The following is a 49,467-nucleotide window of genomic DNA, read 5'->3' as shown; positions in this document are numbered from 1 at the left end:
TATCGAGAACTTCTACAACACCCGGCGGCTGCACTCTACGCTGGGCTATCTGACGCCGGCTGCCTATGAAGCCAGCCAGCGTCCAAAAAACACCTATCGACGTGTCCACTAAAACTTGACCACCACAGGCCGCGCGGGCGGCCTTGTGGAGCTTACGCGTCGGGGTGCGTCGTTGCGATGTTCGCTTCGCGTGTGGCGGCTTTGTTCGAGTTCTTCTTGATGGCTTGCCGCGCTTCATCCATCCCTCGGGGCACTGTCACCCGTTGAACTCCGGTGCGGTGGCGCGCGACGGGTCGGCACGCGCAAGGCTGTGGCGGACGCGCGCCACCCCTCTACCTCCCCCCACAATCGTGGGGGACCCCTAGCAAACAGTTCTCAGCATTCGCGAAAGCGAACATCGCTCAAACGACCACCGACGCGTATGCCGAGTAAGGCCGCCCGCGCGGCCGGCACTCGGCGGGCCCCGCAGCACTCGTCACTAAGGCACACCCTAGCAGCGCATCAGGCCAAGACATCGGCAGCCCGTCGGCGCGGTGGCCCTGACTGTGCGCAACCTTGATGCGCCCGAGGGAATCTGAAGGGAAGGCCGAAGGCCTGGACGAAGATGACGAAGGGGCAGTCCGGAGCGAAGGCTCCGGACCGCAATCGTGGGCGCGCACAGTCAGGGCCACTGCGACGATGGGCGACCTACGAAGATCGACAACCTCCCGAAGATCGACAACGTCCAGAAGATTGCCAACCCCCGAAGATCAAATACCCACGAAGCCCGCCAATCTAAGCCTCACGATTCCGCTCACCACGATTCCGCTCACCACGACCCAAAAAACTTCAAGCCCCGTCAGAAGCACCCAAAGCAGGACTAACCTCTCCCACGTATCGGCAATCCAACTCCAGCCCTAACTCATCCATTCCCAAAATATCAATCTCCACCGCCGTCCCCCGCTCCAACTCAGGCATCCCGCCCACCCGAGTCACCAGCGGCGCATTCGCGAAACGCACCAGATCGTCACGCAATACATGCGCCACCGTCCGAGTCACGTTGTGCTGCTTCAGCCAACGCAGGCACCAGTAGCGCTCCATGGCGCTTTGGAACTCTGCCCACGCCGCATACTGCGCATCGAACGCGCCGATGATCGCGAACAAATCCGCATCGCGCGGCTTGAACGGGGCCACCAAGCGGGCAGACACCCCGTGTTCCACCGCCGCGATCAGTTGCCATTGGTTGACCAGGTCAACATAGCGGCGCAGCGGCGACGTGCTCCAGGCGTATTGCGGCACGCCGATAGCCTCGTGCGGCAGCGCCTGCGTACTCATGCGCACGCGGCCCGCCTGCTGCGAACGGTAGATGCCCGGCACACCGTGCTGGTTCAGCAAACCGCCCCATTGGTTGTTGGCCAGAATCATGTATTCGGCCACCATCCGGTCCAGCGGCGCATTGCGCTGGCGCGGCACCAGGCGCACCGGCGTGTCCGGATCGTCCGGATTGCCATCCAGATAGAAGCTGTACTCCACCCGCGAATTGTTCTCGGGCTTGCCGCGCACGTTCTCGCGCTGCGCCGACAAGGCTTGCGCCAGCTTCCACAGCGGGCGCAGCCAGTGGCCGTACGGAATGTCCGCCGACGGGTCAGCCAGGCTGGCTTCCGTCACTTGCGAATCCAGCATGTTGTGGCGCAGGTTCTCGCGCACCACCACACGTTCCAGACGCGTTTCGGATTCGAAGATCTCGCCCGTTTCCGGGTCGGCCACCACATACAGTGACAGCACCGGCACTTCGCGGCCGGCGTCCAGCGAGAACGCCTTGATGACGTTGTCCGGCTGCATCGGGATTTTGTCGCCCGGCATGTAGACCGTGGACAGGCGGGCGCGGGCCAGCTTGTCGAATTCGCTGTCGCGGGTCACGGTAAGACCCGGGGCGGCCACGTGCACGCCGACACGCAGGCGCCCGTCGGGCAGCTCCGTGACGGACAGCGCGTCGTCGATTTCGGTCGTGGTGACATCGTCCACCGAATAGATTTCGGCGTCCGACAGCGGCAGTTCGCGGTCAAGCGGCGGCAGTTCCAGTTCGGGAAATTCCAGCCCGCGCGGGAAGTTCACCGCCAGGAAGCGGCGCTTGTGCAGCGCCAGCGCGTGCGGCCATGCGCCCAGCTCAAGCAGCAGGCGGTCGGGGCTTTTGCCCAACTTGGCGCACGCGGCGTCCAGCGCTTTCCATTGCTGCGAATTCTTGTCCGGGCGAATCAGCAACGACTCCGCCGCTTGAGCGATGGGCTCCGGCAGACGGCCGGCGGCCATCTCGTCTACCCATTCCTGCTGCTGCTCGGCTTGGCGCTGCTTCTTTTCCAGCGCGGCCAGGGCAGCAGCCAGGATGTCGGGCGGGGCAGGGCGGTAACGGCCCTTGCCACGGCGATGAAAGTACGCCGGCGCGCCGTGCAGGCGCATCAGCAACGCGGCCTGTTCCACGGGCGTGGGCGCGTGGCCGAAATAATCCGCGGCCAGCGTGGGCGTGTCGAATTCTTCTTGCGGCGCGCATTCCCACAGGAATTGCAGGTCCAGCGCCTCGGCAGCGGCCGCCGCCTGGCTCATCAGCGTGGCCGGTTCCGGCGACGCGAAGTTGAACAGGGTGTTGGCGCGCTTGATTTTGCTGCGCTTGCCAGACTCCGACTCCACCTGCAGGCTGGCGTCGGTCTCGGACAGGATGTTGCCGGCCTTGAAGCTGCCGTCGTCTTCGTAAAACACATACATGGTGGGGATCTTCCTGGGCGGCGCGCACGCGCCGCCTTGCGCAGCTATATAGAGTGTTGAGGTCTGGTACTGATTATTGGGGGCGAACCTGCTTGTCGCCAAGGGCGAATTCAAGCACCTCGGGCATCCATTGTTCGAAATCGGACAAGCCGTGGTCGCTGCCTTGCACGATACGCTGGGGGCAGCCTGCGTATCGATCGCGCATTTCACGCCAATCCAGCACCTCGTCGCCCGTTGCCGCCAGCAGGAAGTACCGGTCAGGCTGCGTGATGCGAGGGGCGTGGATGGCCGTCAATTCGTCCACATATTCGGGCAGAAAGACGAACGGCGCGTTGGAATGATACATGTGGTGTTCGCCGACCTGGGTCGCCAGGTCACGCGCGGCTTGCACGGCCGGGTTCAACAGCACCGCCTTGCAGCCCAGTTGCTCGGCCAGCCAGGTCGCGTAGAAACCGCCCAGCGACGAGCCAATGACGGTCAGTGCGCGGGGGCTGTCGGCGCCGGCGAGTTGGCGCTGGGCGATGCCCATGGCCAGATCAATCGCTTCGCGCGGGCTGGCAGGCAGTTGGGGGCATGCCCAGGCGTCGGCCAAGCCGCGCTGGGCCATGGCGTCGGCCATCAGGCGGGCTTTGAATGAATCCGGCGATGAACGAAAACCATGCAGGTAGAGAATCATTTCGTGCTCGTCCGGTGGGTGTGGCCTGGGGGCTTGGCGTCTGGCCGTGGCTTCAGCCGCGCGCTTCCAGCGCATTCAGCAGCTTGCCGTGGATGCCGCCAAAGCCGCCGTTGCTCATGACCAGAACCTGGTCGCCCGGGCGGGCGGCGGCGGTTACGGCCGCGACCAATGCATCGATGTCATCGTAACTGGAAGCCCGATCGCCCAGGGGCGCCAGTACGTCGGCCGGATTCCAGCCCAGCGCGTGTTTGCCGCTGTGGGCGCCAAAGCAGAACACCAGGTCCGCCTCGACAAGCGCGTCGGGCAGACGGGCGGCCATGGTGCCCAGCTTCATCGTGTTCGAGCGCGGTTCCAGCACGGCCAGGATGCGCGCTGATCCCACTTGGCGGCGCAAGCCTTCCAGCGTGGTGGCGATGGCGGTGGGGTGGTGCGCGAAATCGTCGTAGACCTTGACACCGTTGACGGTGCCGCGCAGTTCCATGCGGCGCTTCACGCCGGCAAAGCGCGTCAGCGCCGCGATGCCGTCTTGTACGGTCACGCCCACGTGCTCGGCCGCGGCCAGCGCCGCCAGCGCGTTCATGCGGTTGTGTTCGCCGGAGAGCGACCAGCGCACCGTGCCCGCTTCGACGCCATTGCGCAGCACGCCGAATGCGCCGTCGGCATCGGGCGCAGTCGCCTGCCAGGCGCCATCGGCGCCGAACGTGACGGTTTCCGACCAGCATCCACGCGCAATCACGCGGTCCAGCGCATCAGAATGCGTCGGGCGCACGATGCGGCCCGAGCCTGGAATGGTGCGCACCAAATGATGGAATTGCATCTCGATGGCCGCCAGATCGGGGAAGATGTCGGCGTGGTCGTATTCCAGGTTGTTCAGGATGGCGGTGCGCGGACGGTAGTGGACAAACTTCGACCGTTTGTCGAAGAACGCCGTGTCGTATTCATCCGCCTCGATCACGAACGGGCGGCGCGTCGGGTCGTAGCGGGCCGACACATGCAAATCCTGCGCGACGCCGCCGATCAGGAAGTTGGGCGCAAGGCCTGCGGCTTCCAATATCCAGGCCAGCATTGAACTGGTCGTGGTCTTGCCATGGGTGCCGGCCACCGCCAGCACGTGCTGACCGGGCAGAACGTTATCGCCCAGCCATTGCGGGCCAGACACATAACGCGCGCCGGATTCCAGAATGGCTTCCATCAGCGGGTTGCCGCGGCTGACGACGTTGCCGATCACGTACAAGTCAGGCTTGAGCGCCATCTGGTCGACGCCGAATCCTTCGATCAGCTCGATTCCCTGTTCGGATAGCTGGGTGCTCATCGGCGGGTACACGCCCGCGTCGCAACCCGTGACCTTGTGGCCGGCGGCGCGCGCGATCAGCGCCAAGCCGCCCATGAACGTACCGCAGATGCCAAGAATGTGCAGGTGCATTGAAAATTCTCCTGTCCTGCATTGTATATATAGCGGCGTGCTGGCCATGCCGGCCCATTGCGCGCAAAACGGCGGCAGCGGTTATGATCGCGCCATGAATCGACGCCTACTTCTTTCCGCCGGCGTGGCCGTAGCCGCCACGGTTGCGGGCGGCCTTACTTTGATGGGCCGCAAATCCCAGAACGCGGCAGCGCCGGCCGCCGAAAGTGACCCCATTCCCGCGCTGATGCAATTGCAGATGCCCGACTTGAATGGCGCAACGCATTCGCTGGCCGACTTCAAGGGCCAGCCCATGGTGGTCAATTTCTGGGCAACCTGGTGCGCGCCGTGCGTGAAGGAAATGCCCGAACTCGACGCCTTGCAGAAAAAGTATCCGCATATCCGCTTTGTCGGCATCGGTGTCGATACCGCAGCGAACATGCAAAAATTTGTCGAGAAAGTGCAAGTTTCCTACCCGCTGTGGGTGATCGGCGCTGGGGCCATTGATACGCTGCGCAAGCTTGGAAATCCCAGCGGCGGCCTGCCTTTTACCCTTGTTTTCAACGCTGATGGCGGAATTAACCGGAAGATACTGGGCGAAATCCAGCCAGATGATCTGAACCAAACCCTATCCAGTCTTAAGGCGTAAGTCTGTTGGACAAATAATAGGAATTGGCGTAAAAAGCTGGTTTATCGGCTGTTTTGCCAACAATTGGCAAACCACTCATTGGCAAGCGCATGGCGCAAAACATACTGGTATTGCATGGCCCGAACTTGAATCTGCTCGGCACCCGGGAACCTCATATCTACGGCAGTTTGACGCTGCCCCAGATCAATGAGCGCCTGGAATTGCTGGCAGGTGAACTGGGCGCCAAGCTGACTGCTTGGCAAGGCAATCACGAAGGCGCGCTGGTTGACCGCATTCAGGCGGCCCGGCAAGACGGCACAGACTTCATCATCATCAACGCGGCGGCTTATACGCACACCAGCGTCGCAATTCGCGATGCGCTGGCTGGGGTCGCGATCCCATTTATTGAAGTACATTTGTCCAATCTGTATAAGCGAGAGCCCTTCAGGCATCACTCTTATCTGTCCGATTTGGCGATAGGCCTTATCAGCGGCCTCGGCGCGGACGGCTACGAGGCGGCTCTGCGTTACGCAGTGCGGCACTGATCTCGCACCAACTCACAGCTTTTACATCTTATACGGCGCGGACCCCACGCTGGGACGCCGTCGACACTATCTCGGGAAGCAGCTTCTATGGACCTTCGAAAACTCAAAACCCTGATCGACCTGGTGGCTGAATCGGGTATCGCCGAGCTGGAARTCACCGAAGGCGAAGGCAAGGTACGCATCGTCAAGTTCTCGCAGACCTTGCAGCCGGTGGCTTACCACCAGCCCGAAGCCGGCGCAGCCGCCGCACCGGTGGCTCAAGCCGCAGCGCCCGCCGCTCCGGCCGCCGAAGCCGCCCCGGTCATCCAGGGCCACGTCGTGAAGGCGCCGATGGTTGGCACGTTCTACCGTTCGCCGAACCCGGGCGCCGCCCCGTTCATCGACGTGGGCGCCACCGTCAAGGAAGGCGACCCGCTGTGCATCATTGAAGCCATGAAGCTGCTCAATGAAATCGAAGCCGACAAGTCCGGCGTCATCAAAGAAATCCTGGTCGAAAATGGTGAGCCCGTCGAGTACGGTCAACCCCTGTTCGTCATTGGCTGATAGCTGAAAATGTTCGAAAAAATCCTGATCGCCAATCGGGGCGAAATCGCCCTGCGCATTCAGCGCGCTTGCCGTGAGCTGGGCATTAAAACCGTGGTCGTGCACTCCGAGGCTGACCGCGAAGCCAAGTACGTGCGCCTGGCCGATGAATCCGTGTGCATCGGGCCCGCGCCGTCGCGTGACAGCTACCTGAACATGCCGGCCATCATTTCGGCCGCCGAAGTGACAGATTCCGAGGCAATTCACCCGGGTTACGGGTTCTTGTCCGAAAATGCCGACTTCGCCGATCGCGTCGAAAAAAGTGGCTTCGTCTTCATCGGCCCGCGTCCCGACACCATTCGCCTGATGGGCGACAAGGTCAGCGCCAAGCGCGCCATGATCGAAGCGGGCGTGCCGGTGGTGCCCGGTTCCGAGGGCGCTTTGCCCGAAGATCCGCAGGAAATCATCCGCATTGCGCGCGAAGTGGGTTACCCGGTCATCATCAAGGCGGCAGGCGGCGGCGGTGGCCGTGGCATGCGCGTGGTGTACACCGAGGCCGCGCTGCTGAACGCCGTCACCATGACGCGTTCGGAAGCGGGCGCCGCGTTCAACAACCCGGAAGTCTATATGGAGAAGTTCCTCGAGAACCCTCGCCATGTGGAAATCCAGGTGCTGGCCGATGGCGGCCGCAACGCCGTCTGGCTGGGTGAACGCGACTGCTCCATGCAGCGCCGTCACCAGAAAGTCATCGAAGAAGCGCCGGCTCCCGGCATCGCCCGCCGCGCCATCGAGCGCATCGGCGACCGCTGCGCCGACGCTTGCCGCAAGATGGGTTATCGCGGCGCGGGCACGTTCGAGTTCCTGTTTGAAAACGGCGAGTTCTATTTCATTGAAATGAACACCCGCATCCAGGTCGAACACCCGGTCACCGAACTCATCACCGGTATTGATCTGGTGCAGCAGCAGATTCTGGTTGCCGCCGGCGAGAAGTTCACGCTGCGTCAACGCGACATCCAGTTCAAGGGTCATGCGATCGAATGCCGCATCAACGCGGAAGATCCGTTCCGCTTTGTGCCCAGCCCCGGCCGTATCACCAACTGGCACACGCCGGGCGGCCCGGGCGTGCGTATCGATTCGCACGCGTACAACGGCTACTTCGTGCCGCCGAACTACGATTCGATGATCGCCAAGGTCATCACGTACGGCGACACGCGTGACCAGGCGCTGGCCCGCATGCGCATTGCGCTGTCGGAAATGGTGGTGGAAGGCATTTCGACCAACATCCCGCTGCATCGCGAGCTGTTGCAAGATGCCCGCTTCATTGAAGGCGGCACCAGCATCCACTATCTGGAAAACAAGTTGGCTCAGCGTCCCTGACCGACCACCTGGGGCCTCGCGGCCCCTTTTTGCCTTTGGGCCTGCCCGCGGCAAAAACCCTTCGGGGCCTTTTAATGTTTTACGGTCATCGGGCCGCGGCATGCGCCGCGGCCCGATGACCAGATGGAAGAATAATCATGCGTGAACTCGTGCTCCATTGCCTAGAGGCGCAGGCCGAAGCCCTGTCGGACGCGCTGCTGGAAGCGGGCGTGCTGTCCGTGTCCGTGGAAGACGCCGACTTCGGCACTGACGTTGAACGTCCCCTGTTTGGCGAACCCGGCACCGAGCCAGACGTGCAAGCCTGGGACCGCAACCGCGTCGTCGCCCTGCTGCCCGACGGAGCCGATCCCGCGCAGATCATGGAAGAAGCCGCCGCCGCGGGCGAGCTGGACGCGTCGGTATTCGAAGGCTGGAGCCTGCGTGATGTGCCGGACGCCGACTGGGTGCGTTTGACGCAATCGCAGTTCGGGCCCATCCACATCGCCGAACGCCTGTGGATTGTGCCCAGCTGGCACCGCGATAATCCCGACGTGCCGGGCCTGGACCCGGCCGCTGCCGAAGACGGCGCCATCCACATCGAACTCGACCCCGGCCTGGCCTTTGGCACCGGCAGCCACCCCACGACGCATCTGTGCCTGGCCTGGCTGGAAGCCGAGCTGCCCGCGGGCGCGACCTTGTTGGACTACGGTTGCGGTTCGGGCATTCTGGCGATTGCCGCGCGCAAGCTGGGCGCGGGTCCGACCCTGGCGGTCGATATCGACGCGCAGGCCGTGCAAAGCACCGCCTATAACGCCGAGGTCAACCGCGTTGAACTGCAAGCCATGCTGCCCGACGCATTGACCGATGGCACGTTCCAAGTCGTCGTCGCCAACATTCTGTCCAACCCGCTGAAGGTGCTGGCGCCGATGCTGGCTGGCCGCGTGGCGGCGGGCGGTCATCTGGTGCTGTCGGGCGTGCTGGAACGCCAGGCCGAAGAAGTGGCCGCCGCCTATGCGCCTTGGATGGCCATGTCGGTTTGGCGTGCGCGCGACGGCTGGGTTTGCCTGCACGGCCAGAAAGCCTGAGCGCAGCCCAGGCAGGATTGCATCACATGGCTCTGACTACCCGCTGCCCCCAGTGCGGCACCTCGTTCAAGGTGGTGCCTGACCAGCTTCGAGTCCGCAATGGCCTGGTGCGCTGCGGCGCCTGCTCAACGGTGTTTGACGGCCGCGCCTGCCTGCTGCCGGAATCGGGCGCCCCGACGACATTGCCGCCCGCGCCCGTCGCACCGCCTGCGACGCCGCCCGCGGCGGCGGCTGCCGCGCCGGTGCTGGCAACGCGGGCTGCCCCGCCGGCACCGCCTGCGTACGAGCAACCTGCGTACGTGCCGCCGGCACCCGCACGGCCCGTCGTTGTGCCGGAGCCGCCTCGTTACGTTGCCCCGCCGCCGGCGCCGCCCGCGCCGCCCGCGCCGCCACCGCTGTCGCGGCCATCGGCAGAACCGCGCGAAATCGCACCGTGGGAAGACGAGCCCGTTTCGCCTCCTCCGCAGCCCGTTCGGCCTGCACCTGCTGCGCCCGTCGTTCCCCCCGCCGTTTCCCCCGCCGTTCCGCCCGCCGTATTACGCGGCCGCGAGGCGATTCGCCGGCGCGATGAACCCGATACGCACTTGCCCGAAGACGACGCCGACGACGAGGACGCAAGCGAAGACGACAGCGCGTATCGTCCCAGCCCTTCCCGCAATGAGCCCGTCTTCGCGCCGCGCGCCGCTGAACCGGTCATCGACTGGGACGCGCGCCGCCGCGCCGCCGGGCACGCCGAGCCGACGTTTGCCGATAACGGCGGCAGCGGCATCGATAACGACAATGAATACGACGCCGATGGCGACCGTGACGACGACCGCCGCGCCGCCGCCGATACCCGCCATTCCCACGACAAGCTCGACGCCGATGACGACCGCGGGCATCACATCCGCATCACCGACTACGACGACGAGCCCGCGCCCGACGACGGCCGCGAACCCGTCCTGGGCGATACGCGCACGCGCTACTCCAGCGCCACGGATGTCGGCCGAACGCCGCCCGAATTCCTGGATCAAGACCGCCAGGAACGCCGCGGCCTGTTCCGCAAATTGTGGGGCTACGCCTGCCTGTTGGGCCTGATCGCGCTGGGCCTGCAACTGCTGTACGCCTATCGCACCGACATCGCCAATTCCGTACCCGTCATGCGGCCCGTGCTGGAGACGGTGTGCAAGCCCTTGGGCTGCACGGTGGGCTACGCGCGCCGCCTGGAACGCATTGCGATTTCTTCATCGTCCTTGCAGCCGCCTACGGGCGCCGCTGCGATCGACGACGGCCGCAGCCGTCTGGTGCTGAACCTGGTGCTGCGCAACCGCTACGACAAGCCGCAGCATTGGCCCGCGCTGGTGCTTGACATGACCGACTTGTCGGACACCGTGGTCGTGCGCAAAGTGCTAAGGCCCGAAAATTACCTGACGCCCGAGCAACTGCGCGGCCCCTTCGGCCCGGCAGGCGAGCTCAAGATTTCCGTACCCATTGAAGTGACCGGTGTGCAGGTCAATGGCTACCAACTCGATAAGTTCTTTCCCTAAAGGATGACAAGCATGGCAACCCCTGTTCTGGTTTGCGGTTCGATGGCGTTTGACACGATTGCCGTGTTCGAAGGCCGTTTCAAAGACCACATCCTGGCTGACCGCATCCAGTCGCTGAGCGTGTCGTTCCTGGTGCCCAGCATGCGCAAGGAATACGGCGGTTGCTCGGGCAACATCGCTTACAACATGAACCTGCTGGGCGGCGCGCCCGTGCCGGTGGCCACCGTTGGCGAAGACGCGGGTGAGTACATGGAGCGCCTGTCGGGCCTGGGTATCGACACCAGCCGCGTCAAGGTCATCCCCGACACCTTCACCGCGCAGTGCTTCATCACGACCGACCTGGACGACAACCAGATCACCGCCTTCCATCCGGGCGCCATGTCGTTCGCGGCAGACAACGACCTGAGCGATGCGGATGCGGCTTGGGCCATCGTGGCGCCTGACGCCAAGGAAGGCATGTTCGCGCACGCCGAACGCCTGCATCGCCGTGGCATCCCGTTCATTTTCGATCTGGGCCAGGCCATGCCGTTGTTCGACGGCGCCGATCTCGAGCGCATGCTCAAGCTCGCGCAGGCGCTGACGGTCAATGATTACGAAGCCGGCGTGGTTGAGCAACGCACGGGCCGCAGCGTGGCGGACATCGCCAGCACGCTGCAAGCCGTGGTCGTGACGCGCGGCGCCGAAGGCGCCACCCTGTACACCGGCGGCAAGACGATTCAAATTGATCCGGTGCGCGCGTCGCAGGTCGTGGACCCGACGGGTTGCGGCGACGCACAGCGCGGTGGCCTCTTGTACGGCCTGACCACCGGCTGGAGCTGGGAAGACAGCTGCCGCCTGGGCAACGTCATGGGCGCCATCAAGATTGCCTCGCGCGGCCCGCAGAACCACAACCCGTCGCGCGCAGAGATCGACGCTGTGCTGCACGCCACCTACGGCATCCATCTGCCCGCCTGATTCCCACGCAGGACGGGAACCGCCACGCGGCGGCGCGGTCGAACAATGCATCAAGTTTTGATAATGCGGCGGCTTTCGGGCCGCCGTATTTACACGGTGTTATCCGCCTATGGCCGTGAGTTTCAGTGTGTTGCAGGGGAGCCTGACACTCATTTTGGGCGGAGTATGATCAATGTTCGTCGGCAGTGCCCGATCGAGGAGTCCAAATGAATCAAAGTAAATCTCTATCCCTGGTGACGCCGCGTACTGGCCGGTGGTTGGCTATCGCAGCAGTTGTGACGTCGATGGCTGTGCTGGGCGGCTGCGCAAATCGCAGCGCGTCCAGTGGCGTGTACAGCTACGACCAGGCCCAGCGCGAGCAGATCGTTCGTACGGGTACGGTCACGGGCGTGCGCCCGATCGTGATCCAGAACGACAAGTCCAGCGGCGTCGGCATGTTGGCCGGCGGTGCGTTGGGCGGCGTGGCAGGCAACGCAATCGGTGGCGGCACGGGCCGTACCATTGCAACCGTCGGCGGCGCCATTCTGGGCGCTTTGGCGGGGAACGCCGTAGAGAACAGGGTTGGCACGAATTCCGGCTACGAAATCACGGTGCGTCTGGATAACGGCGAAACCCGTGTGGTGGCGCAGGAAGCAGATGTGCCCGTCAGCGTGGGCCAGCGCGTTCAAGTGATCAGTGGTTCGGGTCCGACCCGCGTCACCCCGATGTAAATCAAAAGCCCGCGCAAGCGGGCTTTTTTACATGCCGACGGCAGGTTTGCAGGCTGCAAGACAAGCCCCGATTCCGGGGCTTTTTCATGCCTGAATCTCCACTGCCCGATATCGGGGCCGGGCCAGAGCAGGGCGTAAAGTCATAAAAATCTGTCGCGCTGCCGCAACGCAGCACCCGGGATTTACCCGCAGGCGTTACGTTTGCCAGCCTTTTCTCGCGATTTACCCCAAAAGTTTCATGGCGATTCAACGCCCGAAGTGCAATGATTGCGCCTGCGATCGGCATCACGATGCGATTTTGATGTAACCAAGTGCATCCTGGCGCTGTTCTGGATCGCTGGAACGGTCAGTTGAGTTTCAGCATTTTTCTGTATCCTCACTTACCTGAATCCCAGGGGCGGGGATGTTTTGCCGACGAGGCAATCAGCACTATCTATGCATACCGAGCAAGAACTCCACACCAAGATCGGCGAGATCGTCGAGTCGATCGTCATGAAGAAAGTCACCCCCGACACGCAGTTGATTGCCACTGGCCTGGTTGATTCCCTGGCCGCGGTGGACATCACGCTTGCGGTCGAATCGGAGTACGGCTGCAGCATCCCGGCTCCCGAAATCGCAGAGCATCTTCAGTCGGTCCGCACGCTAGCCGGCTATGTCGCTGCCCATTCTTCGTAATACCCGGTTGTTGTCCCACGTCGCGGCTGCCGCGACGGCGGTAGCACTGGCGGTTGGCGCGTACTGCGGAGCGGATGATCTGCTCAGCCGTATCGTCACGCCCACGTCTGCCCCGTCGACCGCTGCTGCCGACAGGAACAACTACCTGCCCAATCTGGGGCCGGACTGGGGCACTCAGCACGTCAACCTGAATCGCCTGGGCAACGCCTTGAGCGACGGGACGCTGGTTGTGCTGGGCTCGTCCGAACTGTCCAGCCACGATCTGCGCTTTGTGCCTTACCGGTTCTTCCCCGATGAACTGAAGGTGCCGACGCTGGCCTACGGCCACGCCATGTTCCAGTCCTATGGCATCGTCAGCGTGCTGGAGTCCGTGGCGGATTCGCTTACGCCGAACACGCGGCTGGTGATCATGGTGTCGCCCGCCTGGTTCGCCTCGGGCGGCCAGTTGCCGCGCAGCGCGTTCGCTGAACACGTGACGGGACCCGTCTGGGATCGCCTCTGGGATCAGCCCAGCACGCGCGAGCAGATGCAGAACTGGATCACCGACAACGCGAACTGGGGCTTGATCTGGCTGATCGCCAATGGCCAGGTGGCCGAGCTCAAGGACAAGCTGTCGCTATGGTGGCATGCCCGCAAGGAGCCTGCGCCTGACCGTCCGCGCAGCAAGCTGTCGGTGCCGGCGCACCGCTTCGTGTCCTGGCCGTCGTCGGCGCGCTTGAACGAAGGGCAGTGGGGCCGTCTGACGCACGAGGCGCGTGAAGTGGAACGCGGCTTGGGCGGCAACAATCCCTACGACGTTCGCGACGACTACTACAAGCAATACCTGGCGCAGCTGTACTCGCCAGCCCGTAACGAGTTTGCCGACGTGGACCCGATCACCCGCACCGAGCTGGGTGACCTGTCGCGCGTCATGGCCCTGCTGCAAAAGCGCAAGGTGAAGGCGTACTTCGTCATCCAGCCGTTCAATCCCAAGCTCATTCTGGATGTCGAACGTTTCGACCCGGTGGTGGCCGCCATTACCGGCATGTGCCAGCGCTATCAGATGGGTTGCCTGGATCTTTACAGCATCCCGTTTGAACCCGGCATGGTGCGTGACGACATGCATCTGGCCGAACTCGGCTGGGCGATGGCGGACCAAGGCATTGCGGAGTACTTTTCCCGATGAAACGTTTCTTCTGGCACCTGTGTTTGTACATAGGCGTGATCCTGGTGTTCGTGCTGCAGGCTCAACCCACCACGGGTAGCGGCGGACCGATCAAGGTCGAATTCCAATACCAACAGTTCTGACCGCACCATGGAATTGTTCGCAAGCTTGAGCTTTTTTGGCGGCGCCCTGTGTGGCGGCCTTGGCCTGTTGGCGTACCGGTCATTCGGCATGCCGTTCAAGATCGGCTACCGCCACATCATCGGCGTGATCTGTCTGGGCGTGTGGATGGCGGTGTTCTGGGCGCGCCCCTATCAGCCCATCGCGCTGCTGGCCATTTCGGGCAGCGCCTTGTGGGCCGTGCGCCGCAACTACATTCCCACGTGGCTGGCGGTGGTCATCACGATGACGCCGTTGCTGCTGGTGAAGACCGGCGTATCGCACCTGGGCGCGATGCTGGGCCTGTCGTTCGCCACGTTCCGCGCGATCGACGTGCTGCTGTTCGCGCAGCGCAATGAGCGCGTGTCGCCGCTGGACTACTTCATCTACCTGTTCTTCCCGCTGACGTTGCTGGCCGGCCCGATGTACCGCTGGCGCAATTTTCAGGCCGATCTCAAGCGCGGCTATGAAGGCGTGAATCTGAACACGTGGCTGACGGGGCTTGAGCTCATCATGCTGGGCGTGATCCAGAAGTTCGGCGTGGCCGAGCTGATCTGGCGCTACGGCCTGGCCACACTGGACGCGCACGACTATTCGTTCTCGGGCGTGGCGCTGAACGCGTCGCTCTATAGCGCCTATCTGTTCTTCGACTTCGCCGGTTACTCGACGATGGCGATCGGTATCGGCATGCTGTTCGGCTTCACCTTGCCGATCAACTTCCGCAACCCGCTGGCCACGCTGAATCCGCAGGACTTCTGGCGCCGCTGGCACATCAGCTTGTCGGAGTGGTTGCGCGACGTCGTGTTCATGCCGATCTACAAGGCGTTGAGCAAGACCAAGTTCTTCGGGCGCCATCGCATGGCCGCGCAGAACATCGGCATCTTCGCGACGCTGCTGGCCATGGGCGTGTGGAACGGCTTGTCGCTGCACTACATCGTCAGCGGCCTGATGTTCGGCGCGTATTCGGTGGGCCACAACCTGCTGATCAACGCCTCGCGCACGCGTCCTGCGCTGCAAGCGACCCTGGCGCATCCCGTGATGCGCTTCCTGGGCCGTGTGCTTACCTTGATTCTGGCTGCGCTGGCGCTGTACGTGTTCAGCGGCCGCAGCCCCATCTGACGCCGGGAGTTTCGGCATGCGTTTCGACCTGAAGTCCTTCCAGTTCGTTGAACTCGATATTTCGCCCGACGCGCTTGCCGTCGCCGCCGCCGACCGCACCTTGAGCTGGGCGCAGTTGCGCGCCGAGGCGCAGGCCTGGGCCGACAAGGCCCGCCAGCACGGCGTGGCGCCGGATGTGCCCGTGGCCATCTACGGCCACAAGGAAGCGTCGTTCTTCGTTGCGATGGTGGGGGCGCTGCTGATCGGCGCGCCGTTCGTTCCCGTTGACACCATCTATCCGGCCGAGCGCCTGCGCCGCATCGTCGAGATCGTGCGCGCCGCCGCCGTCTACGATGCCGCGGCGAACACGTTCACGGCGGGCGAGGGCGCGATGCTGGCCGAGCGCGGCCTGGCTTACGTCATGTTCACGTCTGGCAGCACGGGCGACCCGAAGGGCGTGCAGATCGGCCGCGAAAGCGTTGGCCTGCTGGGTGACTGGATGCTGGGCAGCTTTGGCCTGGGAGATGCGCCCGTGTTCATGAACCAGGCGCCGTTCAGTTTTGATTTGTCGATGTATGAAGTGTTCGCCACGCTGGCCTCGGGCGGCGCCTGCGTGCTGAATGCGCGCGAGCAGATCGCGGCGGCGGGCACCTGGATGCCGCGCCTGGCCGAGCATGGCGTGACGGTGTGGGTATCGACGCCGTCGTTTGCACATCAGCAATTGGCCAACCGCGATTTTTCGCCGGCCACCTTGCCGGCGCTGCGCACGTTCCTGTTCTGTGGCGAACCCTTGCCGGCTGCGCTGGCCAAGAAGCTGCGCCAGCGCTTTCCTGGCGCGGTCATCCTGAATACCTACGGCCCCACGGAAGCCACGGTGGCCACAACCTGGATCGAAGTCACCGATGCCGTGCTGGCCGCGCATGACCCGCTGCCGGTGGGCCATGCCAAGCCCGACAGCGTGCTGATCGTGGACGAAGGCGAGATCTGCATCGTGGGCGACCACGTCATGCGGGGCTATCTGAATCGGCCCGACCTGAACGAAGCCAAGCTCTACACCTACGACGACGGCCGCCGCGCATTCCGCACGGGCGATCTCGGGTTGATGGAAGAGGGCGGCTTGTTGTTCTGCCGCGGCCGCATGGACGATCAGATCAAGCTGAATGGCTATCGCATCGAACTTGCCGAAATCGACGAAGCGCTGCACGGTCTGCCCGGCGTGGAAGGCGGCGCCTGCGCGGTGCTGCGCCGGCCCGATGGCACGGCGGTGCGCTTGATTGGTTTCGTGGCAGGTGTGGCCGAGGAAGCCGCGGCGCGCTTTCTGGCGCCCGAGGCGTTGGCCGGTTGGAAGGAGCGGTTGGCGCAACGCCTGCCGCCCTATATGGTGCCGTCCGAACTGGTTGCCTGCCCGGCGCTGCCTATGTCGAACAACCATAAGATCGACCGCAAGAAGCTGGTCGAGATCTACGCCGGCATTCCGGCGTAGTTCAACGCGTGCGGGGCGCGATGCCCCGCACCTTTACAGACCGATCATGCGCTGGCTGACATTAGCCAGCACCATCAGCAGCACTTGCGCCAGGATCAGCAGCACCAGCGGCGAGAAGTCGATGGTGGTGCGCGGCAACAGGCGGCGGATGGGGTCCAGCATGGGCGCGGTCAGCGCTTGCAGCAGCGGCATCATGGGCGCCATCGGGTTGACCCACGACAGCACGGCCTGAATCAGCGTCAGCCACACCACCAGATTCAATGCCCATTTGATCGCCATGATCAGTGCCGAGCCCATTGCGGCGGGCAGCAACTGGGCAGGAATCAGCGCGCCCAATGCGACGAGCCAGATCAGCACGATGTAGAGCAGCGCGGCCAGCCACGTGGCGACAAGGCTCGTCCAATCAATCTTGTTGCCGGCGGGGATGATCTTGCGCAGCGGCCCGACCAGCCAGTTGGTGGCTTGGTAGACGGCGCGCGCCAGCGGGTTGAAGGGCGGAAGGYGGATCGCGTGCATCCAGGCGCGGGCAATCAATGCCGCGCCAAACAGCGTGAACACGATTTCGAGAAGGAAGCGGAAGATATCACCGAGCATGGACGCGATCACCGAAAAAATAAGGAATCAATTGTCGCATGGTGGCGCAAGTTTATTGCCGCCGCATTTTGCATGCGCATCGTCCGAATGGACGAGCGCAAAAAAGCCGCCCGGCTAGCCGGGCGGCTCTAGTGAAGCGAGTGCTTCGAACCGTCCTGATTACGGACGGCCACCCGTCGGGAACGGCCACGACGCGGCGGGATTCAGCGCGGTCTTCGCGCCCGGGGCAGCAGCCGTGGACGGCGGCGTGGCGGGCTTCTTCGGAGCGGCTTTCTTCGCAGCAGGCTTCTTGGCGGCGGCGGGCTTGGCAGCAGCAGCCGGCTTGGCGGCAGCAGGAGCCTTCTTCGCAGCCGGAGCCTTCTTGGCTACAGCCTTCTTGGCAGCAGGAGCCTTTTTGGCGGCAGGCGCCTTCTTGGCTACGGCTTTCTTGGCAGCGGGGGCCTTCTTGGCAACAGCCTTTTTGGCAACAGCCTTTTTGGCGACGGCCTTCTTGGCAACAGCCTTCTTGGCTACTGCTTTCTTGGCGACGGCCTTCTTGGCTACGGCTTTCTTGGCAACGGCCTTCTTAGCAACGGCTTTCTTGGCAACCGCCTTCTTGGCGACAACCTTCTTGGCTACTGCTTTCTTGGCTACTGCTTTCTTGGCAACCGCCTTCTTGGCGACAACCTTCTTGGCTACCGCTTTCTTAGCGACGGCCTTCTTGGCGACGGCCTTCTTGGCTACCGCTTTCTTGGCGACAACCTTCTTGGCGGCTGCCGGCTTCTTCGCGGCAACCTTCTTCACTGCCGGCTTTTTAGCGGCGGCGACTTTCTTCACTGCCACTTTCTTGACAGCGGCTTTCTTGGCCGGTGCGGCCTTCTTTGCAACTGCCTTCTTGGCGGCGGCGGGCTTCTTCACCGCTGCTTTCTTTACGGCTTTCTTGATTGTTGCCATGGTCATGCTCCTTAGGTTCAGGGGTCCCAGAACTTAAACCCGTGCCCCGACTCGCCAACAAGACGAATCGTGCCCGGGCTATTCATCGGCGCATGCCGCTGTTCTGTGCGAGCAACAGCTACTACGGTTTGCGCTAATGAATTCGGCACAGCCATTTGATATGGCCCCCGCTCCTTTGGCGCGAGCCATTTCAAATGGCGCCGGTCGCAGCCTGATCACAGGCCGCCGACCGCTTGTTCTACGTGTTCGAAAACACCCTGACCGGGAAGAGCGTCATCAAGCCTGTCGCGAACGCAACGCTTCTTGAATCTGAAGCGTGCCCGCGCCGGGCCTGATGACGTACTGCTTTACTCCCAGCTCAGCGTGCCACCGGTTTGGTATTCGATCACGCGAGTTTCAAAAAAGTTGCGTTCCTTTTTCAGATCGATCATTTCCGCCATCCACGGGAAGGGATTTTCTTCCTGCGGGTACAGCGGTTCGATACCGATTTGCTGGCAACGACGGTTGGCGATGAAGCGCAGGTAGGATTTGAACATAGGTGCGTTCAAGCCCAACACGCCGCGCGGCATCGTGTCTTCGGCGTAAGCGTATTCGAGTTCGACCGCTTTGCGGAAGAGTTCTCGAATTTCTTCGCGGAATTCCGGCGTCCACAGATGCGGATTTTCCAGTTTGACGGTGTTGATCAGGTCGATGCCGAAGTTGCAGTGCATGGATTCATCGCGAAGGATGTACATGTACTGCTCGGCCGCGCCGGTCATCTTGTTCTGGCGGCCCAGCGCCAGGATCTGCGTGAAGCCCACGTAGAAGAACAAGCCTTCCATCAAGCATGCGAAAACGATCAGCGACTTCAACAGCGTCTGATCAGCTTCGGGCGTGCCCGTCTTGAAGTGGGGGTCCGCGATCGCGTCGATGAACGGGATCAGGAACTCGTCTTTGGCGCGGATGGACGGAACTTCGTTGTAAGCGTTGAAGATCTCGGCTTCGTCCAGGTCCAGGCTTTCGACGATGTATTGATAAGCGTGCGTGTGGATCGCTTCTTCGAACGCCTGGCGCAGCAGAAACTGGCGGCACTCAGGCGCCGTGATGTGGCGGTACGTGCCCAACACGATGTTGTTCGCGGCCAGCGAGTCGGCCGTGACGAAGAAACCCAGGTTGCGCTTGACGATGCGGCGCTCGTCCTCGGTGAGCCCGTTCGGGTTCTTCCAGAGGGCGATGTCGCGCGACATGTTGATCTCTTGCGGCATCCAGTGATTGGCGCACGTGGCCAAATACTTTTCCCACGCCCACTTGTACTTGAACGGCACAAGTTGATTGACGTCGGTTTCGCCGTTGATGATGCGCTTGTCGGCAACCTTCACACGTTGCGAGGTTGCGGCGCCGCTCGTGCTCAGACCCGCCGCGTGTTCAGGCGCGGCAGGCGTCGGCATGGCGGCGTCGCCAAATACACCGGTCGCAGCCCGGACGCCGGGTGCAGCCTGCCCGCCGCCCGCGGGGGCGGGGGATGCAGGTTGCGTTGCGATGGTGTCGTCTTCCCAATTAATCATTTCAATTCTCCGGAGGCGGTTATTGGCAGGCTTCGCACTCTTCGAAGCCGGCGTCGCCAGGCCTCATGGTGCAAACCGCCCCGAGAACTTCGGGTTCCGGCAAAGCAGGTGCAGCGCCCATCGCCGCAGCCGTGGATTGACCACCAGCAGTGACGGCATTCAATTCGCCGCCGCGGCCCGTGGACTTCTCGGCGCTGGTGGCGCCCAGGGTACGCAGGTAGTACGTCGTCTTCAGACCACGCAGCCATGCCAGCTTGTAGGTGTCATCCAGCTTCTTGCCGGATGCGCCCGACATGTAGATGTTCAGCGACTGAGCTTGATCGATCCACTTCTGACGGCGCGACGCGCATTCAACCAGCCAGCTCGGTTCGACTTCGAACGCAGTGGCGTAGAGTTCGCGGAGTTCGGAAGGTACGCGATCGATGCGGGACAGGCTGCCGTCGAAGTACTTGAGGTCGGCGACCATGACTTCGTCCCAGAGACCGAGTTTCTTCAGGTCACGCACGAGGTAATCGTTAACGACCGTGAACTCGCCGGAGAGATTCGATTTGACGTACAAGTTCTGGAAAGTAGGTTCGATGCACGCAGATACACCAATGATATTGGAAATAGTCGCGGTTGGGGCAATTGCAACGCAATTGGAGTTGCGCATGCCATGTTGTTTGATGCGCGCGCGCAACGTATCCCAATCGAGCGTGCTCGATTCATCAACTTCAACATGACCACCGCGCTCATCGCGCAGCATCTTCAACGTGTCTTGCGGCAAGATGCCACGCGACCACAACGAACCTTCATACGATTGATAACGGCCGCGCTCTTCAGCAAGCAGGCTCGATGCGAAGTACGCGTGATAGCACACGGCTTCCATCGAACGATCCGCGAATTCAACAGCGGCTTGCGATGCGTACGGCACGCGCATCATCTGCAGGCAATCCTGGAAGCCCATGATGCCCATGCCCACCGGACGATGGCGCGCGTTGGAATTGCGGGCCTTCTCGACGGCGTAGTAGTTGATGTCGATGACGTTGTCGAGCATGCGCATCGCGATGCTGACGGTGCGCTTGATCTTGTCGTGATCCAGCTCGAAACCGCCGCCGGCAGCCGGCTTCATGTGCGCGACCAGGTTCACGGAACCCAGGTTGCACACCGCGATTTCCGATTCGTTCGTGTTCAGCGTGATCTCGGTGCACAGGTTCGAGCTGTGAACCACACCCACGTGCTGCTGCGGCGAACGGATGTTGCACGGGTCCTTGAACGTGATCCACGGATGGCCGGTTTCGAACAGCATCGACAGCATCTTGCGCCACAGCGTCAGCGCCGGCATCTTCTTGTAGAGCGTCAGTTCGCCGTTGGCGACACGACGCTCGTAGCCCAGGTAGGCTTCTTCAAAAGCGCGGCCCACCTTGTCGTGCAGATCGGGGCAGTCGGACGGCGAGAACAGCGTCCATTCGCCCGCTTCCATCACGCGCTTCATGAACAGATCGGGAATCCAGTTCGCCGTGTTCATGTCGTGCGTGCGGCGGCGTTCGTCGCCGGTGTTCTTGCGCAGTTCCAGGAATTCTTCGATGTCCAGGTGCCACGATTCCAGATACGTGCAGACCGCGCCCTTGCGCTTGCCGCCCTGGTTCACCGCAACGGCGGTGTCGTTGACGACCTTCAGGAACGGCACGACGCCCTGGCTTTCGCCGTTGGTGCCCTTGATGTGGCTGCGCAGCGCGCGCACCGGGGTCCAGTCGTTGCCCAGGCCGCCGGCGTACTTGGCCAGCAGCGCGTTTTCCTTGATGGCGTCGTAGATGCCTTCCAGATCGTCGGAGACGGTGGTCAGGTAGCACGACGACAGCTGCGAGTGCAGCGTGCCCGAGTTGAACAGCGTCGGCGTCGAGCTCATGAAGTCGAACGAGGACAGGATCTCGTAGAACTCGATGGCGCGCGTTTCGCGGTCAGCTTCGCGCAGCGCAAGGCCCATGGCCACGCGCATGAAGAACACCTGCGGCAGTTCGATGCGGGTGCCGCGGATGTGCAGGAAGTAGCGGTCGTACAGGGTCTGCAGGCCGAGGTAGCCGAATTGCAGATCGCGCTTGGCGTTCAGCGCCTTGCCCAGGCGGGTCAGGTCATAGTTGGCCAGTTCGGGCGACAGCAGGCCGCCTTCGATACCGCGAGCGATGAACGTGGGGAAGTACTCGGCGTAACGCGCAACCATGCCGTCTTGCGAGACTTCTTCACCCAGCACTTCCTTGCGGATCGTGTGCAGCAACAGGCGAGCGGTGACCTGGCTGTAGGCCGGGTCCTTTTCGACCAGCGCGCGCGCCGACAGGATGGCGGACTTGAACACTTCGTCAACGGGGATGCCGTCGTACAGGTTCTTGACCGTTTCCTTCAGGATGGATTCGGTGTCGATGAATTCGGCCAGGCCTTCGCCGGCGGCGACGATGGTCGCGCGCAGTTCAGCCAGATCCAGCGGACGGCGCACGCCAGCGTCGGTCACGTTCAGCACGTGTTCCGCAGGCGCGGCAGCTGCCTTGTCCTGACCTTCGGCGGCAGCGGCGGCGGCGCGTTCTTGCGTGCGCTTCTCGCGGTACAGCACGTAGGCGCGGGCAACATCATGCTGGCCCGAGCGCATCAGCGCCAGTTCGACCTGGTCTTGAATGTCTTCAATATGGAAGGTGCCGCCATTGGGGCGGTTGCGCACCAGGGCGTTCACGGCCTGGCTGGTCAGGTTCTCGACCAGTTCACGCACCCGGGCGGACGCGGCGCCCTGGCCACCGTTTACGGCCAGGAAGGCCTTGGTCATGGCGATGGCGATCTTGCTGGGTTCGAACCCGACCACCGAGCCATTGCGGCGAATGATGTTGTAGCTGGCCCATTGCCCGCCATTGGCGTCGGCAGGGGAATCGGTTTGTGAGGGCGGCACGGCCGAAGGCCGGGTCACAGAGGCGATCGTAGTCTGCATGGAAGCTCCTGTGCGAAAACGCGTAGATAGCGACATGACGACGTCATGTCAGGTACGAATGTGGATCTTTTAGAGGGGGTCGGAACGCTTGGACGGGCTAGTCCAAAAGGCGTGGCCGACGAGAATCAGCGCTTAGGCGACCACAACATATAGTGTAGCACCCCTCGTTGGACACTAATTCTAGTGATCGAGAACTATAGGGACAAGAAAAGATTATGACGATGCTCACAAAAGATTGTTACTAAATGCACTAGGCGCGCCCAGTAAGGCGCGCCTAGGACAGGACCGCTCAGAGCGAATGTTTATGCGGTTTTCCGCAGGGGCATGTCGCGCGGGGCCGGTGCCATATAGCTCTGCATCAATCGACCCAATTCCGTCCGATACTTCTCGACGTTCGAAGCCTTCACGTGACCGTAGCCACGGATGGTTTCTGCAAGGCCGGCGATTGTAGCCGCTTGTGCGAGCTTGTCCCGGGTCAACCCTACAAGCAGCTGGTCTATGGTCTGGCGGTACTCTTTGACGAGCGCGCGTTCCATCTTGCGTTCAGCGGTGTGGCCGAAGGGATCGAACCACGTGCCGCGCAACCCCTTCATGCGCGTCAGCAATTTCAGTGCCGTCATCGTGCGCGGGCCCAACGTCATCTTGCGCGGCACGCCGGTGCGCGGGTCCTTGCGGGCAAATATCGGCGGCGCCATATGAAAGCGCAGGCTGTAGTCGCCTTCGAACTGGCCCTTCAATTGCGCCTGGAAGTCGTCGCCGGTATAGAGGCGCGCCACTTCGTATTCGTCTTTGTAGGCCATCAGCTTGAACAGGCCGCGGGCCACCGCCATGGCCAGGCGCGGCGTCTTCGCGTCGGGCGCCAGTTCGCGTTCACGGGCCGCGATGGCTTCCACCACGTCCTGATATTCGCGGGCATAGTTCGCGTTTTGATACGCCGTCAGGTCCGCGATACGGCGCGCAACGGCGCGTTCGAAGGTCTCGGGCACGTGCAGCTGCACGACTTGCGCACGCGGACGCAGCGCGCTGTCCAGCGCGTCGGGCTGATGCGCGGCCAGACGGCCGCTGTCGAACGCGGCCCGGTTGGCGGCCACCGCCACGCCATTCAATTCGATGGCGCGGTTGATGGCGGCTTGCGACAGCGGCACGCCGCCACGCTGCCACGCATAACCCAGCATGAACATGTTGGACAGGATGCTGTCGCCGAACAATGCCAGCGCGGCTTCGTGCGCATCGATGGCAGCCGTGTTGGCATCGCCCGCCGCGTGCCGGATCTTGGCCAGCAGCGCTTCGGGGCGCATGGCGGCATCGGGGTTGCGCGTGAACTCGGACACGGGCGCCACATACGTGTTGACCGTGACCTGCGTGTGCCCGCGGCGCAGCGCACCGAGTGAATCCGGCGCAACAGAGGCCACCGGGTCGCACAGGATCGCGGCGTCGGCCTGTTGCCAATCCAACCGCACCGGGCCGGCCGAAGCACCCGCAGGCGCCAGGCGGATGTGGCTGACGACCGTGCCGCCCTTTTGCGCCAGACCGGTCAGGTCCAACACCGCCGCAGATAGCCCTTCCAGATGCGCGGCCATCGACACGATGGCGCCGATGGTGATGACGCCGGTGCCGCCCATGCCCGCGACGAGCAGGCGGTAAGGGCGGTCAAGCGCCGGTGTCGCCGGCATCGGCAGTTGCTCGATCAGGCGTTGCAGACGTTCCTGATCGGTCTTGGGCGCCGCGCTTTTCCTGGGCTTGCCGCCCATGACGGACACAAAGCTCGGGCAGAAACCTTCCGCGCAGGAATAGTCCTTGTTGCAGCTGGACTGATCGATGGCGCGCTTGCGGCCATACGGCGTTTCCAGCGGCACCACCGACAGGCAGTTCGATTGCACGCCGCAATCGCCGCAGCCTTCGCAGACCGCGCTGTTGATCAGCATGCGGCGTGCCGGGTCCGGGAATTGGTTCTTCTTGCGGCGGCGGCGCTTTTCGGCGGCGCAGGTTTGATCGTGGATCAGCACGGTCACGCCGGGAATGTCGCGCAGCTCGCGTTGCACCGCGTCCAGGTCGCGGCGATGGTGCACGTTGATGTTCGGACCCAGGTCCACGCCTTGGTATTTTTCAGGCTCGTCGCTGGTGACGACAATGCGCGCCACGTTTTCGCCACGCAGCTGCTGGCAAATCTGCGGCACCGAGATCGGCCCGTCTACAGGCTGCCCGCCCGTCATCGCCACCGCATCGTTGAACAGAATCTTGTAGGTGATGTTGGCGCGCGCGGCGACCGCTTGGCGGATCGCCAGATAACCCGAGTGGTAGTAGGTGCCTTCGCCCATGTTCTGGAAGATGTGCGGCATCTTCGTGTAGCGGGACAGGCCGATCCAGTCCACGCCTTCGCCGCCCATCTGCGTCAGGCCGCCGGTGTCGCGGTCCATCCAGGCAGCCATGTAGTGGCAGCCTACGCCCGACAGTGCCTGGCTGCCTTCGGGCACTTTGGTCGACGTGCTGTGCGGACAGCCCGAACAGAAATAGGGGCGGCGGCGCATGCCGTCGGCGTCGTTGGACAGCGCGGCCTGGCATTCGAACGCCGCCATGTCCGCCGCCAGCGGCAAGCCCGCGGTGCGCGTCAGCCAGCCGGCCAGCGGCTGCGCCAACAGCGACGGCCGCAACTGGCCTGCGGACGGCACCATCGTTTCACCGGCAAAGCCCTTCTTGCCGATGACGGATGGGCGCTCCGGCAGGTTGAACAACAGGTCCTTGATCTGGCTTTCGACCACCGCGCCTTTTTCTTCGATGACCAGGATGTGCGACAGGCCGCGCGCAAACTCCAGCAGCCGTTCGCCATCCAGCGGCCACGTCAGGCCCGGCTTGTAGATGCGCACGGGTGCGTTGGCGGTGACGGTGTCTACGCCCAATCGCGCCAGCGCTTCCATGGTGTCCAGATGCGCCTTGCCCACCGTCACGATCCCCACGGTGGCGCGGGGTGCGGGACAGGTCAGGCGGTCGATGCTGTGGCGGCGCGCAAACGCAGCCACGGCCTTCATGCGCAGGTTCATGCGCGTCTCGACAGCCAGCGACAGGAAATCGCGCGCGGAATACTCCAGCGATTCGGGCGGCATGTCTGGGTCGGCGGGCATGTCGTAGTGCTGAACGGCGGCGGGCGTGAACGAGTGGCCGCTTTCGATGGTCTCGGACACGGCCTTGAAGGCGACCCAGGTGCCGGAATAGCGCGACAGCGCCCAGCCCCACAGCGCAAACGTTTCGTACTCGTCGATGGAAGTTGGATGCACGATCGGCATCTGCCAGCCAATCAGTGACGCTTCACTGGCATGCGGGATCGACGACGAGACGGCGGTGTGGTCATCGCCCACCACCACCAGCACGCCGCCATTGCGCGATGCGCCCGCGGCATTGCCGTGATGCAGCGCGTCGCCCGCGCGGTCCACGCCCGGGCCCTTGCCGTACCACATGGCGAAGACGCCATCGACGTTGCGGTCGGCGCGCACGCCGGCCTGCTGCGTGCCCATGACGGCGGTGGCGGCCATGTCTTCGTTGATGCCGGGCAGGAACGAGATCTTGCTGGCGTCCAGCGCCTTCTTCGACTTCCACATCGCCATGTCGACGCCGCCCAGCGGCGAACCCCGGTAACCCGACACGAAGCCGGCGGTGTTCAGCCCGCGTTCGCGGTCGACGCGGGCCTGCGTGAGCATGATGCGGACGAGCGCTTGCGTCCCCGTCAGGAAGATGCGGCCGGACTCTCGGGTCAGGTTGTCGGCAAGCTGGTACTCAAGGTCCAGCTGGGGTTCGGGGGCGGGAGTGCCGTCCATAGTGAATGCTCCTGGTATTTCGCACCATGATAGGTTCGCGGGGCATCCGATTTATTGCGTTTTTGGATCGTGCTATCCCTATAATTCGCAATGAACATTTCGTGTTCGATAAAAACCAGGAGACAAAGCGATGGACAAGACCGATATCGGCATCCTCAAGGCCTTGCAAGAGGACGGCCGGGCCTCGGCGCAGCAACTGTCGGACAAGGTGGGCCTGTCGGCCGCCCCGGTGTGGCGGCGGGTGAAGGCGATGGAAGCCAGCGGGGTGATTCAGGGCTATAGCGCCCAGGTCGACCGCAGCAAGGTGGGGCTGGGCTGCATGTTTGCGCAGATCAGCCTGGAGCGGCATTCGTCGAACACGGTTGAGAACTTCGAGCGATCGGTGCGGGACGCGCCCGAGATCCTGGAGTGCTACGCGGTGACGGGCGATTCGGACTTTCTGTTGAAGATCCTGGTGGAAAGCCCTGAAGCGTATGACCGCTTCCTGCACCGGTTCCTGTTCAACATGCCGGGCATCCGCCAGACGCGCACCATCGTCGCGCTGCGCGAAATCAAGCACGAACAGCGTTTGCCGCTGTAACGCGCGCTGCCAAACGGCGCCGCCCGACGCCGTCCCCGCAAACAGGCGCGCCCTCTATATATAGAGGGCGCGTGAAATCTTGCGAAAAGCGGCTGGTTGCCGGGGTAAGGCCCCCGGGTGGACGGCTATTGGGGTTGTATGCCCGAAATGCGAATCCACTCCTTCCAGCGCGCCGTGTCTTCCTTCACGAACGCGTCAAAGCGCGCCACATCCATCGATTCCGGGGTCAGACCCAATGCGCGCAGCTTGCTGGCGGTGGCTTCATCTTGGACGGCCGCCTGCATGTGGGCGTTCATCTTTTCCACGATGTCGGCGGGCGTGCCGGCGGGCGCCGATAAGCCCAGCCATCCTGCGACGACGAAATCCGGGTAATAGCTCGCCATCGTCGGCACGCTGGGCCAAGCCGGATGCGGCTGGGCGCCCGTGACGGCAATGGGAATCAAGCCCTTGCCGTCGATCTGGCCCATGGCGGTCAGGTAGTCCACGAACGCAAAGCTGATCTGCTTGCCGCGCAGGTCGGTGATGATTTGCGTGATGTTCTTGTACGCCGCGCCGGTGATGTTGATGCCCGCGCGCTGCTTGAACAGTTCAGACGGCACTTGCGACGACGAGCTGTAGTAGCCGAAGAAGACCTCACCGGGATGCGCGCGGGCGTAGTCCACCAGCTCCGGCACCGTGCGATACGGGCTGCCCGGGGCCACGACACCCACCGTGCCGAAGGTGCCTAGCAAGCCGACTTGGCGAAAATCCTTCTGCGCGTCGTACGGCAGGCTCTTGTACAGGAACTGGTTCGCGGCATGCGTGGAGTTCGTCGACAGCAGGAACGTGTAGCCATCGGCGGCCGCATTTTTCGACGCATTGGTGCCGACGATGCCGCCTGCGCCGGGGCGGTCTTCGACCACAACCGTTTGCCCCGTCTTTGCGCCCAGGTACTGGGCGAACGTGCGCGCGGTCAGATCGGCTGCGCCGCCCGGTGCGGACGGCACGATGATCGTCACGGGCTTTTCGGGCCAGCCGGCGGCATGCGCCGACGCAGCCAGCATCAGGCCCGCAGCAAGCAGCGCCGGACGAAGGTGGCGGGAAATGGACATGCTTGTCTCCTGATGGCGCGCTTGCGCGGCATGCGGCGTGCGCGCTGTTGTCGTTGTTGAAATCGTGGTGGTGAGGGTGATGTTGTGGTTGCTGTGGTTGCTGTGGTTCGGGATCGAACGGGCTCAGCCGAAGTGCTCTTGATGCCACGCCAGGATCGCGGCCGCGCTGATCTGCCAATGGTCGGCATACATCATGCAGTGCGGTTGATCGGCAAGCACCTGATGCGAAAACCCGTAGCGGCGCGCAATCGCCTGATCCTGGCCAGGCGGATGGCGGTCGTGCGTGTCCAGGCCCGCTTCCAGGCACAGGCCGGGGGCGTTGATTGACTCGGCCTTGATCGCCACGCGTAGCAGGTAGCGGTCGTTCAACACCTGCGGGCTTTCGGCATTCAGGCGTTGCGACACGGCGCTGACGTCGCGGTTGGGCGTGGTGGCCAGAAAGCGCGCGCGGATTTCGGTTGCGGCGGGCGCGGCACGTGGCATGTCAGCAGGCACCGGGGGCAGGCCGAGCGCGCCGGGCAGGTCACCGGGCGGGGACGGCGCCATCAGCACCACGCCGGCAACCGGCCGCGCTTGTGCGGCCAGCAGGGCAGGCAAGGCGCCCATGCTGTGGCCGACGACAACGGTAGGGCGATCCAACACATCCAGCGCGCTGACCACGTCCTGGCCCAAGTCCGCGATGGTCACGGACGGGAAGGCGGCGTCTTGCGGCAGCGCGCCGTGGCCGCGCAGATCAAGCGCCGCGCAGGCCAGGCCTGCTTTGGCGAAGTAGTCCAGATAGTGCGCGTAGCACCAGGCGCCGTGATACGCGCCCGGCACAAACAGCAGACCGGGCCTGCCGTCTTGCGGCGTCGCGCCGATTACCAGCCGGCCGCTGCCAGCGCGGCGAGTGGGCAACTGGTCGGCCAAGCTGAAATCCAGCGGGTCGATGGGTGGCGCGCCGGGGGCGGACGGCGTAGGGGCAAAGGCAGGGGTAGGAGCATTCATCTTGCGGCCATGTTAAGTGCCGCCCTATGATCAGAAAACTTTATTTTTCCTATGAATCAATAAGGTTTCCAAATCACCCACCGGCTGTCTTTACGCATGCGTTCGCTTCCCGATTTATCCATCACGCATTACCGGCACTTTTTGCTGGTGGCGGAACTGCGCAGCTTTCGCGCGGCGGCGGCTCGGGCGTTTCGCTCGCAACCGGCGTTGTCGTTGTCCATCCGTGAAATGGAGCAGCGCCTGGGCCAGCCGCTGTTTGAGCTTGGCAACCGCAATACGCTGACGCGCTTCGGGCAAGATTGCCTGCCATTGGCGCGCGAACTGGTCGAGCATCACGACCGCGTTGCGGGCGCGTTATCCGGCTTGGCCAATAACGGGGCCGGCACGTTGACGATGGCGTCGGTCGCCACGGTGGCCACGCACTGGCTGCCGGAGCTGGTGGGCGTCTATCGCGAACGCTATCCGGCGGTGGCGCTGCGCCTGTTCGATGACAACTCCGAAGGGGTCGAGCGCATGGTGCTGGCGGGCGAAGTGGAAATTGGTGTTTGCAGCCCGGTGCTACAGGACCGCCGGCTGACGTTCGAGCCGCTGCTGCGTGATGCATTTGGCCTGGTCTGCCATCGCGGCCATCCGTTGGCGGGACGCAAGTCTGTGACGTGGCGCGAGATCGCCGACTTGCCCTTGGTGGGCACCGTTGCCCACCGCCAATTGGCTGGCTACCCGCAAGCGGCGTTCATGATGGACCGGCAAGTGTTCGTGTCCAACATGATGTCGCTGCTGGCGATGCTGGAACGCGGCGTGGGCGTCACCGTGCTGGCGCGCTTGGGCGTGCCGCCAGACTCGCCGGAACTCGCGTTCGTGCCGTTGGCGCGGCCTCGCATCGAACGCGAATTGGGCATCACGCGGCTGGCCGGACGCAGCCTGTCGCCGGCCGCGGCGCGCATGGAAGAAATGCTGCGTGCAAAGGCGCTGCGCGGCGGACGCAGTGTCGTTTGAAACCAACGCATTCGTGCGTGTTCCGCGCCTAAAACAGGGGCTTTCAGGGCCCGACTGTTGCGCAATTGCACACCGCGCGGATCGTCGTTGATTCTTCCTTGGCGGCTCTTTAGAGTGCGTCATGTTTGCTGCGCGGAGGACGTGCCGGTGTGATCGGTGCGGCGCGTCGACAGACGTGTTGAGGAAGTCATGAGCAGTGTGTATTTGCGTTCGGCCGGCATCGCCTGCGCCGTACTTATTCTGGCCGGTTGCGTCGCCAGAAAGCCCGCCGTCATCACCGAGGCCCAGCCCGCGGAACCGCCCAAGCCGGTGGCCTGCGTGCCCGCCAAAAGCGGCGATCCCATGATCGGCACCTGGTTGTCGAACACGAAGCCGCGCGACGTCAGCGGCGACTTGCAATCGCTGACCGTGTTGTCCGCCGATGGCACGATGGCCTTCGAGTCGTTGTTGAAGATTGGCCGCAAGACGCGCCCCGCCTTGCGCGAGACCGGCTGTTGGACCGTGGCGGACGGCGTCTATACGATGCAGACCACGAAATCCGCCGGCGAGCCCGTAGACGCCAACGACCCCATCTACAAAAACCGCTACCGCGTTGAAAAGGTCGAGCAGGCCAAGCTGACGCTGCGCGAACTGAAAAGCGGCGGCCAGCTCGTGACCGCGCGCCGCATGCCCTCGGGCTACCGCTTGCCTTACTGACAGGCTGACGGTTCTACCGGTTGACCCGTCTGTCGCGGTTGACCGTTGCGCCGGGCGGACACTCCGCCCGGCGGCTACACCAAGATGGCTGGGCTGCGGTAAGGTGCGGGCTTCGACTTTTGCCTAGCCGCCGGTTCCCCATGCCCGCCATGTCCTCTGAAGCACGCGCCATTGCGCTGCTTGCCCTGGCCGCTTTCGTCAGCGCCAGCGCGTTCCGTATCTGCGATCCCATGTTGCCGCAACTGGCGGCGGAATTCGGCACGACCACCGGCCAGGCTGCGCGCGCGGTGACGGCGTTTGCGGTGGCCTATGGCGTGCTGCAAATGTTCTTCGGGCCGGTGGGCGACCGCTACGGCAAGTTCCGGGTCGTCAGCGTCGCGACCGTGGCGTGTGCGCTGGGCAGCGCGGGCGCCGTGATGGCGGAATCCCTGGATGTGCTGGTGCTCTGCCGTGCGCTGTCGGGCGCGGCGGGGGCGGGCATCGTGCCGCTGTCCATGGCCTGGATCGGCGACAACGTCCCGTATGAACGCCGTCAGGCGACCTTGGCGCGCTTTTTGACCGGCACCATCCTGGGCATGTCGGCCGGCCAGTTGGCGGGCGGGCTGTTCGCCGACACCATCGGCTGGCGCTGGGCCTTTGCCGCGCTGGTTGTGGGCTATCTGACCGTGGGCGTGTTGCTGCATTTCGAAGTGCGGCGCCAGCGCGCGACCGGCTTTGGCCAGGTTGAAGCCGGCGCGGCCACGAGGGGTTTTGTTGCGCAGGCGCGGCTGGTGCTGGGCACGCCGTGGGCGCGCATCGTGCTGGCGACGGTCTTTGCCGAAGGCTTGCTGGTGTTCGGCGCCCTGGCATTCGCGCCGTCGTACCTGCACGAACGGTTCGACATTTCTCTGACCGCAGCGGGCGCGCTCGTTGCGGTGTATGCCGTAGGCGGCCTGATCTACACGGTGGTCGCCGGGCGCATCTTGAAGCGTCTGGGCGAACGCGGGCTGGCCATCGCGGGTGGCCTGGTGCTGAGCGTGGCGTTCCTGTCGTACTTGTTGGGGCCGGTCTGGATGTGGAGTTTGCTTGCCAGCGTGCTGGCGGGCTTCGGCTATTACCTGCTGCACGCGACCTTGCAGACGAACGCCACGCAGATGGTGCCGTCCGCGCGCGGCACGGCCGTGGCGTGGTTCGCGTCGTGCCTCTTCATGGGGCAGGCGGCCGGCGTGGCGTTGGCGGGGGCGGTGGTGGACGAGATTGGGGCGGCGGCCCTGTTTGGCGGATCTGCCGTGCTGCTGCCGTTGCTGGGCGCGTTCTTCGCGCGGGCGCTGAAGGTGCGGGCGGCCATGCAGCAAGCCTGAGGGCAGCGACTGGCGCCTTGCGTGCGCCCCAAAACACCGCGGGCCTTGTTCATCCATCGATGAACAAGGCCCGCGGGCTATGGGCTTCAGGCTGCTTGGACCTTAGATCGCCGCCAGGCGCGCCAGCACCGTCTGCTTGCCCAGCAAGGCCAGCACGGCGTCAACCGCCGGGGTTTGCGTCTGGCCGGTGACGGCCACGCGCAGCGGAATGGCCAGTTGCGGCATCTTCAAACCGCGATCCGCCAGCACCGCCTTGATCAGCGCCGACAGCGCTTCGCGGGTCCAGTCGGTGTCTTGCGCGCGCTGCGCAAAATCGGCCAGCGCTTCGCGCGCCGGGGCGGTCAGGTGCTGTTCGATCAGCTCCGGCGCGGCGGGCGCGAACGGGGCGCAGAACAGCATGGCGCCGTCGGCCAGTTGCTCAAGCGTTTCAGCGCGGTCTTTCAACAAGCCCATCACGCCCGGCAGATCAATCTTTTCCGGATGGCCGCCACGGTTCGCCACGCGCGGAGCCACGCGCTCTGCGAGTTCGGCGTTGTCCATCTGCTTGATGTAGTGGGCGTTGACCCAGTTCAGCTTCTTCGGGTCCCATTGCGACGCCGACTTCGACAGGTGCTTGGTATCAAACCAGGACACCAGCTGTTCGCGCGAGAAGAGTTCGTCGTCGCCGTGGCTCCAGCCCAGGCGGGCCAGGTAGTTGATCATGGCCTCGGGCAGATAGCCCTCGTTGTCGTATTCCATGACGTTGACCGCGCCGTGGCGCTTGGACAGCTTTTCGCCATCCGGACCCAGAATCATCGGCACGTGGCCGTATTCGGGCAGCGTCGCGCCCAGCGCGCGCAGGATGTTGATCTGGCGCGGGGTGTTGTTGACGTGGTCATCGCCGCGCAGGACGTGCGTGATGCCCATGTCCCAGTCGTCGACCACGACGCAGAAGTTGTACGTGGGCGTGCCGTCCGGGCGCGCGATGATCAGGTCGTCAAGTTCGGTGTTGTCGAAGCTGATCGTGCCCTTGACCATGTCGTTCCAGGACGTGGCGCCTTCTTGCGGATTCTTGAAACGCACGACGGGCTTGCGGCCTTCGGGGATGGCGGGCAGCGTCTTGCCGGCTTCCGGGCGCCAGGTGCCGTCGTAACGCGGCTTGTCGCCACGGGCGCGGGCGGCTTCGCGCATGGCTTCCACTTCTTCAGGCGAGCTGTAGCAGTGGTAAGCGGTGCCGGCGGCCAGCATCTGCGCAACCACTTCGCGGTAGCGGTCCATGCGCTGCATCTGATAGAAGGGGCCTTCGTCGGGCTGCATGCCCAGCCATTCCATGCTGTCCAGAATGGCCTGCACCGCTTCCGGCGTGGAGCGTTCGACGTCCGTGTCTTCAATGCGCAACACGAACGTGCCTTGATGGTGGCGCGCGAAGGCCCAGGAGAACAGCGCGGTGCGCGCGCCGCCCAAGTGCAGGAAACCCGTGGGCGAAGGCGCGAAACGGGTACGAATGGGGGAAGTGGCGTTGGAGGTCATAGGTGGCAATGATAGCGGCTGCGGCGCCACAAAGCGGCGTCGGGCAGGGTCCACATCAAGCGGACGGCGGGCTTGTCTTGTTACGATGAACGGTATTTTAGATTAGGGCGCACCCCCTATGCTGCGACACGCGCTTGCCCCGATGTTCGAACCCAGCTCGCTGGTGATCGTTGCCGACCGGCCCCTGCCGGCGACGGGGTCGCTATCGCCCGCTTTGAAGGCGAAAACCACAATCGTGGACTGCGAAGTCGGCGTCGCGCCCGAGCTGCCCGCCACGTTGGAAGGCCTGGCGGCGGGCGCCCGCCCTGATCTGGCCCTGGTTTGCGTGTCGCCCGCCGTGTTGCCGGAAACGCTGCGCCGGCTGTCGGCGCTGGCGCCAAGATCGGTCATTCTGCTGCCCCACCCTCTGCCTGACCCCTATCCGCGCGGCACCCTTGCGCTGTGCCGCGCCTGGGCCGAAGAGAACCGCTGCGAACTGCTGGGGCCGCGCTCGTTTGGCGCGCAGCGCCCGCATGCCGGCTTGAACTTCAGTCAGCATCCGGTGTTGGCGCGCGCGGGCCGCGTGGCGTTGCTGGCGCAATCGCGTTCAATCATGGCCGCGGTCATGGACTGGGCCGAAGACGTGCATATCGGCTTCTCTACCGCGGTGTCGCTGGGTGACGAGGCGGTGGTGGGCTTGTCCAAAGTGCTGGACTACCTGGCCAGCGATCCGCGCACCGACAGCATCGTGCTGTATCTGGAAGACGTGGGCCCGGCGCGCGAATTCATGAGCACGCTGCGCGCCGCAGCCAGCGTCAAACCCGTCATTGTGCTGAAGGCCGGGCGGTCAGACGCCGACGGCGCCGACGCCATCTTCGACGCCGCCTTGCGGCGCGCGGGCGCCGTGCGCGTGCGCTACTTCGTGCAGCTGTTCTCGGCGGTGAAGGTGCTGGGCTACACGCGGCGTCCGAAAGGTCAGCGCGTGGCGCTGATCTCAAACGGCAGCGGCCCGCCGCAATTGGCCATGGACTTGATCGGCCCCGACGCCGCCGTGCAGCGCGCCGACCTTGCACCCGCCACGCGGCGCGCGCTTGAAGCCATGCTGGAGCCGGACGCCGCCGTCGCCAACCCGGTCATCACCTATACGCCGCTGACGCCGGAACGCATCCGCACCATTCTTGAGGCCGTGCTGGATGACACGGGCGTGGATGGCGTGCTGGTGCTGCTGGCGCCCGACGCGCTGTCTGACATGCCCGCCGTCGCGCGCGAGCTGGCGCAGATTGCACCCAAGGCGAAGAAGCCCGTCGTCACCTGCTTCATGGGCGACGCCGGCATGCGGCCCTTGCGGCGCATGCTGGACGACGCGGGCACCTCGGCGTTTCGCACGCCGGAGTCCGCCGCGGATGCGTTCGGCGTGTTGGCGTCTCACCATTACAACCAGCAGCTGCTGTTGCAGACGCAGCCGCAAGAGCCGCCCACGCATGTGCCCGACCTGGCCGCCGCCCGCGAGCTGATCGCGCGCGTGCGCGCTGACTGCCGGCGCGAGTTGAATACATCAGAAATCCGGACCTTGCTGAGCCTGTTCTACGTGCCGCTGCGCGACATGCCGGTGGACGTGGCGTCGGTGGAACCCGAATCCCGTCCCATGGCGATCCGCGTGCGGCGTGATCCGCAGTTCGGGCCGGTCGTGCGCTTTGGCGCGGGTGGCCCCGACGCGGTGCTGTCCGTGGCTGATCGCGGTATGGACCTGCCGCCGCTCAATGGCTTCCTGGCCCGTCAGCTGATTGAACGCAGCCGGCTGTGGCGCCGGGTGCTGGCGCCGCGCGTCGGCCACATGGCCGCCGAATCGCTGCAACAGGCGGTGGTGCTGGTGTCGGAAATGGTGTCGGAATTGCCCGACATCGAATCGCTGGACATCGACCCGCTCTACGCGGGTGAAGCGCATCTGCGCGCGGGTGGCCTGCGCATGACGCTGACCGAAACGCCGGGCTGTGAAACGCCGCAGACGTCGGGCTATCCGCACATGGCGATACACCCGTACCCCACGCGTCTGGTGCAGGTGCGCCGCTTCAACGACGGCATCCCGTGGGTGCTGCGCCCGATCCGCCCTGAAGACGGCGAGGCCTTGCAGGAATTCATTCGCGGCTTGTCGGAACGGTCACGCTACATGCGCTTCGTGTCGATGATGCGCGAGCTGACGCCGCGCATGGTGTCTCGCTACACGCAGGTGGACTATCACCGCGAGCTGGCGCTGGTGGCGGCCACGCAGGTGCCCAACCCGGCCAACCGCGGGCATCCGCGCGAGGTCATCGTGGGGTTTGCGCACTACCTGCGCAACCCCGACGGGCGCGGGGCGGAATACGCGCTGGTGATTGGCGACGACTGGCAGCGGCGCGGCCTGGGCCATCAGCTGATGACGGCGTTGATCGACGCGGCGCGCGAGCAGGGGCTGGAATATATCGATGGCCTGGTGCTGTCGACCAACCGGCCCATGCTGTCGCTGATGACGCGTCTGGGCTTCACTAACGACGCAGATCCGGAAGACCCGACGATGCGCCGGGTCTGGTTGAATCTGGCCTAGCGCCTCCCGATCTGACGCGGCCCGTTCAGGCGGTTTTTCTGGCCGCCTGCGCGGGCGTCAGGCGTGATGTCACTTCGTCCACCGACAGCACGTCGCCAAAGAAGAGCATCCAGCCGTGCAGGGAATGCTCGTGCTCGGCCGGGGTTACGGCGGCCAGCGCGTCGTCGACCATGATGGTGCGGAAGTCGCGCATCATCGCATCGCGCGCCGTGGATTCGCAGCAGACGTTGGTGACAGTGCCGGCAATCAGCAGCGTGTCTACACCCAGCCCGCGCAGCAGCGGTTCCAGCTCGGATGAACCCGGCGCCATCGCGCTGTAGAAGCGCTTCACCACGCGCAAGTCCGATTCCTGGGCATGCAGGTCAGGATGCAGCTGAAAGCCCGGGGAATCGCGGCGCAGCGTTTCCAGCCGGCGCGCACTGCGCTCCGGCGTCAGCATCACGCCATGGTGATGCGACCAGAACGCATCGGCGTTGTCCGACGCCGTCTGTATCCAGACGACCACGCCGCCCGCCGCGCGCACGGCGTCGCACAGGCGGTTCACCGGCGCGATGATTTCGCGGGCCGGCGCGCATTCCCCCTGGTAACCCGGCAGCGTGAAGTACTGCTGCATGTCCACCACGACCACCGCGGTGCGAGCCGCGGGCAGTTCGTCGTACGGATGCAGGCAGCCCTGCCGGGCCACCACGCGGTCTTGTACCCATTGCGGAAATTGCATGTCGATTCCTTATCCGTAGCGCCGCGCCACGGCGGCTTCGATGCGGTAGATGATCAGGTACATCACGCTGGAGATCAGCGCCAGCATGGCGATGGCCGTCATGACGATGTTCAGCTTGAACACCTGGCTGCCGTTCATGATCAAAAAGCCCAGGCCGGAATCCGCCGACTGGAATTCGCCCACGATAACGCCCACCAGCGCCAGGCCGATGTTCATCTTCACGGCCGCGATCAACGTGGGCACGCTGCCGGGCAGCACCACTTTGGTCAGCACTTGCCAGCGGTTGGCGCCGAAGGTGTGGGCAAGTTTCACCTTGTTCAGGTCGATACCGCGAAAGCCCGCGTACACGACCATGATCGTGACGAACACCGCGATGGCGACCGCCATGCCGTACACCGCGTAGTCCGAGCCCAGCCACAGATAAAAGATCGGCACGAAGGCGATCTTGGGCATGGCGTTGGCCACGACCAGGAAGGGGTCCAGCACCTTGTACAGAAAGTCCGACCACCACAACGCGGCCGCCACCACGATGCCGATCGCCATGCTCAGCGTGAAGCCGACCAGCGTGGCCGACAGCGTCGTCATGATGTGCTTGGCCAGATTGCCGTGGTTCCACAATTCGATGAACGTGGGCCACAGCGCGCTGGGGTAGCTCGTCAACAGCGGATTCAGGATGTGCATGCGCGGCAGGATTTCCCAGGCGCACAGAAAAACCACCATCAGCAGCGCCTGCGTCAGGCGGATGTTGCGTTTGCGAGCGCGGTCGCGGCGCAGGTAGTCCAGATATTTTTCACTGGGCGCACGCACGGCACGCAAGGGAACGGTGTTGGCGATGGGCGCATTCATGGGTCAACCCTCCACGTGGACGTCCAGCTCGTCCCACAGCTGTTTGAAGTAAGCATTGAATTCCGGGCGCGAGCGCGCCTGGAAGGGCGTGGGCCGCGCGCCGTCACCATAGTGGATGCGGTACTGGCTTTTCAGCCGCCCCGGCCGGCGCGACAGCACAATGACGCGGTCCGTCATGGCAATGGCTTCGCCGATGTCGTGCGTGACCAGCACCACGGTCTTGCCTTCGCGGCGCAGAATGTCCACCACTTCATCCGAAATCGCCAGCCGCGTCTGCGAATCCAGCGCCGAGAAGGGCTCGTCCAGCAGAATCACGTCGGGCTCGGTCACCAGCGTGCGCGCCAGCGCCGCGCGCTGCCGCATGCCGCCCGACAACTGGCGCGGCGTATGCGTCAGGAAGGCGCCCAGCCCGCATTTTTCCAGCAGGTGCACGGCGCGCGCCTCGCTGCGCGCATCGCGCCGGCCCTGGATTTCGGCGCCCAGCATCACGTTGTCCAGGATGGTGCGCCATTCGAAAAGATAATCTTGCTGCAGCATGTAGCCGATGCGCGGGTTGGGCTTCGTCACGCCCTGGCCGTCGATCATCACGGCGCCTGATGTGGGCGGAATCAACCCGGCAATCAGCGACAGCAAGGTGCTCTTGCCACAGCCGCTTTGGCCAATCAGGCTGACGAATTCCCCCGGCGCCAACGTGAACGACACGTTCGACAGCGCTTCGGTTTCGCCTTCCGTCGTGAAGTACGACAGGCATACGTCGCGCAGCTCGATCTTCGCCGTGGCGGCGGCCGGCTTCAGGTTATGGATGGCGGCGCCCATTACTGCACCTTCTTGGCAAAATCAGCCACCACCACGTCTTCATACTTCACGCGGGCGGAGTCCTTCATGACGGCGCTGGCGATCAGCATGTCTTGCAGCTTGTTCATCGCCTCGGCGGTGACCAGCGGCGACGTCTTCCAGATTTGATATTGCTTGTAGCGGTCGATGGCTTCCGTTATCGCGCCCTGGTCCATGCCGGGAAAGAACGTCATGATCTGCGGGGCGAGCGTGGCGGCCGGCGTGTCCTTCACGTATTTCTCGGCGCGCGCCACTACATCGGTCCAGGCCTGAATCACCTTGGGGTTGTCGCGGATGTATTTGTCGGTGGAGGTGAAGACGGTGTAGTCCACCTGGCCGACTTCATGGCCCACCGAGGCCACGATGTAGCCTTTGCCGTTGCGCACCAGTTCGCCGGCTTCGGGTTCCAGGAAGATGCCGTATTCACCCTGGCCTGCCATCCACGCGCCTGCGCGCGCCGGAATGCCGATGTTGTTCAGCAGCTTGACGTCTTTCTGCGGGTCCAGCCCATGCTTGCGCAGCGCGGTTTCCAGGAACACGATCGGATTGGACCCGGGGCGAAAGCCGATGACTTCCTTGCCCTTGAGCATGGACCAGTCAAACTTGTCGATGGGTTTGCGCGCCAGCAGGAAGAAGCCGTCGGTCGCGGTCAGCCCGGCAAAGATTTTCGGTTTGACGGGCGATTCGCTGTTCTGCACATAGATGGAAGCCTCGGGGCCGATCAGCACGATGTCGGCGCTGCCCGACAGCAGGGCGGTCATGCCCTTGTCGGTGCCTTGTGACGTCTTCATGGACACGTCCAGCCCGGCGTCCTTGAAGTAGCCCTGCGACAGGGCCACGTATTTCGGCACGTATAGAACGGAACGCACGACTTCTTCGTAGCGGACCTTCACGGGGGGATTCAGGGCTTCGGCCTGGGCGGCCAGCGGAGCAAGCAGCGCAAGCAGCGCTGCGCCCGCCAAGCGGGGCAGTGGCAAGGATTTCACGGGACTTTCTCCTGCGTCTTGTATGGCACGCCGAAACCCGGCGCAGCAAGGCCAAAGGGATGGAATCGACAACAACAACAGGGAAGCCCGAACGTGTGCTGCCCGGGCCGATAAGGCATGGATCGAATACTATATTCAACGCAAATGGGCGGCAAGCATTTTGCGATTGGCGTTTTTCTCTATGGACGAGCGCCAGCGAAGCCCGGAAAATTCAGGGCTTGAATACCACTTGGTATACAGAAATGGGTTTTGGCCGCGGGGGGAAGGTTGCGGCGGCCGAGCGGAAAGAGTGGGTTGAGCGGGGTTGAAAGGATGGGGCGGGCGCGTGGAAAGTCACCGCGCGCCACTCACCATCAAACCAATATCACTTCAACACGCCATTCAAAAACGCCGAGATGTCGCGGACTTCTTCGGCGCACACCGAATGCGGCATCGGGTACGTGTGCCAGCGCACGTCGTAACCCAGGCGCTTCAATTCCGTCAGCGATGCCTCGGCCCGCGCCAGCGACACCACCGGATCGTACTGGCCGTGGGCCATGAAGATCGGCGTGGCGTTGTTGGCGCTATTGCGCTCGGCTTCGGCCGTATCCACCAGCGGCAGGTAACCCGACAGCGCCATCATCCCCGCCAGCTTTTCCGGCAAGCGCAGGCCCGTGTGCAAGGTCATCGCGCTGCCTTGCGAGAAGCCCGCCAGCACGATGTTCGACGTGGGGATGCCTCGCGCGTTTTCACGCGCGATCAGCTTGTGGATGGCGGCTTCGGATGCGCGGATGCCCTTGGCGTCTTCTACGCGCACCAGGTCCATCACCAGGATGTCGTACCAGGAACGCATCGACATGCCGTTGTTGATCGTCACGCGCTGCACGGGCGCGTTCGGGAACACGAAGCGCACGCCCAGGCCAGCAGGCAGGTCCAGCTCCGGCACGATGGGCGCGAAGTCGTTGCCATCGGCGCCCAAGCCATGCAGCCAGATGACGGCGTGCGTGGGGTTGGGGGCGGTTTCGATCTCGATGCAATCGAGCAGGTCGGTAGGTGCGTTCATGGACGGCCGGCGGAAATTCAGGGTAGGGGGGTCAGAGCGTCAGGGTCTTCAAGGCCTGGAACAGCGCGCGATAGTGCTTCTTTTGCGGCTCCTGGCCTTGCAGCAGCGAGGCGTTGCCCAGCTTTTCCTTACGCGCGGCGCGAATCAGCGTGCGCAATTGCTGCGCATCGGCTTGCGGATTATTCGCCAGCAGCTTGGTCAGCAGGTCGTCGTCGTCCAGCAGGCGGTCGCGCAGCGTTTCCAGCCGGTGCATGGCGGCGGTTTCTTCGCGCGAGCCGTTTTCCCAGACGTCGAGCTGGGCGCGGATCTCGTCGGCGGGGGCATCGCGCATCAGCTTGCCCACGAAGTGCACCTGACGGCGGCGGCCTTCGCGGCCGGTCGTGCGCTGCGCCATGCGGATTGCCTCATAGAGGCGTTCCGCCAGCGGCAATTGCTTGAGGCGTTCGGGGGACAGTTCGATCAGCTGCTTGCCCAGGTCCAGCAACGCGTGCATGTCACGCTTGATCTGGGACTTGCTGGGACGGTCGTAGCCGTTCTCGTCGTAACCGTCGTCGACGGATTCTTCTTCAGTATGGGAATTCATGGAAAACTGCGCAATGACAGACTTGGCTATGATAACCGTCTCTGCAAATTGGACAGCAATGGTTAAATCCTCCTCCTCCCTGCCGCTGGCGGCGAATCACGCGCGTTTTTCCGAACTCGTCGAACAAACCCTCGCCTACGCGCGCCAAATTGGCGCCTCGGACGCGGCGGCGGAAGTCTCGGAAAGCCTGGGGCTGTCGGTCTCCGTGCGTAAGAACGACATCGAAACCGTTGAGCAGACGCGCGATCGCTCGCTGGACCTGACGGTCTACGCCGGCCAGAGCCGCGGCTCCGCCTCGACTTCCGACTTTTCCGAAGCCGCCCTGCGCCAGACGGTCGAAGCCGCCTGGCACATCGCCCGCCACACCGCCGCTGACCCGGCCGCCGGTCTGCCCGACGCCGATCAGCTGGCCACCGAATTCCCCGACCTGGACCTGCACCACGCCTGGACGGTGTCCACCGAGGAAGCCGCCGAGCTCGCGCTGCGCGCCGAGCGCGCCGCCCGCGACGTGGACTCGCGCATCACCAACACCGACGGCGCCACCGTAGGCACCTATGAAGGCCAGTTCGTCATGGGCAACACCCGTGGCTTTCTGGGCGGCTACCCGTATTCGCGCCACAGCCTGTCCGTGGCCCCCATCGCCGGCCGCGGCAACGGCATGCAGCGCGACTACTGGTACACCTCCGAACGCGACCCGGCCAAACTGGCCTCGCCCGAAGCCATCGGCCGCTATGCCGCCGAGCGCACGCTGTCGCGCCTGTCGGCCCGCCGCATCCGTACCGGCAAGTTCCCGGTGCTGTTCGAAGCGCCGCTGGCGCTCGGCCTGGTCGGCGCGCTGACGCAAGCCGTCAATGGCGGCGCGCTGTATCGCAAGGCCAGCTTCCTGATCGATTCTCTGGGCAAGCCGATCTTCCCCAAGCACATCAACCTGACCGAAGACCCGCACATCGCGGGCGGCATGGGCAGCTCGCCGTTCGACGATGAAGGCGTGCGCACGCGCCGCCGCAGCGTCGTGTCGGCCGGCGTGCTGGAAGGCTACTTCCTGTCGTCCTACACCGCGCGCAAGCTCGGCATGACCACCACCGGCAACGCGGGCGGTTCGCACAACCTGGTGTTCAGCTCTACGCTGACCCAGCGCGGCGACGACTTCGAAGCCATGCTGAAGAAGATGGGCACGGGCTTTCTCGTCACCGAACTGATCGGCCAGGGTGTCAATTACGTCACCGGCGATTACTCGCGTGGCGCATTCGGCTACTGGGTGGAAAACGGCAAGATCCAGCACGCTGTGCAGGAAGTCACCATCGCCGGCAATCTGGCTGACATGTTCCAGCAGATCGTGGGTATTGGCGCCGACACCATCTCGCGCGGCACGAAGACCACCGGCTCGATCCTGATCGAGCAAATGGCCATCGCCGGGACCTGATGCCCGCAACAAGCGCGGCGCTGGCCATCGGCCGCCGCCGCGCTTGCTCATCCCGTTGGCCGAGGCCGAATCCGGCTATGCATTCAGCCTTCGCCGTCCGCCGCCGCATTCCGGCCACGTATTCAGCCTTCGCCGGCCGGCGCTGCATTTCCCCTTCGTCTTCCGCTTTGCAATTCCTGACTCGCTGGGGAATTCCTCTAGCGATTCCGACCCCCTTCAACGTGTAATATCCGGCGGGTATTGCTCGAAGTCCTTGAGGTGCTCGACGCCCTTGAGGTTGCTGGTGAGGAGCCAAGAGATGCAACGACGTTCATTCTTGAAGCACGCCGGATTCGGCGCCGTCGCAACGGGGGCGGCCGTCAGCGCGCCCGCGTTCGCGCAGGATATGCCGTCGTTGAGCTGGCGCCTGGCCTCTGCATTCCCCAGCACGCTCGACCTGCGCATCGGCGCGGGCGAGCACTTCTGCAAATTCGTCTCTGAAGCCACGGGCGGCAAGTTCAACATCCGCCACTTCCCCGAAGGCGAAATCGCCGCCGCAGCCGACCTGCTTGAAGCCGTCTCCACCAACAAGGTGGAATGCGGCCACGGTTCATCGCGGCTCTTCTTCGCCAAGAATCCCGCCTTTTGCTTTGATGCGGTGGTGCCGTTCGGCCTGAACGCGCGCCAGATGAATGCCTGGATGAGCGAAGGCGATGGCCTGCGCCTGACCCGCGAACTCTTCAAGCCCGAGAAAATCATCAACTTTCCGCTGGGCAATACCGGCGCGCAGATGGGCGGCTGGTACGCCAAAGAAATCAAGCGGCTGGGCGACTTGAAAGACCTGAAGATGCGGGTGGACGGCTTGCCCGCCGAAGTGCTGGCGCGCATGGGCGTGTCACCCCAGCCGGCTGACCCCGCCAAGCCTTTGTCGGAAGCGTTCGAGAAAGACGGTCTGCAAGCCGTGGCCGGGGCAGGGGCCTACGACGACGAGAAGCGCGGCCTGAATAAAGTAGCTAAGTATTACTACGCACCCGGCTGGTGGGCGGCGGGCGAACAGTTGTCGCTCTATATCAATGACGAAGCCTGGAACAAGCTGCCCAAGCATTATCAGGCGGTGGTGCAGGCGGCGTCGCTGGCGGCGCACGTGTCGCTGACCGCGCGCTACGACGCGCGCAACCCGGCCGCGTTGGCGCAACTGACCGCAAGTGGCGCGCAAATTCGCACATTTCCGCGCGCCATCATGGACGTGGCGTTCGAAACCACACAGCAGGTCTACAAGGATTTGGCCGCCAAAGACCCAAAGTTCAAGGCGATACACGACAGTTGCATGGGCTTTCGCGATAGCGAGATGCCGTGGTTCCGCTTGACCGAAAGCGCTTACGGCCAGTACCTGGGCGTGGCGTTGTCGGGCAGGTAGCAAGGAGGTCCGCCGCAGGCCGAATGGCATTCGGCGGAGAGTAGGGTTTTTGCTAGTAACACCGCGTTTTTTACAAAAAAATGGGCGGTTTTTGGGCTTTTCTCGAACCACATTCGAGTTTCGGCCTGATACAAAGGAGTAATATCCCGGGTCTTGACGCGCAAACATGGCGCCTTTAGGCGGCATAAGACGTCAATCCGGCGGGATTACACCAGCCCGGATTACCAATATTCCGAGACAGACTTTAGGGTGGTATCAACCATGCAATCCAAGACCAAGAAGCTGCTGGCCGCGCTGATCGCCGCCGGTATCGTCCCGGCTGCGCACGCGGCTGACATCAAGCTGGGTGTGGCAGAAGCCCTGTCCGGCGGCGCCGCTCAATATGGCGTGTCAATCCGCAATGGTTTCCAGCTTGCCGCTGACGAAATCAACGCTGCGGGCGGTATCAACGGCAACAAGCTCGTGCTGGTGGTCGAGGACGAACAAGGCAAGAAAGAAGAAGCCATCAACGTCTTCAAGAAACTGATCTTCAAGGACAACGTCCTGATGGTCTTCGGCCCGACGCTGTCGAACTCGGCCCAAGCCGCCGACCCGATCGCCCAAGCCGCCAAGACGGTCGCCTTTGGCACGTCCAACACCGCCGACGGCATCACGTCCATCGGCAACTACGTGTTCCGCAACTCGGTCACCGAAGCCGACGTGCTGCCGGCCACCATCTCCACCGTCAAGGCCAAGACCGGCCTGAAGAACGTGGCGGTGCTCTACGGTAACGACGACGTCTTCACCAAGAGCGGCTACGACAACTTCAAGAAGGCCCTGGAAGACCAGAAGATCCCGGTCACCACGACCGAAACGTTCGCCAAGGGCGACGTGGACTTCAAGGCTCAGCTGACCAAGATCAAGGGCACCAACCCCGACGCCATCGTGCTGTCCGCACTGCTGGCCGAAGGCGCCCCGATCATGGTGCAGGCCCGCCAACTGGGCCTGAACGTGCCGGTCATCGGCGGCAACGGCATGAACTCGGTCAAGATTTTCGACCTGGCCCCTGGCGGCGCATCGAACAATCTGTGGATCGGCAGCCCGTGGTCGATCGAGAACAAGGCCCCCGAGAACGTCAAGTTCATCGACGCCTACAAGGCCAAGTTCAACGGTTCGCCCGACCAGTTCGCCGCTCAGTCGTATGACGCCATGTACATCGTGGCCCAGGCGCTGAAGAACACCAAGATCTCCGGCGATCTGCCCAAGGACCGCGCAGCCCTGCGCGATGCCCTGCCGTCCGTAACCTGGACTGGCGCCACCGGCCCGTTCAAGTTCCGTCAAGCCAACGACCGCGCTGGCAAGCCCGCCGGCTACGACGCCGACCAGGCGCCGATCGTCAGCGTGACCAAGGACGGCAAGTACGTCATCGAGAAGTAAGCAGTACACATCCCCGCGCGGGGGGATGCGCCTTGCGGACGGCGCCGCCGCCGTTCGCAAGGCGCTTTTGATTTGGAAAGTCCCATCATGTTCGAACAACAATTCGTCAATGCCTTGTCGCTGGGCTGTGTGTATGCACTGTTCGCGCTGGGCTTCACGCTGATCTTCGGCGTGCTCGGGGTGATCAACCTGGCGCACGGCGCCGTCTTCATGGTTGGCGCCTACGCGGCACTGTTCGTCGTTCAGCAATTCGGCCTGCCCCTGTGGGCGGCGCTGATGGTCGCGTTCTTTGTGGCTGGCTTCACCGGCGTCATCATCGACTACCTGGTGCTCAAGCCGCTGCGCAAGCGCAACGCGCCCCACTTGATTCCCATGATCGCCACGATTGGCGTGGGCATCATCCTGAATAACGGCGCCCAAAGCATTTTCGGCGCCAGCAACCTGCGCTTTCCGCACGGCACCGTGCCCGAGGAAGTCATTGAAGTCGCCGGCCTGCACCTCACCGTGATCGAACTGGGCATCATCTTCCTGTCGTTCGCGCTGATGGCCGTGCTGATGTACGTCATGCGCCGCACCCAATTTGGCCGCGCGCTGCGCGCCATCGCCGAATCGCCCAAGGCCGCCTGGCTGCTGGGCATCAACGTCGAGAAGCTGTTCGTCACGACCTCGTTCGCCGCCGCTGCGCTGGGTGGTGTGGCGGGCGTGCTGATCGGGCTGTACTCGAATGCGCTGTTCCCGCTGATGGGCCAGCCGATGCTGCACAAGGGCATCGCGGTCATCATCCTGGGGGGCATGGGCGACATCCGTGGCGCCATGCTGGGCGGTCTCTTCCTGGGCTTCGCCGAGGTGCTGTCGGTGGCTTACATCGGCTCCACCATGCGCGACGCGGTGGCTTTCGGCCTGCTGTTCCTGATCCTGCTGGTGCGCCCGCAAGGTCTGTTCGGCAAAGTGGTTCAACGCAAGGCTTAAAGAATGAGCGGATTCGAAAACTTCTGGGCCATCTACGGCAACCTGGTGCTCACGCTGGGCACCAACGCCTTGCTGGCCCTCTCCATCTGGCTGACCCTGGCCTGCGGCATGTTGGCCATGGCCAACGCCGCCTTCATGGGCATCGGGGCGTACGCCGCCGCGCTGCTCACCATGAACTACGACGCCCCGTTCACGGTCGCGCTTGCCGGGGGCATGGCTGCGCCCGCGCTGGTGGCGGCGCTGATCGGCTTGCCGACTTTGCGATTGTCCGGGGTCTATCTGGCCATGGCCACGCTGGGCTTCGGCGAAGTGGTGCGCGTAACCATCCTGAACACCGAATCGATCACCGGCGGCGCGCTGGGCTTGAACGGCATTCCGCAACTGACGCAGTGGTGGCATGTGGTGCTGGCGGTCGTCATCGTGCTGTTCGTGTTGTGGCGCGTTCGCGCCTCCAAGATCGGACGCTCGTTCGACGCCATCCGTGGCGACGAAACGGCGGCTGGCCTGATGGGCATCGACGTGCGCGCCAACAAGATGCTGGCCTTCGTCGCCGGCGCGATGATTGCGGGTCTGGCGGGCGCGTTGAACGCGCACCTGACCTTCTTCATCGGTCCCAATGAATACGGTTTCGACCGTGGCGTTGAAATCCTGACCATGGCCATCCTGGGCGGTATCGGCGGCCTGGCGGGCCCCGTGCTGGGCAGCTTCATCATTACGGTGTTGCCCGAACTGCTGCGCGGCTTTGCGGATTTGCGCCTGGTCGCCAACGGAGTGATTTTGGTGGTGATTGTGTTGTTCCTGCCGCAAGGCATCTGGGACCCGGCGCGCTTCAAGCGCTGGATGCGTCAAGGCCAAGGCGGCCAGGGAGGCAAGCGCCATGCTTGAACTTTCATCCGTCTCCAAGAGCTTTGGCGGCCTGCATGTGCTGCATGACGTCAGCCTGTCCGTGCCCGAAGGCTCGATCTTCGGCCTCATCGGCCCCAACGGCGCCGGCAAGACCACGGTGTTCAACCTGATCACCGGCCTGTTGCCGCCCAGCGGCGGCACCATCACGTTCAAAGGCGAAAGCGTGCTGGGCAAGAAGCCGCACAGCATCACGCGCATGGGCATCGCCCGCACGTTCCAGAACATCCGTCTCTTCAAAGAGATGACGTTGCTGGAAAACGTGGTGGTGGGCGCGTATCGCCACATGAACTACGGTTTTCCCAGCTTGCTGCTGGGTCTGCCGGGTTACCGCGAGCACGAAAAGCGCGCCCGCGAACGCGCGCACGAATTGCTGACGTGGATGCGTCTGGACCACAAGGCCAACGACTTGGCCGACAATCTGTCTTACGGCGAACAGCGCCGCCTGGAGCTGGCGCGTGCGCTGGCCACCGAGCCCAAGCTGTTGCTGCTGGACGAGCCGGTGGCAGGCATGAACACCGGTGAACGCGCCGAACTCATGCGCGAAATCCTGGCCATCCGTGATCGCGGCTACACCATCCTGATGATCGAGCACGACATGCGCTTCGTCATGGGCTTGTGCGAACGCATCGCGGTGCTGAACTTCGGCAAGATCATCGCTTGCGGCGGTCCTGACGAGATCCGCAACAACGAGCAGGTCATCGAGGCCTATCTGGGCCGCGAAGACGACGAAGACACCGAACAAGCGGAGGCTGCACGATGAGTCGCCGGGCCGCTCCCAAGACGAATACCGTAGCGCATTGCGCGGAGGCTGCACGATGAGCGCGATGCTGGAAGTCCGCGGACTCGAGGTCAACTACGGCCATATCGAAGCCGTCCGCGGCATCGACCTGGACCTGAACGCCAAAGAAATCACCGCCCTCGTTGGCGCCAACGGCGCCGGCAAATCGACCACGCTGCTGGCGCTGTCGGGCCTGTTGCCCAAGGCGCGCGGCCGCATCCTGTTCGAAGGCGAAGACATCACGAACCTGGCGCCCCACCAACTGGTGGCGCGCGGCATCGTGCAGGTGCCGGAAGGCCGGGCCATCCTCACCACGATGACGGTGCTGGAAAACCTGGAACTCGGCGCTTATCGCCGTGGCCTGAAGAACGTGGGTTCCGATCTGGAATACGTGTTCAACCTGTTCCCGCGCCTGAAAGAGCGGATCACGGGTATCGCCGGCAACCTGTCGGGCGGCGAACAGCAGATGCTGGCCATCGGCCGGGCCTTGATGGCCAAGCCGCGCCTGCTGCTGCTGGATGAGCCGTCCATGGGCCTGGCCCCGATCGTCGTGCAGGAAATTTTCCGTTCCCTGCGCGCCATCAACGCCGACGGCCTGACGCTTTTCCTGGTGGAGCAGAACGTGCGCCAGGCGCTGAAGATCGCGCAAAGCGGCTATGTGCTGGAAAACGGCGCCATGGCGCTGACGGGCACGGGCCGCGAACTGCTGGGCCACCCCCGCGTGCTGGAAGCCTATCTGGGCGCCTGATCGCGCCCTTGCCTCGGGGTTTTGTCCCCGAATTGCATGTGCGCTGGCTGCAACATGGCTTGCGGCCAGCCACCGCCTGACGTCTTTCCGCTTGCCCATTTTTTGAGCAACCGTGTTAGAATTTCAGGCTTTCCCTCATTTTGACCATTGCACGGGCGGGTAATAACGCTTAGGCGGGACGTCGATAAAGGTAAAACCCCCGAACCGAATCCTTGGGTTGCGGTTCATCAGGTTTTTGCCCAGTTGGGGAAAGAACACTGGTTAGATGTTCTGGCCAGCAAGAACTTTTTATTCTTAGGAACCATCATGAAGACCTTTGTGGCCAAGCCGCATGAAGTCCAACGTGACTGGTTTGTGATCGACGCCAAGGGCAAAGTCCTCGGTCGTGTGGCCAGCGAAGTCGCACGTCGTCTGCGTGGCAAGCACAAACCTGAATTCACGCCGCACGTTGATACTGGCGATTACATCGTCATCATCAACGCTTCCGATATCGTCGTTACCGGTACCAAGGCGAAGGACAAGAAGTACTTC

43 protein-coding genes (1 of these 43 running past the window's edge) are annotated in these 49,467 nt (G+C 63.7%); 26 read left to right on the top strand and 17 right to left on the bottom strand.

All coding sequences use genetic code 11. The features are described from left to right. Positions 1-828: 828 nt before the first annotated feature. From AC1DSJ_RS24535 to mpl, 3 genes are all read right to left on the bottom strand, one after another. A complete protein-coding gene (locus tag AC1DSJ_RS24535) occupies positions 829-2,739 on the bottom strand; it encodes a ribonuclease catalytic domain-containing protein (RefSeq protein ID WP_441372322.1) in 1,911 nt (636 codons plus the stop codon). A 73-nt stretch (positions 2,740-2,812) separates the two neighbouring features. After that, a complete protein-coding gene (locus tag AC1DSJ_RS24530) occupies positions 2,813-3,415 on the bottom strand; it encodes a YqiA/YcfP family alpha/beta fold hydrolase (RefSeq protein WP_054427248.1) in 603 nt (200 codons plus the stop codon). 52 nt (positions 3,416-3,467) lie between these two features. After that, entirely contained in the window at positions 3,468-4,838 is a 1,371-nt protein-coding gene (mpl, locus tag AC1DSJ_RS24525; protein WP_441372321.1) for a UDP-N-acetylmuramate:L-alanyl-gamma-D-glutamyl-meso-diaminopimelate ligase, read from the bottom strand. 94 nt (positions 4,839-4,932) lie between these two features. Here mpl and AC1DSJ_RS24520 point away from each other — a divergent pair, with 94 nt between their 5' ends. The 13 genes from AC1DSJ_RS24520 to AC1DSJ_RS24460 all read left to right on the top strand — a co-directional run bounded on the left by AC1DSJ_RS24520 (position 4,933) and on the right by AC1DSJ_RS24460 (position 16,702). Beyond that, the gene (locus AC1DSJ_RS24520; RefSeq protein ID WP_054427371.1) at positions 4,933-5,466 is read left to right on the top strand and encodes a TlpA family protein disulfide reductase; all 534 of its coding nucleotides are present in this window, start codon (positions 4,933-4,935) and stop codon (positions 5,464-5,466) included. An 89-nt stretch (positions 5,467-5,555) separates the two neighbouring features. Beyond that, on the top strand, positions 5,556-5,990 hold the full coding sequence (gene aroQ, locus AC1DSJ_RS24515; RefSeq protein ID WP_006226654.1) for a type II 3-dehydroquinate dehydratase: 435 nt from the start codon (positions 5,556-5,558) through the stop codon (positions 5,988-5,990). Between the two features lie 87 nt (positions 5,991-6,077). Beyond that, on the top strand, positions 6,078-6,533 hold the full coding sequence (accB, locus tag AC1DSJ_RS24510; RefSeq protein WP_476760402.1) for an acetyl-CoA carboxylase biotin carboxyl carrier protein: 456 nt from the start codon (positions 6,078-6,080) through the stop codon (positions 6,531-6,533). 9 nt (positions 6,534-6,542) lie between these two features. Continuing rightward, entirely contained in the window at positions 6,543-7,889 is a 1,347-nt protein-coding gene (gene accC, locus AC1DSJ_RS24505; protein ID WP_054427251.1) for an acetyl-CoA carboxylase biotin carboxylase subunit, read from the top strand. 137 nt (positions 7,890-8,026) lie between these two features. Beyond that, positions 8,027-8,953 carry a 50S ribosomal protein L11 methyltransferase gene (gene prmA / locus AC1DSJ_RS24500; protein ID WP_175172178.1) on the top strand — a complete coding sequence of 309 codons (927 nt, stop codon included), beginning with the start codon at positions 8,027-8,029 and terminating at the stop codon, positions 8,951-8,953. Between the two features lie 26 nt (positions 8,954-8,979). Continuing rightward, positions 8,980-10,479, top strand: coding sequence for a DUF3426 domain-containing protein (locus AC1DSJ_RS24495; protein ID WP_441372320.1), 1,500 nt, complete (start codon positions 8,980-8,982; stop codon positions 10,477-10,479). A gap of 12 nt (positions 10,480-10,491) precedes the next feature. Next, positions 10,492-11,433: a carbohydrate kinase family protein gene (locus tag AC1DSJ_RS24490; protein ID WP_054427254.1), complete on the top strand. Its 942-nt coding sequence runs from the start codon at positions 10,492-10,494 to the stop codon at positions 11,431-11,433. Positions 11,434-11,639: 206 nt separating this feature from the next. Continuing rightward, a complete protein-coding gene (locus AC1DSJ_RS24485; protein ID WP_054427255.1) occupies positions 11,640-12,143 on the top strand; it encodes an outer membrane lipoprotein in 504 nt (167 codons plus the stop codon). A 435-nt stretch (positions 12,144-12,578) separates the two neighbouring features. Beyond that, a complete protein-coding gene (locus AC1DSJ_RS24480; protein ID WP_054427256.1) occupies positions 12,579-12,818 on the top strand; it encodes an acyl carrier protein in 240 nt (79 codons plus the stop codon). Next, the gene (locus AC1DSJ_RS24475; RefSeq protein ID WP_054427257.1) at positions 12,796-13,983 is read left to right on the top strand and encodes a D-alanyl-lipoteichoic acid biosynthesis protein DltD; all 1,188 of its coding nucleotides are present in this window, start codon (positions 12,796-12,798) and stop codon (positions 13,981-13,983) included. The genes AC1DSJ_RS24480 and AC1DSJ_RS24475 overlap by 23 nt, the downstream gene beginning before the upstream one ends. Then, a complete protein-coding gene (locus AC1DSJ_RS24470) occupies positions 13,980-14,105 on the top strand; it encodes a hypothetical protein (RefSeq protein WP_156337003.1) in 126 nt (41 codons plus the stop codon). The genes AC1DSJ_RS24475 and AC1DSJ_RS24470 overlap by 4 nt, the downstream gene beginning before the upstream one ends. A gap of 7 nt (positions 14,106-14,112) precedes the next feature. Further along, positions 14,113-15,240, top strand: coding sequence for an MBOAT family O-acyltransferase (locus AC1DSJ_RS24465; RefSeq protein WP_054427258.1), 1,128 nt, complete (start codon positions 14,113-14,115; stop codon positions 15,238-15,240). Between the two features lie 16 nt (positions 15,241-15,256). Beyond that, positions 15,257-16,702: a D-alanine--poly(phosphoribitol) ligase gene (locus AC1DSJ_RS24460; protein WP_175171663.1), complete on the top strand. Its 1,446-nt coding sequence runs from the start codon at positions 15,257-15,259 to the stop codon at positions 16,700-16,702. A gap of 33 nt (positions 16,703-16,735) precedes the next feature. Here the strand turns inward: AC1DSJ_RS24460 and AC1DSJ_RS24455 are convergent, their stop codons facing one another. The 5 genes from AC1DSJ_RS24455 to AC1DSJ_RS24435 all read right to left on the bottom strand — a co-directional run bounded on the left by AC1DSJ_RS24455 (position 16,736) and on the right by AC1DSJ_RS24435 (position 26,532). Then, a complete protein-coding gene (locus AC1DSJ_RS24455) occupies positions 16,736-17,296 on the bottom strand; it encodes a YggT family protein (protein ID WP_476760401.1) in 561 nt (186 codons plus the stop codon). 159 nt (positions 17,297-17,455) lie between these two features. Then, on the bottom strand, positions 17,456-18,229 hold the full coding sequence (locus tag AC1DSJ_RS24450; RefSeq protein ID WP_441372319.1) for a histone H1-like DNA-binding protein: 774 nt from the start codon (positions 18,227-18,229) through the stop codon (positions 17,456-17,458). Positions 18,230-18,576: 347 nt separating this feature from the next. Then, positions 18,577-19,773, bottom strand: a complete 1,197-nt coding sequence (locus AC1DSJ_RS24445; protein ID WP_054427262.1) for a ribonucleotide-diphosphate reductase subunit beta — start codon at positions 19,771-19,773, stop codon at positions 18,577-18,579. Between the two features lie 19 nt (positions 19,774-19,792). Continuing rightward, positions 19,793-22,723 (bottom strand): ribonucleoside-diphosphate reductase subunit alpha, encoded by a 2,931-nt coding sequence (locus tag AC1DSJ_RS24440; protein ID WP_054427263.1) that lies wholly within the window; start codon positions 22,721-22,723, stop codon positions 19,793-19,795. A gap of 302 nt (positions 22,724-23,025) precedes the next feature. Next, positions 23,026-26,532 carry an indolepyruvate ferredoxin oxidoreductase family protein gene (locus AC1DSJ_RS24435; RefSeq protein ID WP_441372318.1) on the bottom strand — a complete coding sequence of 1,169 codons (3,507 nt, stop codon included), beginning with the start codon at positions 26,530-26,532 and terminating at the stop codon, positions 23,026-23,028. A 130-nt stretch (positions 26,533-26,662) separates the two neighbouring features. On the opposite strand from AC1DSJ_RS24435, the gene AC1DSJ_RS24430 reads away from it, so the two are divergent. Then, positions 26,663-27,112, top strand: coding sequence for an Lrp/AsnC family transcriptional regulator (locus tag AC1DSJ_RS24430; RefSeq protein ID WP_006217287.1), 450 nt, complete (start codon positions 26,663-26,665; stop codon positions 27,110-27,112). A gap of 125 nt (positions 27,113-27,237) precedes the next feature. Here AC1DSJ_RS24430 and AC1DSJ_RS24425 read toward each other — a convergent pair whose 3' ends face one another. Together AC1DSJ_RS24425 and AC1DSJ_RS24420 are read right to left on the bottom strand one after the other, a co-directional pair. After that, positions 27,238-28,203 carry a Bug family tripartite tricarboxylate transporter substrate binding protein gene (locus tag AC1DSJ_RS24425; RefSeq protein ID WP_441372317.1) on the bottom strand — a complete coding sequence of 322 codons (966 nt, stop codon included), beginning with the start codon at positions 28,201-28,203 and terminating at the stop codon, positions 27,238-27,240. Between the two features lie 123 nt (positions 28,204-28,326). Continuing rightward, positions 28,327-29,190, bottom strand: a complete 864-nt coding sequence (locus AC1DSJ_RS24420; protein WP_441372316.1) for an alpha/beta hydrolase — start codon at positions 29,188-29,190, stop codon at positions 28,327-28,329. A gap of 96 nt (positions 29,191-29,286) precedes the next feature. On the opposite strand from AC1DSJ_RS24420, the gene AC1DSJ_RS24415 reads away from it, so the two are divergent. The 3 genes from AC1DSJ_RS24415 (at position 29,287) to AC1DSJ_RS24405 (ending at position 32,222) form a co-directional block, all read left to right on the top strand. Further along, positions 29,287-30,186, top strand: coding sequence for a LysR family transcriptional regulator (locus tag AC1DSJ_RS24415; protein WP_342067321.1), 900 nt, complete (start codon positions 29,287-29,289; stop codon positions 30,184-30,186). Positions 30,187-30,375: 189 nt separating this feature from the next. Further along, the gene (locus tag AC1DSJ_RS24410; protein WP_054427268.1) at positions 30,376-30,882 is read left to right on the top strand and encodes a hypothetical protein; all 507 of its coding nucleotides are present in this window, start codon (positions 30,376-30,378) and stop codon (positions 30,880-30,882) included. A gap of 140 nt (positions 30,883-31,022) precedes the next feature. Continuing rightward, positions 31,023-32,222, top strand: coding sequence for an MFS transporter (locus AC1DSJ_RS24405; RefSeq protein WP_441372315.1), 1,200 nt, complete (start codon positions 31,023-31,025; stop codon positions 32,220-32,222). A 102-nt stretch (positions 32,223-32,324) separates the two neighbouring features. Here AC1DSJ_RS24405 and gltX read toward each other — a convergent pair whose 3' ends face one another. After that, a complete protein-coding gene (gene gltX, locus AC1DSJ_RS24400) occupies positions 32,325-33,731 on the bottom strand; it encodes a glutamate--tRNA ligase (RefSeq protein WP_054427269.1) in 1,407 nt (468 codons plus the stop codon). A gap of 118 nt (positions 33,732-33,849) precedes the next feature. Between gltX and AC1DSJ_RS24395 the strand changes: the two genes are divergently transcribed. Next, entirely contained in the window at positions 33,850-36,291 is a 2,442-nt protein-coding gene (locus AC1DSJ_RS24395) for a bifunctional acetate--CoA ligase family protein/GNAT family N-acetyltransferase (protein ID WP_054427270.1), read from the top strand. Between the two features lie 25 nt (positions 36,292-36,316). Here AC1DSJ_RS24395 and AC1DSJ_RS24390 read toward each other — a convergent pair whose 3' ends face one another. The 6 genes from AC1DSJ_RS24390 to yjgA all read right to left on the bottom strand — a co-directional run bounded on the left by AC1DSJ_RS24390 (position 36,317) and on the right by yjgA (position 41,300). Beyond that, positions 36,317-37,009, bottom strand: a complete 693-nt coding sequence (locus AC1DSJ_RS24390) for an isochorismatase family cysteine hydrolase (RefSeq protein ID WP_342067317.1) — start codon at positions 37,007-37,009, stop codon at positions 36,317-36,319. Between the two features lie 9 nt (positions 37,010-37,018). Continuing rightward, positions 37,019-37,855 (bottom strand): ABC transporter permease, encoded by an 837-nt coding sequence (locus tag AC1DSJ_RS24385; RefSeq protein WP_054427272.1) that lies wholly within the window; start codon positions 37,853-37,855, stop codon positions 37,019-37,021. A 3-nt stretch (positions 37,856-37,858) separates the two neighbouring features. After that, positions 37,859-38,671, bottom strand: coding sequence for an ABC transporter ATP-binding protein (locus AC1DSJ_RS24380; protein ID WP_054427273.1), 813 nt, complete (start codon positions 38,669-38,671; stop codon positions 37,859-37,861). Further along, positions 38,671-39,675, bottom strand: coding sequence for an ABC transporter substrate-binding protein (locus AC1DSJ_RS24375; protein ID WP_054427274.1), 1,005 nt, complete (start codon positions 39,673-39,675; stop codon positions 38,671-38,673). The genes AC1DSJ_RS24380 and AC1DSJ_RS24375 overlap by 1 nt, the downstream gene beginning before the upstream one ends. 364 nt (positions 39,676-40,039) lie before the next feature. Further along, positions 40,040-40,717, bottom strand: a complete 678-nt coding sequence (locus AC1DSJ_RS24370) for an alpha/beta hydrolase (protein WP_175171655.1) — start codon at positions 40,715-40,717, stop codon at positions 40,040-40,042. Between the two features lie 31 nt (positions 40,718-40,748). Further along, positions 40,749-41,300: a ribosome biogenesis factor YjgA gene (gene yjgA / locus AC1DSJ_RS24365; RefSeq protein ID WP_054427276.1), complete on the bottom strand. Its 552-nt coding sequence runs from the start codon at positions 41,298-41,300 to the stop codon at positions 40,749-40,751. Between the two features lie 58 nt (positions 41,301-41,358). Between yjgA and pmbA the strand changes: the two genes are divergently transcribed. From pmbA to rplM, 8 genes are all read left to right on the top strand, one after another. After that, positions 41,359-42,723 (top strand): metalloprotease PmbA, encoded by a 1,365-nt coding sequence (gene pmbA / locus AC1DSJ_RS24360; protein ID WP_054427277.1) that lies wholly within the window; start codon positions 41,359-41,361, stop codon positions 42,721-42,723. Between the two features lie 298 nt (positions 42,724-43,021). Further along, positions 43,022-44,119, top strand: a complete 1,098-nt coding sequence (locus AC1DSJ_RS24355) for a TRAP transporter substrate-binding protein (protein WP_054427278.1) — start codon at positions 43,022-43,024, stop codon at positions 44,117-44,119. Between the two features lie 261 nt (positions 44,120-44,380). Beyond that, positions 44,381-45,535, top strand: coding sequence for an ABC transporter substrate-binding protein (locus AC1DSJ_RS24350; RefSeq protein WP_054427279.1), 1,155 nt, complete (start codon positions 44,381-44,383; stop codon positions 45,533-45,535). An 87-nt stretch (positions 45,536-45,622) separates the two neighbouring features. After that, positions 45,623-46,504: a branched-chain amino acid ABC transporter permease gene (locus tag AC1DSJ_RS24345; RefSeq protein ID WP_046806103.1), complete on the top strand. Its 882-nt coding sequence runs from the start codon at positions 45,623-45,625 to the stop codon at positions 46,502-46,504. 3 nt (positions 46,505-46,507) lie between these two features. After that, positions 46,508-47,389 carry a branched-chain amino acid ABC transporter permease gene (locus AC1DSJ_RS24340; RefSeq protein ID WP_054427280.1) on the top strand — a complete coding sequence of 294 codons (882 nt, stop codon included), beginning with the start codon at positions 46,508-46,510 and terminating at the stop codon, positions 47,387-47,389. Continuing rightward, on the top strand, positions 47,382-48,170 hold the full coding sequence (locus AC1DSJ_RS24335; RefSeq protein ID WP_441372314.1) for an ABC transporter ATP-binding protein: 789 nt from the start codon (positions 47,382-47,384) through the stop codon (positions 48,168-48,170). The genes AC1DSJ_RS24340 and AC1DSJ_RS24335 overlap by 8 nt, the downstream gene beginning before the upstream one ends. Positions 48,171-48,225: 55 nt before the next feature. Beyond that, a complete protein-coding gene (locus AC1DSJ_RS24330; protein WP_054427282.1) occupies positions 48,226-48,936 on the top strand; it encodes an ABC transporter ATP-binding protein in 711 nt (236 codons plus the stop codon). A gap of 306 nt (positions 48,937-49,242) precedes the next feature. Next, positions 49,243-49,467, top strand: partial view of a 50S ribosomal protein L13 gene (gene rplM / locus AC1DSJ_RS24325; RefSeq protein ID WP_006217309.1) — the 5' portion only. 204 nt of this gene lie beyond the right edge of the window; 225 of the gene's 429 nt are visible here — the first part of the coding sequence; it begins with the start codon at positions 49,243-49,245; its stop codon lies beyond the right edge, outside the window.

The sequence above is a fragment of the Achromobacter sp. 01N37 genome (assembly GCF_056399725.1).
Note: the sequence above shows the minus strand (reverse complement) of the source record. Positions and strands in the feature narration are given on the sequence as shown.

What these genes read in the sequence shown, in the direction of transcription:
- prmA (WP_175172178.1), top strand. Translation starts at nt 8,027, where the DNA reads ATGCGTGAACTCGTGCTCCATTGCCTAGAGGCGCAGGCCGAAGCCCTG.
- pmbA (WP_054427277.1), top strand. Translation starts at nt 41,359, where the DNA reads ATGGTTAAATCCTCCTCCTCCCTGCCGCTGGCGGCGAATCACGCGCGT.
- AC1DSJ_RS24395 (WP_054427270.1), top strand. Translation starts at nt 33,850, where the DNA reads ATGCTGCGACACGCGCTTGCCCCGATGTTCGAACCCAGCTCGCTGGTG.
- AC1DSJ_RS24330 (WP_054427282.1), top strand. Translation starts at nt 48,226, where the DNA reads ATGAGCGCGATGCTGGAAGTCCGCGGACTCGAGGTCAACTACGGCCAT.
- AC1DSJ_RS24465 (WP_054427258.1), top strand. Translation starts at nt 14,113, where the DNA reads ATGGAATTGTTCGCAAGCTTGAGCTTTTTTGGCGGCGCCCTGTGTGGC.
- AC1DSJ_RS24435 (WP_441372318.1), bottom strand. Translation starts at nt 26,532, where the DNA reads ATGGACGGCACTCCCGCCCCCGAACCCCAGCTGGACCTTGAGTACCAG.
- AC1DSJ_RS24460 (WP_175171663.1), top strand. Translation starts at nt 15,257, where the DNA reads ATGCGTTTCGACCTGAAGTCCTTCCAGTTCGTTGAACTCGATATTTCG.
- AC1DSJ_RS24430 (WP_006217287.1), top strand. Translation starts at nt 26,663, where the DNA reads ATGGACAAGACCGATATCGGCATCCTCAAGGCCTTGCAAGAGGACGGC.
- AC1DSJ_RS24335 (WP_441372314.1), top strand. Translation starts at nt 47,382, where the DNA reads ATGCTTGAACTTTCATCCGTCTCCAAGAGCTTTGGCGGCCTGCATGTG.
- AC1DSJ_RS24490 (WP_054427254.1), top strand. Translation starts at nt 10,492, where the DNA reads ATGGCAACCCCTGTTCTGGTTTGCGGTTCGATGGCGTTTGACACGATT.
- AC1DSJ_RS24480 (WP_054427256.1), top strand. Translation starts at nt 12,579, where the DNA reads ATGCATACCGAGCAAGAACTCCACACCAAGATCGGCGAGATCGTCGAG.
- AC1DSJ_RS24520 (WP_054427371.1), top strand. Translation starts at nt 4,933, where the DNA reads ATGAATCGACGCCTACTTCTTTCCGCCGGCGTGGCCGTAGCCGCCACG.
- AC1DSJ_RS24390 (WP_342067317.1), bottom strand. Translation starts at nt 37,009, where the DNA reads ATGCAATTTCCGCAATGGGTACAAGACCGCGTGGTGGCCCGGCAGGGC.
- yjgA (WP_054427276.1), bottom strand. Translation starts at nt 41,300, where the DNA reads ATGAATTCCCATACTGAAGAAGAATCCGTCGACGACGGTTACGACGAG.
- AC1DSJ_RS24485 (WP_054427255.1), top strand. Translation starts at nt 11,640, where the DNA reads ATGAATCAAAGTAAATCTCTATCCCTGGTGACGCCGCGTACTGGCCGG.
- AC1DSJ_RS24530 (WP_054427248.1), bottom strand. Translation starts at nt 3,415, where the DNA reads ATGATTCTCTACCTGCATGGTTTTCGTTCATCGCCGGATTCATTCAAA.
- AC1DSJ_RS24405 (WP_441372315.1), top strand. Translation starts at nt 31,023, where the DNA reads ATGCCCGCCATGTCCTCTGAAGCACGCGCCATTGCGCTGCTTGCCCTG.
- AC1DSJ_RS24475 (WP_054427257.1), top strand. Translation starts at nt 12,796, where the DNA reads ATGTCGCTGCCCATTCTTCGTAATACCCGGTTGTTGTCCCACGTCGCG.
- AC1DSJ_RS24345 (WP_046806103.1), top strand. Translation starts at nt 45,623, where the DNA reads ATGTTCGAACAACAATTCGTCAATGCCTTGTCGCTGGGCTGTGTGTAT.
- AC1DSJ_RS24415 (WP_342067321.1), top strand. Translation starts at nt 29,287, where the DNA reads ATGCGTTCGCTTCCCGATTTATCCATCACGCATTACCGGCACTTTTTG.
- AC1DSJ_RS24445 (WP_054427262.1), bottom strand. Translation starts at nt 19,773, where the DNA reads ATGATTAATTGGGAAGACGACACCATCGCAACGCAACCTGCATCCCCC.
- AC1DSJ_RS24355 (WP_054427278.1), top strand. Translation starts at nt 43,022, where the DNA reads ATGCAACGACGTTCATTCTTGAAGCACGCCGGATTCGGCGCCGTCGCA.
- AC1DSJ_RS24370 (WP_175171655.1), bottom strand. Translation starts at nt 40,717, where the DNA reads ATGAACGCACCTACCGACCTGCTCGATTGCATCGAGATCGAAACCGCC.
- accC (WP_054427251.1), top strand. Translation starts at nt 6,543, where the DNA reads ATGTTCGAAAAAATCCTGATCGCCAATCGGGGCGAAATCGCCCTGCGC.
- AC1DSJ_RS24380 (WP_054427273.1), bottom strand. Translation starts at nt 38,671, where the DNA reads ATGGGCGCCGCCATCCATAACCTGAAGCCGGCCGCCGCCACGGCGAAG.
- mpl (WP_441372321.1), bottom strand. Translation starts at nt 4,838, where the DNA reads ATGCACCTGCACATTCTTGGCATCTGCGGTACGTTCATGGGCGGCTTG.
- gltX (WP_054427269.1), bottom strand. Translation starts at nt 33,731, where the DNA reads ATGACCTCCAACGCCACTTCCCCCATTCGTACCCGTTTCGCGCCTTCG.
- AC1DSJ_RS24385 (WP_054427272.1), bottom strand. Translation starts at nt 37,855, where the DNA reads ATGAATGCGCCCATCGCCAACACCGTTCCCTTGCGTGCCGTGCGTGCG.
- AC1DSJ_RS24350 (WP_054427279.1), top strand. Translation starts at nt 44,381, where the DNA reads ATGCAATCCAAGACCAAGAAGCTGCTGGCCGCGCTGATCGCCGCCGGT.
- AC1DSJ_RS24470 (WP_156337003.1), top strand. Translation starts at nt 13,980, where the DNA reads ATGAAACGTTTCTTCTGGCACCTGTGTTTGTACATAGGCGTGATCCTG.
- AC1DSJ_RS24440 (WP_054427263.1), bottom strand. Translation starts at nt 22,723, where the DNA reads ATGCAGACTACGATCGCCTCTGTGACCCGGCCTTCGGCCGTGCCGCCC.
- AC1DSJ_RS24535 (WP_441372322.1), bottom strand. Translation starts at nt 2,739, where the DNA reads ATGTATGTGTTTTACGAAGACGACGGCAGCTTCAAGGCCGGCAACATC.
- AC1DSJ_RS24495 (WP_441372320.1), top strand. Translation starts at nt 8,980, where the DNA reads ATGGCTCTGACTACCCGCTGCCCCCAGTGCGGCACCTCGTTCAAGGTG.
- AC1DSJ_RS24450 (WP_441372319.1), bottom strand. Translation starts at nt 18,229, where the DNA reads ATGGCAACAATCAAGAAAGCCGTAAAGAAAGCAGCGGTGAAGAAGCCC.
- AC1DSJ_RS24340 (WP_054427280.1), top strand. Translation starts at nt 46,508, where the DNA reads ATGAGCGGATTCGAAAACTTCTGGGCCATCTACGGCAACCTGGTGCTC.
- aroQ (WP_006226654.1), top strand. Translation starts at nt 5,556, where the DNA reads ATGGCGCAAAACATACTGGTATTGCATGGCCCGAACTTGAATCTGCTC.
- AC1DSJ_RS24420 (WP_441372316.1), bottom strand. Translation starts at nt 29,190, where the DNA reads ATGAATGCTCCTACCCCTGCCTTTGCCCCTACGCCGTCCGCCCCCGGC.
- AC1DSJ_RS24410 (WP_054427268.1), top strand. Translation starts at nt 30,376, where the DNA reads ATGAGCAGTGTGTATTTGCGTTCGGCCGGCATCGCCTGCGCCGTACTT.
- AC1DSJ_RS24425 (WP_441372317.1), bottom strand. Translation starts at nt 28,203, where the DNA reads ATGTCCATTTCCCGCCACCTTCGTCCGGCGCTGCTTGCTGCGGGCCTG.